53 protein-coding genes, 1 tRNA gene, 1 pseudogene and 3 riboswitches (2 of these 58 only partly in view) are annotated in these 57671 nt (G+C 37.2%); of the genes and pseudogenes, 40 read left to right on the forward strand and 15 right to left on the reverse strand.

Translation table 11 applies throughout. The features are described 5' to 3' along the window. From BMZ04_RS17280 to BMZ04_RS17290, 4 genes are all read left to right on the forward strand, one after another. On the forward strand, positions 1-647 hold the 3' portion of the coding sequence (locus BMZ04_RS17280) for a threonine/serine exporter family protein (protein ID WP_369802690.1). It extends 49 nt beyond the left edge of the window; 647 of the gene's 696 nt are visible here — the last part of the coding sequence; the start codon falls outside the window, past its left edge; it ends in the stop codon at positions 645-647. A gap of 12 nt (positions 648-659) precedes the next feature. Next, positions 660-1106 carry a threonine/serine exporter family protein gene (locus BMZ04_RS17285; protein WP_093274409.1) on the forward strand — a complete coding sequence of 149 codons (447 nt, stop codon included), beginning with the start codon at positions 660-662 and terminating at the stop codon, positions 1104-1106. 394 nt (positions 1107-1500) lie between these two features. Next, positions 1501-1743, forward strand: a complete 243-nt coding sequence (locus BMZ04_RS22485) for a hypothetical protein (protein WP_177184489.1) — start codon at positions 1501-1503, stop codon at positions 1741-1743. Positions 1744-1804: 61 nt separating this feature from the next. Then, positions 1805-2116: a tyrosine-type recombinase/integrase gene (locus BMZ04_RS17290; protein ID WP_093274411.1), complete on the forward strand. Its 312-nt coding sequence runs from the start codon at positions 1805-1807 to the stop codon at positions 2114-2116. A 54-nt stretch (positions 2117-2170) separates the two neighbouring features. On the opposite strand, the gene BMZ04_RS17295 is transcribed toward BMZ04_RS17290, so the two are convergent. Continuing rightward, a tRNA-Val gene (locus tag BMZ04_RS17295) sits at positions 2171-2242 on the reverse strand. Between the two features lie 224 nt (positions 2243-2466). On the opposite strand from BMZ04_RS17295, the gene BMZ04_RS17300 reads away from it, so the two are divergent. Next, positions 2467-3177: an EcsC family protein gene (locus BMZ04_RS17300; RefSeq protein ID WP_093274414.1), complete on the forward strand. Its 711-nt coding sequence runs from the start codon at positions 2467-2469 to the stop codon at positions 3175-3177. A gap of 179 nt (positions 3178-3356) precedes the next feature. Here BMZ04_RS17300 and BMZ04_RS17305 read toward each other — a convergent pair whose 3' ends face one another. The 3 genes from BMZ04_RS17305 to BMZ04_RS17315 form a co-directional block, all read right to left on the reverse strand. Beyond that, positions 3357-4712, reverse strand: coding sequence for an FAD-binding oxidoreductase (locus tag BMZ04_RS17305; protein WP_093274416.1), 1356 nt, complete (start codon positions 4710-4712; stop codon positions 3357-3359). 84 nt (positions 4713-4796) lie between these two features. Then, positions 4797-5978: an aminotransferase A gene (locus BMZ04_RS17310; protein ID WP_093274419.1), complete on the reverse strand. Its 1182-nt coding sequence runs from the start codon at positions 5976-5978 to the stop codon at positions 4797-4799. Between the two features lie 207 nt (positions 5979-6185). After that, the gene (locus tag BMZ04_RS17315) at positions 6186-6923 is read right to left on the reverse strand and encodes an IclR family transcriptional regulator (RefSeq protein WP_093274422.1); all 738 of its coding nucleotides are present in this window, start codon (positions 6921-6923) and stop codon (positions 6186-6188) included. Positions 6924-7405: 482 nt separating this feature from the next. Here BMZ04_RS17315 and BMZ04_RS17320 point away from each other — a divergent pair, with 482 nt between their 5' ends. The 7 genes from BMZ04_RS17320 to BMZ04_RS17350 all read left to right on the forward strand — a co-directional run bounded on the left by BMZ04_RS17320 (position 7406) and on the right by BMZ04_RS17350 (position 15439). Continuing rightward, entirely contained in the window at positions 7406-8506 is a 1101-nt protein-coding gene (locus BMZ04_RS17320) for an ABC transporter ATP-binding protein (protein ID WP_093274425.1), read from the forward strand. Positions 8507-8547: 41 nt separating this feature from the next. Beyond that, a complete protein-coding gene (locus BMZ04_RS17325) occupies positions 8548-9603 on the forward strand; it encodes an ABC transporter substrate-binding protein (RefSeq protein WP_093274429.1) in 1056 nt (351 codons plus the stop codon). Positions 9604-9619: 16 nt separating this feature from the next. After that, on the forward strand, positions 9620-10522 hold the full coding sequence (locus BMZ04_RS17330; RefSeq protein WP_093274437.1) for an ABC transporter permease: 903 nt from the start codon (positions 9620-9622) through the stop codon (positions 10520-10522). 1 nt (position 10523) lies between these two features. Continuing rightward, positions 10524-11303: an ABC transporter permease gene (locus BMZ04_RS17335; RefSeq protein WP_093274441.1), complete on the forward strand. Its 780-nt coding sequence runs from the start codon at positions 10524-10526 to the stop codon at positions 11301-11303. A gap of 53 nt (positions 11304-11356) precedes the next feature. Beyond that, the gene (locus tag BMZ04_RS17340; RefSeq protein WP_093274449.1) at positions 11357-12307 is read left to right on the forward strand and encodes an L-lactate dehydrogenase; all 951 of its coding nucleotides are present in this window, start codon (positions 11357-11359) and stop codon (positions 12305-12307) included. An 830-nt stretch (positions 12308-13137) separates the two neighbouring features. Beyond that, positions 13138-15042, forward strand: coding sequence for an endonuclease MutS2 (locus BMZ04_RS17345; RefSeq protein ID WP_093274452.1), 1905 nt, complete (start codon positions 13138-13140; stop codon positions 15040-15042). Between the two features lie 109 nt (positions 15043-15151). Continuing rightward, a complete protein-coding gene (locus BMZ04_RS17350; RefSeq protein ID WP_369802686.1) occupies positions 15152-15439 on the forward strand; it encodes a DUF1292 domain-containing protein in 288 nt (95 codons plus the stop codon). Between the two features lie 41 nt (positions 15440-15480). On the opposite strand, the gene BMZ04_RS17355 is transcribed toward BMZ04_RS17350, so the two are convergent. Next, positions 15481-15768: a hypothetical protein gene (locus BMZ04_RS17355; RefSeq protein ID WP_093274455.1), complete on the reverse strand. Its 288-nt coding sequence runs from the start codon at positions 15766-15768 to the stop codon at positions 15481-15483. A 147-nt stretch (positions 15769-15915) separates the two neighbouring features. Between BMZ04_RS17355 and BMZ04_RS17360 the strand changes: the two genes are divergently transcribed. The 16 genes and pseudogenes from BMZ04_RS17360 to metH all read left to right on the forward strand — a co-directional run bounded on the left by BMZ04_RS17360 (position 15916) and on the right by metH (position 36216). Next, the gene (locus BMZ04_RS17360) at positions 15916-16095 is read left to right on the forward strand and encodes a small acid-soluble spore protein H (protein ID WP_093274457.1); all 180 of its coding nucleotides are present in this window, start codon (positions 15916-15918) and stop codon (positions 16093-16095) included. Between the two features lie 218 nt (positions 16096-16313). Beyond that, positions 16314-16583, forward strand: a complete 270-nt coding sequence (locus tag BMZ04_RS17365) for a DUF1292 domain-containing protein (protein ID WP_093274460.1) — start codon at positions 16314-16316, stop codon at positions 16581-16583. A 205-nt stretch (positions 16584-16788) separates the two neighbouring features. Further along, a complete protein-coding gene (locus BMZ04_RS17370; RefSeq protein WP_255368000.1) occupies positions 16789-19020 on the forward strand; it encodes an S-layer homology domain-containing protein in 2232 nt (743 codons plus the stop codon). Between the two features lie 91 nt (positions 19021-19111). After that, positions 19112-19441 (forward strand): hypothetical protein, encoded by a 330-nt coding sequence (locus tag BMZ04_RS17375; RefSeq protein ID WP_093274469.1) that lies wholly within the window; start codon positions 19112-19114, stop codon positions 19439-19441. A gap of 391 nt (positions 19442-19832) precedes the next feature. Beyond that, entirely contained in the window at positions 19833-20549 is a 717-nt protein-coding gene (locus BMZ04_RS17380; protein WP_093274472.1) for a 3-ketoacyl-ACP reductase, read from the forward strand. A gap of 157 nt (positions 20550-20706) precedes the next feature. Continuing rightward, on the forward strand, positions 20707-21345 hold the full coding sequence (locus tag BMZ04_RS17385) for a GGDEF domain-containing protein (protein ID WP_093274476.1): 639 nt from the start codon (positions 20707-20709) through the stop codon (positions 21343-21345). 48 nt (positions 21346-21393) lie between these two features. Continuing rightward, positions 21394-21489 (forward strand): annotated as a pseudogene (locus BMZ04_RS22945) (short chain dehydrogenase); the annotation flags it as partial. Between the two features lie 98 nt (positions 21490-21587). Further along, positions 21588-21695: riboswitch (SAM riboswitch) on the forward strand. 80 nt (positions 21696-21775) lie between these two features. Then, positions 21776-21955: riboswitch (cobalamin riboswitch) on the forward strand. 229 nt (positions 21956-22184) lie between these two features. Beyond that, positions 22185-24470, forward strand: a complete 2286-nt coding sequence (gene metE / locus BMZ04_RS17390; RefSeq protein ID WP_093274480.1) for a 5-methyltetrahydropteroyltriglutamate--homocysteine S-methyltransferase — start codon at positions 22185-22187, stop codon at positions 24468-24470. A 137-nt stretch (positions 24471-24607) separates the two neighbouring features. Then, the gene (locus BMZ04_RS22490) at positions 24608-24751 is read left to right on the forward strand and encodes a hypothetical protein (RefSeq protein ID WP_177184490.1); all 144 of its coding nucleotides are present in this window, start codon (positions 24608-24610) and stop codon (positions 24749-24751) included. Between the two features lie 198 nt (positions 24752-24949). Further along, a complete protein-coding gene (gene kynU / locus BMZ04_RS17395; RefSeq protein ID WP_093274646.1) occupies positions 24950-26227 on the forward strand; it encodes a kynureninase in 1278 nt (425 codons plus the stop codon). A 15-nt stretch (positions 26228-26242) separates the two neighbouring features. Further along, complete coding sequence (gene kynA, locus BMZ04_RS17400; protein WP_093274483.1) at positions 26243-27061, forward strand: tryptophan 2,3-dioxygenase; 819 nt, start codon at positions 26243-26245, stop codon at positions 27059-27061. A gap of 12 nt (positions 27062-27073) precedes the next feature. Then, positions 27074-27700 (forward strand): arylformamidase, encoded by a 627-nt coding sequence (kynB, locus tag BMZ04_RS17405; protein ID WP_093274486.1) that lies wholly within the window; start codon positions 27074-27076, stop codon positions 27698-27700. A gap of 279 nt (positions 27701-27979) precedes the next feature. Continuing rightward, the gene (locus BMZ04_RS17410) at positions 27980-29371 is read left to right on the forward strand and encodes a protoporphyrinogen oxidase (RefSeq protein WP_093274488.1); all 1392 of its coding nucleotides are present in this window, start codon (positions 27980-27982) and stop codon (positions 29369-29371) included. A 128-nt stretch (positions 29372-29499) separates the two neighbouring features. After that, positions 29500-30456: a nuclease-related domain-containing protein gene (locus tag BMZ04_RS17415; protein WP_143128318.1), complete on the forward strand. Its 957-nt coding sequence runs from the start codon at positions 29500-29502 to the stop codon at positions 30454-30456. Between the two features lie 244 nt (positions 30457-30700). Next, positions 30701-30806, forward strand: a riboswitch (SAM riboswitch). Between the two features lie 132 nt (positions 30807-30938). Beyond that, complete coding sequence (locus tag BMZ04_RS17420) at positions 30939-32798, forward strand: bifunctional homocysteine S-methyltransferase/methylenetetrahydrofolate reductase (RefSeq protein ID WP_093274495.1); 1860 nt, start codon at positions 30939-30941, stop codon at positions 32796-32798. Then, the gene (metH, locus tag BMZ04_RS17425) at positions 32779-36216 is read left to right on the forward strand and encodes a methionine synthase (RefSeq protein WP_093274499.1); all 3438 of its coding nucleotides are present in this window, start codon (positions 32779-32781) and stop codon (positions 36214-36216) included. The genes BMZ04_RS17420 and metH overlap by 20 nt, the downstream gene beginning before the upstream one ends. A gap of 40 nt (positions 36217-36256) precedes the next feature. Here metH and BMZ04_RS17430 read toward each other — a convergent pair whose 3' ends face one another. Beyond that, entirely contained in the window at positions 36257-37030 is a 774-nt protein-coding gene (locus BMZ04_RS17430) for a DUF817 domain-containing protein (protein WP_093274503.1), read from the reverse strand. 120 nt (positions 37031-37150) lie between these two features. Further along, a complete protein-coding gene (locus BMZ04_RS17435; protein WP_093274507.1) occupies positions 37151-37354 on the reverse strand; it encodes a hypothetical protein in 204 nt (67 codons plus the stop codon). Between BMZ04_RS17435 and BMZ04_RS17440 the strand changes: the two genes are divergently transcribed. Further along, the gene (locus BMZ04_RS17440; RefSeq protein ID WP_177184491.1) at positions 37346-37942 is read left to right on the forward strand and encodes a TetR/AcrR family transcriptional regulator; all 597 of its coding nucleotides are present in this window, start codon (positions 37346-37348) and stop codon (positions 37940-37942) included. The two genes, BMZ04_RS17435 and BMZ04_RS17440, sit on opposite strands and share 9 nt — an antisense overlap. A gap of 41 nt (positions 37943-37983) precedes the next feature. Here the strand turns inward: BMZ04_RS17440 and BMZ04_RS17445 are convergent, their stop codons facing one another. The 3 genes from BMZ04_RS17445 to BMZ04_RS17455 form a co-directional block, all read right to left on the reverse strand. Continuing rightward, complete coding sequence (locus BMZ04_RS17445; RefSeq protein WP_093274514.1) at positions 37984-38187, reverse strand: twin-arginine translocase TatA/TatE family subunit; 204 nt, start codon at positions 38185-38187, stop codon at positions 37984-37986. A 61-nt stretch (positions 38188-38248) separates the two neighbouring features. Then, positions 38249-39973, reverse strand: a complete 1725-nt coding sequence (locus tag BMZ04_RS17450) for a GMC family oxidoreductase (protein ID WP_093274517.1) — start codon at positions 39971-39973, stop codon at positions 38249-38251. Between the two features lie 30 nt (positions 39974-40003). Continuing rightward, positions 40004-40753 (reverse strand): gluconate 2-dehydrogenase subunit 3 family protein, encoded by a 750-nt coding sequence (locus BMZ04_RS17455; protein WP_255367994.1) that lies wholly within the window; start codon positions 40751-40753, stop codon positions 40004-40006. A gap of 307 nt (positions 40754-41060) precedes the next feature. Between BMZ04_RS17455 and BMZ04_RS17460 the strand changes: the two genes are divergently transcribed. Beyond that, positions 41061-41645: a hypothetical protein gene (locus tag BMZ04_RS17460; RefSeq protein WP_093274520.1), complete on the forward strand. Its 585-nt coding sequence runs from the start codon at positions 41061-41063 to the stop codon at positions 41643-41645. A 112-nt stretch (positions 41646-41757) separates the two neighbouring features. After that, positions 41758-42822, forward strand: coding sequence for a M24 family metallopeptidase (locus BMZ04_RS17465; protein WP_093274523.1), 1065 nt, complete (start codon positions 41758-41760; stop codon positions 42820-42822). On the opposite strand, the gene BMZ04_RS17470 is transcribed toward BMZ04_RS17465, so the two are convergent. Further along, positions 42812-43012 (reverse strand): hypothetical protein, encoded by a 201-nt coding sequence (locus tag BMZ04_RS17470; protein ID WP_143128319.1) that lies wholly within the window; start codon positions 43010-43012, stop codon positions 42812-42814. The genes BMZ04_RS17465 and BMZ04_RS17470 overlap by 11 nt on opposite strands. A gap of 683 nt (positions 43013-43695) precedes the next feature. Between BMZ04_RS17470 and BMZ04_RS17475 the strand changes: the two genes are divergently transcribed. Then, positions 43696-45291 (forward strand): catalase, encoded by a 1596-nt coding sequence (locus BMZ04_RS17475; protein WP_093274530.1) that lies wholly within the window; start codon positions 43696-43698, stop codon positions 45289-45291. A gap of 93 nt (positions 45292-45384) precedes the next feature. Further along, entirely contained in the window at positions 45385-46746 is a 1362-nt protein-coding gene (locus BMZ04_RS17480; RefSeq protein WP_093274535.1) for an FAD-containing oxidoreductase, read from the forward strand. A gap of 403 nt (positions 46747-47149) precedes the next feature. Here the strand turns inward: BMZ04_RS17480 and BMZ04_RS17485 are convergent, their stop codons facing one another. Beyond that, the gene (locus BMZ04_RS17485; protein WP_093274541.1) at positions 47150-47647 is read right to left on the reverse strand and encodes a hypothetical protein; all 498 of its coding nucleotides are present in this window, start codon (positions 47645-47647) and stop codon (positions 47150-47152) included. 74 nt (positions 47648-47721) lie between these two features. Next, positions 47722-48135: a poly-beta-hydroxybutyrate-responsive repressor gene (gene phaQ / locus BMZ04_RS17490; protein ID WP_093274547.1), complete on the reverse strand. Its 414-nt coding sequence runs from the start codon at positions 48133-48135 to the stop codon at positions 47722-47724. Between the two features lie 225 nt (positions 48136-48360). Here phaQ and BMZ04_RS17495 point away from each other — a divergent pair, with 225 nt between their 5' ends. Genes BMZ04_RS17495 through phaC form a run of 3 tightly spaced genes read left to right on the forward strand, consistent with a single transcriptional unit; the run spans position 48361 to position 50839 of the window. Further along, complete coding sequence (locus BMZ04_RS17495) at positions 48361-48873, forward strand: polyhydroxyalkanoate biosynthesis repressor PhaR (RefSeq protein WP_177184492.1); 513 nt, start codon at positions 48361-48363, stop codon at positions 48871-48873. Between the two features lie 58 nt (positions 48874-48931). Continuing rightward, on the forward strand, positions 48932-49714 hold the full coding sequence (fabG, locus tag BMZ04_RS17500; protein WP_093274553.1) for a 3-oxoacyl-[acyl-carrier-protein] reductase: 783 nt from the start codon (positions 48932-48934) through the stop codon (positions 49712-49714). Between the two features lie 42 nt (positions 49715-49756). After that, positions 49757-50839, forward strand: a complete 1083-nt coding sequence (phaC, locus tag BMZ04_RS17505) for a class III poly(R)-hydroxyalkanoic acid synthase subunit PhaC (protein ID WP_093274561.1) — start codon at positions 49757-49759, stop codon at positions 50837-50839. Between the two features lie 61 nt (positions 50840-50900). Here phaC and BMZ04_RS17510 read toward each other — a convergent pair whose 3' ends face one another. After that, complete coding sequence (locus BMZ04_RS17510; RefSeq protein ID WP_093274565.1) at positions 50901-51686, reverse strand: SDR family oxidoreductase; 786 nt, start codon at positions 51684-51686, stop codon at positions 50901-50903. A gap of 161 nt (positions 51687-51847) precedes the next feature. Here BMZ04_RS17510 and BMZ04_RS17515 point away from each other — a divergent pair, with 161 nt between their 5' ends. Continuing rightward, the gene (locus BMZ04_RS17515) at positions 51848-52372 is read left to right on the forward strand and encodes a Rossmann-fold NAD(P)-binding domain-containing protein (RefSeq protein WP_093274567.1); all 525 of its coding nucleotides are present in this window, start codon (positions 51848-51850) and stop codon (positions 52370-52372) included. A gap of 347 nt (positions 52373-52719) precedes the next feature. Here BMZ04_RS17515 and BMZ04_RS17520 read toward each other — a convergent pair whose 3' ends face one another. Beyond that, positions 52720-53157: a GNAT family N-acetyltransferase gene (locus BMZ04_RS17520; protein WP_093274570.1), complete on the reverse strand. Its 438-nt coding sequence runs from the start codon at positions 53155-53157 to the stop codon at positions 52720-52722. 153 nt (positions 53158-53310) lie between these two features. Between BMZ04_RS17520 and BMZ04_RS17525 the strand changes: the two genes are divergently transcribed. The 3 genes from BMZ04_RS17525 to BMZ04_RS17535 all read left to right on the forward strand — a co-directional run. Then, on the forward strand, positions 53311-54069 hold the full coding sequence (locus BMZ04_RS17525; RefSeq protein WP_093274573.1) for an exodeoxyribonuclease III: 759 nt from the start codon (positions 53311-53313) through the stop codon (positions 54067-54069). Positions 54070-54168: 99 nt separating this feature from the next. Next, complete coding sequence (locus BMZ04_RS17530; protein WP_093274577.1) at positions 54169-55449, forward strand: aminotransferase class I/II-fold pyridoxal phosphate-dependent enzyme; 1281 nt, start codon at positions 54169-54171, stop codon at positions 55447-55449. A gap of 313 nt (positions 55450-55762) precedes the next feature. Further along, on the forward strand, positions 55763-57671 hold the 5' portion of the coding sequence (locus BMZ04_RS17535; protein ID WP_093274580.1) for an outer membrane protein assembly factor BamB family protein. It continues 305 nt past the right edge of the window; the window shows 1909 of its 2214 coding nt (coding positions 1-1909); its start codon is at positions 55763-55765; its stop codon lies off the right edge, out of view.

Below are 57671 nucleotides of genomic sequence, written 5' to 3' on the forward strand. Positions count from 1 at the left end.
GAATTGCAGGTTCTTTTGGGATTAACTATCCGAACAGTTATGTGACACCGACTGGAATTATCTTTTCATTATGTGGAACAGAACAAACCAAATTAGCACAAATTTCAAAACGGTCTACGGATTTATACAAAGTCATTATAGTAAATAGTATATCCAGGAAAATAAGTACAGGGGAAATCTCAGCAGAGGAGGCCTACTCTACTTTAAGAAAAATTGAGAAAGGAAATCTAAAATATCCTAAATATGTAAAGGTTATTGCGGCTTCCATCGTGAGCGGCTTCTCCCTCGTCATGTTTAATGGGGAATGGAAGGATTTTTTTCCCGCATTCCTCGCTGGTGGCGCGGGTTTTTTATGCGTGAGTTATATTCATCGTTTAGTAGATATTAAATTTTTTACAGAATTTGTAGCGGCTCTACTTGTTGGCCTAATGTCCTATTTTTTCAAATATATTGGTTTTGGAAATGACCTTTCTAATATTATAGTCGCAAGTATTATGCCGCTAGTACCTGGCCTTCTGATTACGAACTCCGTTAGGGATTTAATGGCAGGCCATCTTGTTTCTGGATTATCAAAAGGTGCAGAGGCAGTCTTGACTGCATTTGCCATTGGGGCTGGTGTAGCGATTGTTTTTTCACTCTTTAAATAGATCGTGGAATACATGAATATAATTATACAACTTTTGAGTAATTTCATTGTTTCAGGGGCCTTTGCTGTAATATTTAATGTACCAGGAAAAAATATCCTTCAATGTTGCATTGTCGGTATGGTAGGCAGACTTTTACACAGTTCGTTGATGAACCATGATTATGATACAGTACAAGCCACATTAATTGCCTCATTTTCCATTGGCGTAATTAGCCGAATATTTGCGAAAATCTATAAGGTTCCTGTCATTGTATTTAGCATTTCAGGTATCCTTCCATTAGTACCTGGTGGCTTAGCCTATGATGCAACAAGAAATTTTGTTGAAAATCATTACAACTTAGGAATTCAGATTGCCGTAAAAGCCATTATGACAGCAGGTGCCATTGCTGTTGGACTGGTGTTGTCAGAAGCGATCATGCGAATTTTTAAGAAAATTCATTTAAATGGTTTTCACAAGTAAGTTATTGAAAAAAGGCCTGCTAATTAGGCTTTTTTTTAGAGGACTACCCCGAGCGATTCTTCAATTACCTTTTCTGTAAAATCATTCAAATAAGTTTGAAAGTTTTTTCAATAACTCAACTTCCATTAAAGAGCGCCTTTCTAAAAACACACGGAGGAGCTTTGGGGTACGTACTTGCTTGGTGGTTGAAATTTGAGACAGAAATGATAGTTAATGCATACTTTTCATCGTCAGTAGGGGGGGATTACAGTTCTAAGTCAAAATAGTTTTCAGCAAAATTTTGTAAATAAATTTAATGATACTTCCCATTTTGATTCATTAAGCTAACGGTGTGCTTTAGTTCAAGAAGGAGAGAAAAAAACGCACAGAGAAAATATTCTCTAAGCGTTTTTTCATGTTATTTGCAATTAGAATGTTAATTCGTTATATTCAACCCACTTTTCTTTTTCTCGCTCTACTACTCGATTTTGCCATTCAAACCAAACATATGAACATTCACTTCAATGACTTTCTACACCACTATTATTGTTCAAAACGACAAGTCCCTATTCCGGAATTAGTACTCAATGAATTACGTATTCAAAAAAAACGTATAGAAAAGTGGAGGGAATTGGTAGGAGCGATGTTTGAGGATTAGGACTTGGTAATATGTACCAAATACAGGAACCTCACAAGATCCACGTAACGTACTTCGGGTAATGAAGCACATTGTAAATTACTCCAAGGGACCAAAGATTCGTTTTCATGAAATTCGACACACTCATGCATCCTTTCTTATTTCAGAAGGAGTAGATATTGTTAAAATTTCTAAACGATTAGGTCATGCAAATCCCAAAATTACATTAGAGTTTTATGCTCATTTATTACCGAACGAAGACAATGATATTGCAACATTTTTCATGATGCTATTCAAAATAAAGACAAAGAAAATGGCAAAGGTTTCGATTGATCTTGCGGACAAATTGCGGACAAACCAAAAATTAGAGGTGTATAGTTGTAAATGTTGGTAAAATAAAAAGCCCACAAGCGTTGATACTTCAACACTTGAAGGCTTATCTACAGGATGATCTGAGAGGGATTCGAACCCCCGACCCCGTCCCTGTCAAGGACGTATTCTCCCGCTGAACTATCAGATCGTAATATGTGAAACCTTTGTTAATAATTACAAAAATTAAATACTACCTCTTTGACTATTATATAAGTTTGACCTAAAGAGTACAATACTATAAACAACTATTGCTCTTTAATATATTCCACTACGGCTTTAGATGTATTTGCAGCACTACTAAAGTCCATTTAATTAAATTTCTGATAGTCTATACTAGAAAGTAAAAAGATAGTGTGGGAAAGGAGGGGACATATGGTTGATTATATAAAAGAAGTAGAGCAAGAACTTGACTTTTGGAAGCACAGAATAACAAAGAAATCCGGCCTTATAAGTCGTACATCCAAGACTGTACAAACGAAGATTAACGGTCTTATTCCGGAAAAATTTCATCAAGTGATGACAGAAAGTATTAAGAACATGGTGAAAGCAACGCTTGTAGGTTCAAATATTACAACTAAAAAACGGTTATCGATAGAACTTAGTCTCTATGAGAAAGACAAGCTACTAAAAGAAAAACTCTCTACCTTCAGAAAAACAGCCGTTGTAGAAGGCGCTGGAACCGGGGCAGGGGGTATATTACTTGGACTTGCTGATTTTCCATTACTATTATCGATAAAAATGAAATTTCTTTTTGAAGCTGCCGCTATTTATGGGTTCGATACGGACGATTATGAAGAACGACTTTTCCTTTTGCATATTTTCCTCTTAGCTTTTTCAAGTGAGGAAAAACGAAAAGATGCATTATTTATCGTTGAAAACTGGGAACAACAAAAACATGAAATTGCCGACATGGACTGGCGGGAATTTCAACAGGAATATAGGGATCATATTGATTTAGTAAAAATGTTTCAGTTACTACCTGGTATCGGAGCCGTTGTTGGAGCATTTGCCAATTATAAACTGCTTGACCAGCTCGGAGAAACAGCAATGAATTCGTACAGATTACGCTTATTGAGGAAATGAAAATAAGGTGTGAAGTGCTTAAAAAGCTAAAATTGCTATATTGTCTTTAGTAAGAATTTCTTAAAATCTACAAAAAATATGCAGTTCCGCAAACCTATATCCGTTGTGGAAACTGCATGTTATATATATCCTTTTGGAAGTTGCCTATATAAAGAAAGCGAACTTTACAAACTTAAATTTTAAAAAAATATTTTTCCCGGATTTAATAATCCTTGGGGATCAAGCATTTGTTTCAATTGTTTCATAATGAAAAGAGCTTCACCATGTTCTCTTTCTTGGAATTTCTTCTTACCAAGCCCGACACCATGTTCACCTGTACATGTTCCACCAAATTCTATTGCTCTTATTGCGAGCGCTTCATTCGTATACTCTGCTTTTTCTAATTCACCCTCCACTTTCGGGTCATAAAGGACAATCGTATGGAAGTTCCCATCGCCGACATGACCTAATACCCCACCAGTCAATCCACTTTCATCAATCAATTCACGCGCATATACAATAAGTTCTGGCAGTCTTGATATTGGAACACACACATCTGCTCCTGTATTGGCCATTCCTTTTACATGTTGGTACGCATAGGCCATTTCATGACGTGCTTTCCAAAGCTCCATCCGCTCTTTAGAACTGCTTGCGACATCCCAGTTTTCACAATCAAGCTCGCGCATTAATTGCTCAACAATCCTTGCCTCTTCTTCAACAGAGGTCATCATGCCTGCAAATTCAAAAAACAGGGAGTGTGAAACTGGAAGGTTATAACCTCCATAGGCATTCACTTGTGAAATACTATCTGCATCTACAAGCTCCATACGCATCACTGGAATCCCACTTTGTAATATTATTTTAGCCGCTTCTGCACATTCTTTTGGTGTGTGAAATGTGCATCTTGCAGCAATAGTATGCTCTGGAATACCATGAAGTCGTAATGTAATTTCAGTAATGATGCCTAATGTACCTTCCGATCCAGCAAATAGGCCATTTAAATGGTAGCCAGAAGACGACTTTTTAGCAAGTGAACCTGTATGAATCACTGTCCCATTAGCTAGAACAACTTCTAAATCGAGCAGCTGATCCCTCATAGAACCGTATCGAACTGCTGTCGTACCACTAGCATTGGTAGCCACCATCCCGCCAATTGTTGCATCTGCGCCTGGGTCAATTGGAAACATCAAACCGTGTCGGTTTACAAATTTATTTAATTGTAACCGTGTAATTCCTGGCTGAACGGTAATCATTAAATCGTCTGGTGAAAAGTTAACAACGTTATTCATATTTTCGAAGTTAATAGAAATACCTTTATTGATTGGAATAGCTTGTCCTTCTAATCCAGACCCTGCACCAAACGGTGTTATAGGAACATCACTCTCACGTGCTACTTCCATAATCATTTCAACGTCTTTTCGTCCCGTCGGAAAGCAAACGACATCTGGCTCTACTGGTTTATGAAACGATTCATCATGGCTATGACGGTACAATTCGTTTTCATGTTGGCTAACTTTTTCATTTCCGAGACGCTCTTTGAGTCTGTGTATAAACATACTAAAACACCCTCTAATTATTTTTATTTCTAAATAAAAAGCTCTAAAAATATATTATTCTTTCTAATATTAGAAGCTAAAAGTTTATGTTAATAGATTCAGTGCCTTAACGGAAGTCAAAAAACGTTCGATTCCATCTAGTCCTTTTTCCAATTCCTCCATGGATTGAGCAAATGAAATTCGGATAAACCCTTCCCCAAAGTCTGAAAATGCATTACCAGGTATGACGGCCACCTTTTCTTGATCAAGTAGTTTCATTGCAAAATCTTCTGATGTTAAACCAGTTTCTTTAATAGAAGGAAAAATGTAGAATGCGCCTTTTGGTTCAACGACCTTTAAACCCATTCCTTTCAGTCGATTATAGGCATAATCTTTTCTAATTCTGTATTCTTTTTTCATTGCAGTTACTTCTTCTGTATGAGTACCTTGTTTCAATGCTTCAACTGCAGCATATTGACTGATAGTGCTTGCACAAACAGAGTTAAAGGAATGTACTTTATAAAACTGGTCTATCAAATAAGATGGGGCGAAAGCAAAACCAATCCGCCATCCAGTCATGGAATGAGATTTTGAAAGACCATTAATAATGATTGTTTTATCTTTCAAACTTGGAATTGATCCTATTGAAAAATGTTCTTCATCGAAAACTAACTCACTATAAATTTCATCAGCCAAAATGAATATTTTTTTATCCTCTAGTAATTTACCAATCTCAAGTACTTCTTCTCGAGTTAAAATAGAGCCTAATGGATTATTCGGGTAAGGCAATACAACACAGCGGGTTTTGTCTGTTATATTCTTCTCAATTAAAGAGGCCGATAATTTAAAATCATTATCAGTCGTGTCAACAAACACAGAAACGGCATTACATAGTTTAATGAGTGGATCATATCCGGGATAGACAGGTGCAGGTAAGATTACTTCCGATCCTTCATCAAGGATTGTGCGGAAAGCTATATCTAAAGCCTCGCTCGCTCCAGTTGTAATAATTACTTCATCTTCAGGATCATACGATAAACCGTAAAGATTTTGAACGTAATCACATGCTGCTTGACGCAATTCAAATAAACCAGCAGTCTCTGTGTAAGCAGTTTTATTTTCTTCAATTGCTTTAAGACCCGCTGCTTTAATATATTCAGGTGTTGGAAAATTCGGTTGCCCGAATGTAAGGTTTATAATATCTGGTGAACGATCAATCTTGTTGGAAATTTTCCGTATTCCTGATAATTCGATTTCTTTTACATTTTTATTAAGTAGATTAATCATTTTTGTTTTATCCCTTCTGAAGTGAAATTTATGTTTAAGTAGAATCCCGTATTTTTCTTATTGCTTAGGAAATGATAAAAACTAAGACAGTGGATAACTTCCTACAAGTGAATCCCGTCCAGACTCCAGCGCCTTGCTCCTGCGCAAAGCTCGTCGCAGAAGAACGTTGCCCCTCGGGGGCAAAGACAGGCGCTTGCGCTTTTGTTCTTAGTTTTGATAGCTCATCTTCCACGAAATTTTATTCCCTGTACTTACCACCTCCTCTATTATTCTTTTCAATTTATCATCTGGTAAGGTGGAAATATTCAATTTGATACTAACAGCACCGACGACGCCTCCAGAATTATTAAGTATTGGTGTAGCTATAGTAATAATTCCATCCCCCCGTTCCTCATGATTTACTTCATAGCCATCCATTCTTATTTTGTCTAAAAGCTCATTGAAAGCTGTTCTCTCAGGTTCCTCAATTACTTCTATTACTAATTTTTCTATATAATCTGATGGCATATGTGCAAGCATGGTCAAATTAGCGACACCAATATGTAATGGTGTTCTTTTTCCTAATTTGTCATGTGTACGTATTGTTTGATTTACACAGTCGATTCGTTCGATAATAATAGATTCTTTGCCAATAGGTTTACTCAAATACACCGTTGCATCGACGGTTCGCATTAAATTTTCCAATTCTGGTCGTAACAAACTGACATAATCTAGCGTGTCGTAAACAGTAAGGCCATATTCAAGCCATAAGGTACCGAGTCCATACTGCTTGTGTTGTGGGTCTTGTTGAATCATTTCATGTTTAATCATTGCATTCAGGATACGATGTATGGAACTAGTAGGAAGGTCACATTCTTTAGCTATTTCCGTGATAGAGAAAAATCTGTTCGGATCATGATTGATTAATACTTGAATTATTTTAAGCGCCCGATCTATAGTTTGCATTTAAATACCTGCCTTTCTTTAAATGATATAAAATTTAGAATAATAGATAAGAATTAGTTAAAAATGTAGTCATAATAACCTATTACTCTACTTATGTATATGGTGCTTTTTTCTTGTTGCGCCAGACAAGCAAATATTAACTTTACTTATATTAACTAAAAATTCAAAATAAAATGAATTGACAATAAATTTATTTTTAATTATATTAGAAACAGTTCCCACTAGCAAGAATTAAATTTCACTAGGTGGAAAGGGTGATAGGGAAAATTAGGGGAAAGTAATTTTGGGGTCGATATGTTCGGTAAAATGCAGTAATTCATCATGTAACAAAATTACGGGCTAGATAAATTTTTAGATACACAAGAATGATAGATATTTGATTAGTTAAGTAATGTAGGAGTGTGACATATTAATAGAATTAGAGTTAATAACAATCCAATTAATTTGACTAAATTTTTTTTACTAAGATTGGAGGTACATGTATGACATTAGGCAACAGTTTATCGGTTGTTAATGCGACAAAATACTATAAGAAATTTAAAGCAGTTGATGATGTTAATTTAACTGTTAATCAAGGAGAATTTCTTACTATATTGGGACCAAGCGGATCAGGAAAAACCTCCTTACTAAAGTTAATAGCCGGATTTGAACAATTAAGCAATGGATCTATTATGTTGAACCATCAAGATATTTCTAACAAAAAGCCTTATGAACGACAAATAGGCATGTTATTTCAAAATTACGCTCTTTTTCCACATATGACTGTTTTTGATAATATTGCTTATCCGCTTTCTCTCCGTAAAATGACGAAGGAAGAAGTGAAACAGAAAGTGGAAAGTATTCTTAAACTTATTCATCTCGAAGAATATGCACAGAGATATCCAGAGCAGCTTAGTGGAGGACAGCAACAACGAGTAGCTTTGGCCAGAGCAATTGTTTTCAATCCACCACTGCTATTATTGGACGAACCACTTGGCGCGCTGGATAAGCAATTACGAAAGCAGATGCAGTTAGAGATAAAGCAAATTCAAGAACATGTTGGTATTACTACAGTGAGTGTAACGCATGACCAAGAAGAAGCATTAACGATGTCTGATAAAATTTGCGTTATGAATAAAGGAAGAATTGAACAGGTTGATAGTCCTGAAATGCTATATAAACAACCTAAAAATCGCTTTGTTGCAGAATTTATCGGTGAAATAAACTTGATAAAAGGGCAGGTTGTAAGCGTAACGGATGGAAATGCGATGGTTAAGGTTAATGAGGGCATGAGAGTTAATATAGAAATTAACAAAGACGTTGCGGAAGAAATGAAGAATAAGTCAATGCTTATTGGTCTTCGTCCAGAGAATATTCAGATTGCCAGAGATCAAACCCAGTTCCACAATACGATTCGAGTTAAAGTATTAGAAACCATTTATGTAGGAGAAGCAATAAATATCAAGACAAAAATGGATACGGGAGAAGAAATCATGGCGAAAATTCCTGCACACATGTCTGAATTGATTGTAAAAGGTGAGGAGATTCTCTTAGGTTGGAATAGTAAGGATGCGTGTTTAATTCCTGATGAAACACCTATATGACTATTAACAAAATATAAACTAGAGAAAGAGTGGGAAGTTATATGCCAAAAAAATTGGGATTATTCTTTGTTGCATTGCTAGTGGCACTTATCGTTGCAGGTTGTGGTGGAGAAGCTAGTGGCGATACGGATAAAAAAAATAAAGAACTAGTTGTTGTAGATTGGGGAGGTCCATATACGGAAGTTCATAAGAAAGTTTCGTTTGAACCATTTGAAAAGGAACATGGCGTCAAAGTTACTGTCGTAACCCCACCTGATATTGGTAAATTAAAGGCTATGGTACAAAGTGGAAATGTTGAATGGGATGTTGTCAGCGTTGGTAACGACTTTGCTATTCGTGGTGGAGAGGAAGGCCTTCTTGAAAAGTTAGACTTTAACGTGATTAGTACGGAGGGTCTACCGAAAGAGCTTGTGCACGATTATGGAGTACCAGAAAATATGTTTTCAACAGTAATTGCTTATAATACGGAAGCTTTTCCTGCAGATAAACAACCTAAAAATTGGGCTGACTTTTGGGACACTGAAAAGTTTCCTGGGCCGCGTGGGTTATATAAAGATCCTATGTGGACATTAGAGGCTGCGCTTCTTGCAGACGGAGTAGACCCAGCAAATTTATACCCTTTAGATGTTGATCGTGCCTTCGCAAAACTAGATGAACTAAAAGACGATATAAAAGTTTGGTGGACTGCTGGGGCTCAACCACCAGAACTTCTTGCAACCAACGAAGTTCCATTAACAAGTGCTTGGAGTGGTCGTATCACGGTAGCAGCCGATCAAGGAGCACCGGTAAAAGTAGATTTTAATCAAGGATTTATGATGTCCAATTCCTGGGCTGTACCGAAAGGAGCACCAAATAAAGATTTAGCAATGAAATTTATAGCATTCACTCTTGCACCAGAGCAACAGGCTGGTCTTTCTTCTCAATACGATAATGGACCAGCAAATACTGATGCAATCCCTCTGTTATCTGAGGAATCCGTAAATCGTTTAGGGCTATCTTCTGACCAACAGGAACAACAAGTTTTCGTAAATAGCGGATGGTGGGTTGAAAACTATGATAAAGTGAACGAACGTTTTCAACAGTGGCTTCTAGAGTAGTAATGGGGGTGTAGGTATGATTGAAGTGAAAAAAGAACCAAGGATACTCGCTCAGCGGGTATCTTTTTCCCATCGGTTAGCAAGAATCTCGGGGTTACAATGGCTTCTTTTAATTATTCCATTGGGATATATTATGATTTTGATGGTTTTTTCCATGATGGATTTTTTCAAACTTAGCTTATTTAATGAAGATGGCTTTACATTAGAGTATTTTAGCCATATTTTTTCAACCGATATTTATTTGAAAGTGCTTTGGGTGACGCTAAAAATAGCCCTTCTTGTTACGTTTTTTTCGTTAATTGTCGCTTATCCTCTAGCTTATATGTTAGTAAGAACAACATCTAAGTTGTGGAAAAAGATTATATTAGCCTCTGTTTTAATTCCTTTTTGGATAAGTTTGCTAGTTCGGACATTTGCTTGGTCGATTTTACTGCGTAAAAATGGGGTTATTAATATGATTCTAATGGAAATGGGGATTATCGATCAACCACTTGAACTTATCTACAATACCACTGGAGTAGTCATTGCCATGACTCATATTCTTCTTCCATACATGGTGTTGAGTCTTTACTCTGTTATGGAAGGAATTGATCAAAGATTACTTCTAGCTGCACAAAGCATGGGAGCACGTCCTTGGAAAGCGTTCACACAGGTTTTTCTACCATTGTCTATTCCAGGCGTTCTTTCCGGTTCTCTGCTGGTGTTTGTAATGGGAATAGGATACTTCATTACACCGGCTTTATTGGGTGGATCAAAAACAACAATGATCTCTATGTTGATAGAAAGTAATATTAATACAACTTTAAATTGGCATTTGGCTTCAGCTTTAGCCCTTGTCCTATTTATGGCAACCTTGATTTTGTTATTTATAGCGGTCTTGTTGACAGGAAAAAACCCGGTATTAAAGGAGTTGGAATAAGATGTGGCTTAAGATAACAGTAGGACTTATTATCATTGTCTTAATTTCACCTATCTTGGTGGTTATACCTATGTCCTTTTCTTCCTCTAGTTTTTTTGAATTTCCACCGCCTGGTTACTCATTAAAATGGTATGGCAGTTTCTTTAATAATCAAGAATGGGTAATTGGTTTGTTGCGTAGCCTTTTCATTGCTTTGTTTACTTCAATTCTAGCGACTATCTTAGGAATTATGGCTTCACTTACTGTTACTAGATTAAACTTTTGGGGAAAAAAGCTGTTTATGACTTTAATGGTGGCACCGATGATTATTCCAGTAATTATTACCGGGGTTGCCCTCTATCATTCATTTGCACCGCTGAATTTGACAAATAATTTTATAGGATTGATTTTGGCACATGCAGTTTTGGCTATTCCAGTTGTTTTTGTAACCGTAACAGCTAGTTTAAAGGGAATGGATCGTAATCTAGAATGGGCAGCTTTGGGACTAGGGTCAACCCCTATAGGAGCTTTTTTTAAAGTAACTCTTCCTTTGATTCGCCCGGGAGTTTTATCAGGAGCTTTATTTGCTTTTATCATTTCCTTAGATGAAGTAGTCGTAACCATGTTTTTAGCGGGTTCAAAGACAAAAACATTACCTATCGCTATGTGGGAAAATCTTCGCATTCAAGTTGACCCGACGATGGCGGCAGTTTCAACGATTCTTATTGGATTAACTATTTCATTGTTTGTATCACAAGAACTGGTTTCTGCACGGAAAGCGCGTCTAAAAAACAAATTCTAGTAATCGAAATATACAAAGCGAGATGTTGTTAGAACAATTAATGGGGGATATTTATGGCTAATAAAGTTAATAGAGTCGCAGTAATAGGAACAGGATTTGTTGGTTCAAGTTACGCATATGCTTTAGTTAATCAAGCTATAACGGAAGAACTGGTATTAATTGATATGAATAGTGATAAGGCAGAAGGGGAGGCTATGGATTTAAACCATGGCAAACTTTATTCTCCTTCCCCTACGAAAGTTTGGCAGGGTGATTATAGTGATTGTAAAGATGCAGATATTGTGTGTATTACTGCTGGAGTAAGTCAAAGTGAAGAGGAAACACGATTAACTGTGGTTGAAAAAAATACGAGGATAGTAAAGAACATTGTTGAAAAGATTATGGATTCCGGTTTTGATGGAATTTTTATTATTGCAACAAATCCAGTAGATATCATAACTTATGCAACATGGAAGTTTTCAGGACTACCTAAGGAAAGAGTAATTGGTTCTGGCACATTATTAGATACAGCTAGGTATCTATTTATGCTAGGGGAGTATTTTAACGTAGATTCACGAAGTATTAATGGGTATATAATTGGCGAGCATGGTGACTCACAGTTAGCTGCATTCAGCACAACAACAATCGGCGGTAAATCAGTACTGGACATTGTCGATACTAATAGTAAATACACTCTAGAGGATCTCGAAAAAATTGCCGTAAGTGTTCGTGATGCAGCAAATCATATTGCCGAGCGCAAGGGATCCACTTATTACGGAATTGGAATTGGATTAGCTAAACTTACAAAAGCTATTTTTAAAAATGAAAATGTCATTCTGCCTGTATCGGCATACTTAGATGGTGAATACGGATTTAATGATATTTATATTGGCGTGCCAGCGATTATAAACAGGCAGGGTTTACGAGAAATTGTTGAAATTGACTTAAATACCGATGAAAAAGAAAAATTATCATCATCCATTCATGTTTTGAAGGGTGCAATGGAGCAAGTATTTACCACTTAAACAAGTATATAAAAAGAGTGTATATTACACTAAAACAAATCATTAACAAAAGACGGCAGTCCAAACCTTCTATTTCGCTAAATCACCAGAAGAGACCTTCAACAATTTACTGTTGAAAGGTCTTTTTCGATTACAAGGAATTAATAACGCTATTTGAATATGCATTTATCTAATTCTTTTGAATGGTTTTCTCCAATTGACTCCATTTCAAAAAGATGATATATTATAAATATTCTAAATAAAGGTATGGTGAAGTATGTCTGTTGTAGGTATAAACTAATTTAGTTTAATAAGGCTTTTAATAACTGGTTTTAATACAGTTCATTAAGTGTGCCTAGTTTCACAGTGTTTAAGCAACATTGTGAATACCTACCTAAAGACTGCTTCCTTTTCCATATAATCGTTTAACATTATTCGTATGTTAAGACGAAGAGCGTGGTGGGATTTTTCCTGCCATGCTCTTTTTCTTTTCTACCTATTATTTGTAGACGATAAAAATGCCTTGTGATCACCACAAGGCGGATGCCCGCAGGAGCTTTCTATCCATTTTTCAAGTTTAGTCGAAAAACGGAAAGGTAGGAGAGATTCTTGCGGGCATTTTCTAATTTCATTCAGTAGGGTTAAAAACCCTACTAGCCTAAGCACGTCACATCTATGCGACGACGGCTACCTGACCTGCGTCACGCAGGCCTAAGCTCAATTCAGAATCTGGACGCACTGTTTTCTGCGACGAGCTTTGCGCAGGAGCACTGTCTTTTCTGCGGAGCTGAACAAAGTAAAGCGGAAGCAAATACGCCAAGGTGAATTTGATTATTTAAGGAGGACCACCCGTGAATACGATGACATTTGAAAAGTTACAATACAACGAACTAAAGAGAATGGTGAAATTCCACTGTGTAAGTAGTTTAGGGAAGGAATTACTAGATAAGCTACAACCTAGCACAAATAGTAAAGTTGTTAAAAATAGACTGAACGAGACGACAGAGGCAAGAAATATATTAAATGCAGAAAGTCATCTTCCACTGAAAGGAATTAGAAATATAAATCATCAGATGGGGAAGCTTGAGAAGGGGATGATACTAAGTCCATCCGAATTAGTAGCTATTTCTGATTTTTTAAGAGGTTGTAGAATAATAAAAAAGTTTATGATGGATAAAGAATTTTTTGCGCCTGTTTTACATGGTTATGCTTATTCAATGATGGAGTTTCAAGGCATTGAAGAAAATATTAATTACTCGATTCGAGGAAATCGAGTAGATTCAGAAGCGAGTAAAGAGTTAAAGCGAATACGAAATCAAGTCGCTAAGACAGAAGAAAAAATAGAAGAACGCTTAAATAAATTTTTGAAAAGTAGTGCGAACAAAGAGTTTATTCAAGAATTCTTTATAAGTAAAAAAGATGATCGTTTTACGATTCCGATTAAAGCTTCTTATAAAAATCAAGTGGAGGGCACGATTATCGAAGCTTCTTCAAAAGGGTCTACCGTATTTATTGAGCCATCTGCAATATCTAAATTAAATGCAGAGTTGGCCACTTTAAAAGTAGAGGAGTCGATGGAAGAGTACCAAATTTTAGCCACCCTTTCAGGAAGTATTCTAGAGGAAATCAGACAGATCAATATCAATATCGAACTGATTGCTCAGTATGATATGATTTTCGCAAAAGCGAAGTTTAGTAAAAGTATGGATGGAATCGAGCCAAAGTTAAATAATCATGGTTATATTAAGTTAAAGAATTGCAAGCATCCTCTTTTGCCCGGCAATATTGTACCACTAGATTTTGAAATTGGTAAAGATTATCGTAGTTTAATCATTACAGGGCCTAATGCTGGTGGTAAAACAGTGGTGTTGAAAACGATCGGTATATTAACTTTAGCCGTCATGTCAGGTTTTCATATCGCGGCAGATGAAGGTACGGAAATAGCTGTTTTTGATCAGCTATTTGTGGATATTGGGGACAATCAAAGCATTGAAAATTCACTTAGTACTTTTTCATCTCATATGAAGAACATCTCAGAAATTATGAGTGCTTCAACGAATAACACATTACTTCTTTTTGACGAAATAGGTAGCGGTACAGAGCCGAATGAAGGGGCAGCGCTTGCTATCGCGATACTAGAAGAATTTTATCAAATGGGCTGTATTACAGTTGCGACTACTCACTACGGAGAGATTAAGCGTTACTCAGAAATGCATAGTGACTTCATGAATGCTGCAATGCAATTTAACAGTGAGAAATTAGAGCCAATGTTTAAGCTTTTAATTGGCAAATCAGGAGATAGCAACGCACTTTGGATATCTAAAAAAATGAACTTGCGTGAGAAGGTGCTACAAAAAGCGCAGCATTATATAGAAAACAAAAATTATGACTTAGAGCGTGTAAGAGACAATAGAGTAAAAAAGCCAGTCCTAGACACTAACCAAGAGGAAATAACTTATGCATTTGAAGTAGGGGATCGAGTAAAACTAACAGAGCACGATGATTTTGGCATTGTGTATGAGAAAAAAGACAATCTCAATAATGTGTTAGTACTTTATAAAAATGAAATAGTAAAAGTAAATGCAAAAAGAATAGAACTGGAAGCGAGAGCAACCGATCTTTATCCAGAAGGATATGACTTAAATTCATTATTTGTAAGTTACGAAGAAAGAAAATTCCAACACGACATGGAAAGAGGTTCCAAAAAGGCATTGAAAAAAGTTTCCAAAGAAATGAAGAAAAGGCTCAGTGAATAATACTTCCGGAAGCTTAGGTAAAAATAGTGCCCATTTTGGGTTAATTGATAGTTTAGAGGGTAGAATAATTAAGGAACTTTTATTAAATAAAATGTAAGGGGGAATTGGAATGGAAGAAAAAATGGGTGGTATTGAAGTTGGCGAAATTCTTACCGTGATGGATGAAGATGATCGAGAGCAAGAAATAGAAGTGATTGGTCTATTAACGATTGAAGATAAGGAATATGCAGCGGTTGCATTTGCAGATGATGCCCAAGAAGAAACGGTAGAAGAGGTAGATGTGTTCTTTTTCCAAGTTATAGATGGAGAGGAACTAGCGGAAATCGAGACTGACACGGAATTCGAGGAAGTTTCTGCGGCATTTTTAGAAGCTCAAGAAGCCGTAGAAGGTGAATAAAAAAGATATTGAAAAGAGAGGGAAATACTTCCTCTCTTTTTTTAGAGTAATCCCTCTCGACAGTCTGATTTCCCTTGAAATTTATTGTGTTTTTTAACCTCTGTTATTGTGTCTTCAATTTCTTTTATGTAATGCTCAAATAGAGGATGATTTCCTGATTCGCTAAAATTCTGTCGATCAATAGAATTTAGCAATGCAATTATTCCTTTAAACTTTAAATCATCAGAAGATAGAACTTTAGATTCCCCCTCAATTTCCCCTTTTACTATTAACTCCCCATTGCTATCTTCCATTATAAATGTAAATTTTTCTGTGTGATTTTGGTGCATTTCAGATCACTCCTAACATAATAATCAAGTCCCTTAACATAATATATCCGAGATGAAGTGTTTTACTCACACATCGTATTTACACTAGTATATCTAGGTGATTTTGAACAATATTATAACTAATGGAATTAGAAGGAGGTGGCTTCAATGGATGTACAACGAGCACAAGAAATTGTTTTTTCGCCTGAAATGATAAATGTTACTTACAATGGTGAAAACATTTATATCGAGCATGTGGATCGTCAAAATGGAACAGCTACAATCCATTTCCTTAAAGAACCAAGTGAGAAACAAAGTGTTTCTGCAACAAGCTTAGTGGAGCATTAATTTAGACCATTATTTCGCTTTAAGTAAATCACCATTTTCCAAACTGCACACCAATTGTGAGGTTTATACTATTGATTGGGTGTGCAGTTTTCTACGTACTGAGCGGTACATGATTGGTCTCTGTAAATTTTTGTGTTGCTAAAAAACCTGTAATATTGGATAATCCAAAAGAGAGTTGTAAGGAGAGTTTAAAGATTTTAGGAGAGTAGGAGTTTAGAATGGAACAAAATCAAGAGAAAATTGAAGTTGGACAAATTTTTACAGTGCTAGATGAAAACGATCAAGAGCAAGAAATGGAAGTGCTCGGATTGCTTACTGTTGAAGAAACGGATTACGCTGCTGTAGGCTTTGTAGAAGATATTCAATCTGAATCGGACGAAGACATTGATGTGTTCTTTTTCCGAGTAGATGATGAGGAGTTATCTTTTATAGATACAGATGAGGAATTTGAAAAAGTATCTTCGGCATTTTCGGAAGTTGAGCAATAGGTGATTTTATAAAAAAGGAAGGGCTTATTAAAGCCCTTCCTTTTTTTTTTGGAGGAATGTTCTCCATACAACAAACATAGAATCTAAAGAATTGTGCATGAGCACCAAGAAAGGGAGAGAATAACATAAATATAAAATCTTTTGTTCACAATTTACTGAATATATTGTACAATTTAAAGAATACGAGTTTAGGAGGATTATTTTGGTGAAATTAAAAACAATTGGTATCACATTAGTTTCTTCGGCCTTATCATTGGGAATACTTTCTACTTCGGTCAGTGCTTCAACTTTAGCGAATGGACAACCTGAAAAGGTGCAAATTCAAGTCGCTGCAACAGAAACAGTTTTCACAAAAAACGATTTAATCAAGAGGTTTCATGAGTTATTCCCGAAACAATTTGACTTTTTAACAAGTAGTGATTTTCATATGAATGGTAGTCATTTTTATCCGGAAGATGATACACTACGCTATAATTTATCCTTTACAAAGGTAATTGATGGTAAGCGATTGTATGGTGATGTAGGGTTTGTTGGAGAGAAATTAGAAATTGAGAATTTTTACTATCAGCCTACAAATGAAAAAGAAGCTTTATTTCCCGCTAAGGTCTCAAAAGAAGAGGCTAGAAAAATTGCAGATAATTTCATGAAGAAATTTCTTAAAGAAGAGGAATATCAATTAGAAGCAAATCAATATAACTATTATCCACAGCAAATATTAACAGAACCAATTCGTTATTCATTTTCTTTTGCTCGTACGAAAAACCAAGTAGCAATAACTGATCAAAGAATAGAAGTAACTGTTCTTGGAAATGGTGAAGTCGTTAGTTTTTACAAAAATTCCGCGAAGTTAGACTCGCCAACCTACGATGATGTTAAACCGATCAAAGACAAAAATGATATTTTGAAGAACGTAAAAGAAAATCTTTCTGTAGATTTGCAATATCAAATAAATATGGATTACAGAACGGGAGAAAGTAGTGTGCAACTTGTTTACCTACCAACATCAAAAATGCGTGGAGTAAACGCAATTTCAGGTGAATATTTAACTGCAGATGGGTACTCCGCAGACTTTCCAGAGAAAACAAAATTAGAAAAAGTCTCAGCTAATCCACTTCCGCCAAGAAAGAATGGTATTACGGTAGAAGAAGCAAAGAAAGTTGCAGAACAATTACTTAGTGTTAAATCCGATAAGGTCAAGTTATCCATTGAATCGATTAGCGAAATGGAAAACTATAACGGACAGGATGTAATCAGCATTCAGTATATGTACCAATATGCGAATGGTGGATTTGGATCGAATTTAGAAATTAATAAACAGACAGGAGAAATTATTCAATATCACAATATGACAAGTGATATTCTACAACAAACTGGAGAGAAGCCTAATAAAGAGAATGCTATCTCCAAAGAAGAAGCTCTTGAGCAAGCGGTCAAATATGCAAAGGAATGGATTCCTTCTTACTTACACAACTATGCTATGCCTGTAGATGAACCGTACTCTGATGACAGATTAGGTACGTATCACTTCACTTTCCCAAGAGTTGTAAATGGTATTATGGTGATGGGAGATCAAATTAGTGTGGGGATAGCTGCTGATGGCTCTTTAAATAGTTTGAATGTAAATAGTTATCAAAAGGTAGAAAACTGGCCATCAAATGATAAAGTTATTTCGGAGGAAAACGCAAAAACTATTTTGAAAGATGCACTAAGCCTAAAATTGAATTATATGAAAAAAGATTATAAACAGGAGAATAAACATTATGATCTAGTATACGTACCTGTATTTAACGAAGATCCGTTTACTTTCTTGGATGCTAATACGGGGAAATGGAATAACTTGAATGGTATAGAAAATACAACTGTTATTTCTCACCCTTGGGCAGAAGAGGAACTTAATTATCTGATTAACGCCAAAATTTTAGACGTAAAAGATAGTAAAAAATTTAATGGAGATGCTGCTATTTCGAAAGGGGAAGCAATAAAAGTAATTATGAATTCCCTCACTTATTTTTATGCAGGCGGCTATTATGGTGAAAGAGAAAACTTAAAGCAAACTTTTGATAATATTGATCCTAAACATCCTCTGTATCAACCGATAGAGCGTGCAGTTGAAATGGGCATTATTAAACCAACTAGTAAGACTTTTGATGTGGACTCTCCTATTAAAAGAGAGGAAGTAGCAGCTTGGTATATACGCGTTCTAGGACTCGAGCAAGCAGCTAAACATAGTGATATTTATAAACTTGGCTTTGCAGATGCAAATAAAGTACAAAAAGAATACACTGGCTATGTTGCTCTAGCAAACTCAATGGGAATACTAGAGTCTGATAAAAATAACTTTAACCCGGCTCGAGAAGTAACGTATGCAGAGTTAGCAGTTTCAACGATTCGCTTAGCTCATGAAATGGCCGAAAAAAGAAATGGCTTTTATTATTAACTATATAAGTTAAACTTCTGAAGACTTCCGCCGTGTATTTATTCATACGGTGGAAGTTTTTACTTTTTGACTAAATAAAGGTGGAGATCGTGTGAGAATAACTGTTGGCATTCTCTCTATTTTATTTGGAACAATATTGACAAATATAACTATCAATTCTCGTAGCTTTATAGAAAATATTATTTCACATGCCTATGGTGTAGTTTTTATCATATTAGGTGCAATACTTCTAATTCATAGGAAAAACAAAAAAGGAAAAGTATATGCTAGACCAATGGGGATAGCGATTGCTATGAGCATATATGGGATTGTAATGATACTAAAGCCGGTCCTAACTTCTAGTGCTGGATTAGTAGGATTGGGAGTATTTTTTTTAATTGTCGGTTTGATTTTAGCATTGGTTGATTATTTGGAGGAATAATACATAGTTGATTTAATAAAACATTTCAGAATACTGAAAGAAGACAAAAGCATCGATGCGCTAACAGAACGGCAATACTTTTCTTCATGTACTTTATCTCCCCTAACATTAATATTGTTCTACTTTCTTTATTATAGTCAGCTATTTTTTGAGCTTGCAAGTACATATGGGGATAGTTGGTAAAAATGGTGCTTTAGAAATCCTCGATAGTAATGAGACTAAATGCCGTAATTTCCCAAAAAAAGATGTGTAAAATGGGAAAGAGGTAATGGTTTGATTTGCTATACCCAGTTCCTGGATAAAGCAGAAAAGCAGATTAGTATACATTTTATATAGGTACCGGTACTCTAAATATAGAATGTGCATAACTTTTTAAAAAGGAGATAAAAAAATGCAAACAATTACTGGTAAAACTGCTCTTATTACAGGAGCGGGTCGTGGGATAGGAAAAGCAACAGCAATCGCATTTGCTAAAGAAGGTATTCACGTTGGACTACTCGCTCGTACGATTGAAAACTTAGAACGAGTAGCAGCCGAATTAAAAGATTTCGGAGTTAAGGTTTCCATCGCAACCGCAGACGTTGCAGATATGGAATCCGTCAACCAAGCGGTAGAGAAGATTAAAGCTGAACTTGGTTCCATCGATATTTTAGTAAATAGTGCAGGCATTAGTAAATTCGGTAATTTCCTTGAACTTGATCCAGCCGAATGGGCAAAAATTATTCAAGTAAATGTAATGGGTACTTATTATGTAACACGAGCGGTATTACCTGAAATGATCGAAAGAAAAACAGGAGATATCATTAACATTTCATCCACTGCTGGCCAAAAAGGTGCACCAGTAACGAGTGCATATAGTGCATCAAAAGCCGCTGTTATCGCATTAAGTGAATCATTAATGCTAGAAGTAAGAAAGCATAATATACGTGTCGTTACACTAACGCCAAGCACAGTTGCTACAGATATGGCAGTCGAGCTGAACCTAACCGATGGTAATCCAGAAAAAGTAATGCAACCGGAAGATCTAGCAGACTTCATGGTCGCACAACTTAAAATGAACCCAAGAATCCTGCTAAAAAGTGCGGGATTATGGTCAACAAATCCATAAAAGGAAAAGGGAAAAGCGTCAATATTGCTTTTCCCTTTTTTATAGCTATCTATTACCAGTAGGTGTTTAGTAGATGGAAAATGAGCATGATTGCGAGAATTTAGGGGATAGTGTAAGATAGTTTTTGTGAAAAAAGATACATAAGCGGGTGGATAAAATGCACTACCATGGAAGGCTATCGGCAATTGGAGTGGTTCTATTATTTAATCTACTTCGTTATTTATATTATCATCAATATTTAGCATTGCCTTTTAAATGGAATTTTTTCATTTTGACGTTCATCTTCTTAGTTATCGCTTGGTGGTCTGGAAAGCAATTTGATAACGTAAAATACATGTCTGAAAGAGATCCATTAACCGGTACATATAATCGTCGCACTGTAGAGCAAACTTTCCAAAAACTTGCGAGAGTATGTGATCAAAAGAATCAATCACTAGGAATTATTATGTTGGATCTTAATAACTTTAAAGAAGTGAACGATGAATATGGACACCAAAAGGGTGATGAATTGCTGATACACACTGCATCAACATTAAATCATTATGTTACGAAAGACGATTTAGTTGCGAGATGGGGTGGGGACGAATTTATAATTTTAGCACCCAACATAAAAGAAGACTTTGCGGACGATTATGTACAGAAACTTCAAAGAGTTATTAAGGAGAAAAGTTCTGAGACCTTTACGAATGTTGGGGCTTCCATAGGGTATGCAATTTATCCCGGGCAAGGTGACAATTTTCAAAAGTTAATCCAAGAAGCTGATACAAAAATGTATAAAGAAAAAAAGGAAAAGTGACTATGTGGCTTTTCCTTTTTTATATTGCAATCGAACTAAACTTAACCGATGTATCCAGAAAATCTCGCAGAATTTATGGTTGCTCAGCTTAAATATCCAAGAATCCTGCATAAATCGGCTGAATTGTGGTCGACAAATACATAAATAATAACAACGAAATTCTTTTTTGAAATAGTATTGCAAATTTTTAGATAATACTGTAAGGTTATCAGTAATCAAAAAATAACAAAATTTAATAGTTTTTCTTATCTAGAGAGGTATAGGGACTGGCCCGATGACACCTCAGCAACCGCCTGTTATGGCACGGTGCTAATTCCAGCAAGTCGGTAAAACGACTTGATAGATGAGGAAATGACTTCTTCATATGAAGAGTCTGCTCCTTAATTTACTATCAGGAGCAGACTCTTTTTTTATACAATTACAATATATAGTATGTTATCGATAAATTGGTACCATTTTGGTTTAAAAGGGAATTCGGTGAAATACCGAGGCTGTCCCCGCAACTGTAAGTGTGGACGACTGTTGAAATAGCCACTGCGAGAAATCGTGGGAAGGCCAACAGAAGGATGAAACACGAGCCAGTATACCTGCCTTTTTGTCGTATGAAGCAACACTTTCTTCGGGGGTTGAGAGGTGGGGGCGAAGGACTCTCTTAATCGTATCGGATGATTAGTCCTGTTGTTTCCTACTTTTAACTTTGAGCGATGGCTCAGCCGAAGATGGCTGGGACATCGCTTTTTTCTTGCCTTATGAAAGTAGTTGGAAGGGGGGTGATTTAAAAAGAAAGAATCACAGATTTACATATTGAAAAACATTAACTTAAAAAGGGGAACATATGCATGGTAAACGTACAAAGTTCAAATATTGGATATCCGAGAATTGGTGGAAAGAGAGAATGGAAAAGAGCGTTAGAAAGTTTTTGGAACGGTAGTATTTCAGAAGAGGAACTGATAACAACAACGGATGCAATACGTCTTGCGAGTTTGCGTAAACAGAAGGAATTGGGAATCGATCTAATTCCAGTAGGTGACTTTTCACTATATGACCATGTGCTTGATACATCTGTTATGTTCGGTGTTGTTCCAAAGCGTTTTGAATATACAGGCGGAAAAGTTTCTTTAGAAACCTATTTTGCAATTGCCCGTGGAAATAAAGAGGCAGTTGCATCGGAAATGACGAAATGGTTCAATACGAATTATCATTATATCGTTCCCGAATTAGAAGGTGTAACCCCACAATTAGTAGAGAACCGGCCACTAACTTTTTATAAGGAGGCAAAAGAGAAGGTGGGTATCGATGGGAAACCTGTTATCTTAGGGCCAGTTACTTATATTAAACTGGCAAGGACGGAGAATTTTACTTCTTTATTACAACAGTTCACACCATTGTATATTCAACTATTGAAAGAACTTTCTGAAGCGGGGGCACAGTGGGTTCAAATCGATGAGCCAATTTTGACTAGTAAACTGTCTAGCGAAGAATTTGAGCAAGTGAAACAAGTTTATGCTGCAATTCATGAGGCAGTTCCAGAACTCAACATTATATTGCAAACGTATTTTGAAAAAGTTGCTAATTATGAAGCGGTTGCCGCGTTGCCGGTGAAAGGACTGGGGTTGGACTTTGTTCATGGAGATTCGCTTGAATTACTACAGAAGCATGGATTCCCTCAAGACAAAGCTCTTTTTGCAGGTGTCATTGACGGTCGCAATGTTTGGCGTGCCAATTTGGATGAAAAAGTAGCCCTTCTTAATGAAATTCAATCATATGTTCAAAAAGATCGACTTATTGTTCAACCTTCAGCTTCTCTTCTACACGTACCAGTCAGTACGAAACCGGAAGAACGATTGGATTCAATTATAAAAGGTGGGCTAGCATTCGCTGATGAAAAGCTTACTGAAATTGTTCTACTAAGTAAAGGTGTGCATGAAGGACCTGGAGAGATTGAGACGGAACTAGAAGAAAGTAGAAATGACCTTTCCATTTTAAATAACTCCAAGTATAGACGAAACGCAAAAGTGAAGGGAAGTATTGAGAGACTAACAGAACATGATGTGAATCGCACATTGCCTTTTGCGGAACGTATTAAAAAGCAGCAGCAACGCTTTAATTTGCCTCTGCTACCTACAACGACAATCGGAAGTTTGCCTCAAACACCGGAAGTGAGACAAACTAGATCGAAATGGCGTAAAGGGGAAATAACGGATCAAGCGTATGAGCAATTTGTTAACGAGCAGATTGTAAAATGGATCAAAATTCAAGAAGATATAGGAATTGATGTTTTAGTCCACGGTGAATTTGAAAGAACAGACATGGTGGAATACTTCGGTGAAAAATTTGATGGTTTTGCGGTTTCACAGTTTGGTTGGGTTCAGTCATATGGTTCGCGTTGTGTCAAACCTCCACTCATTATAGGAGATGTTGCGTTCAGTGAACCGATTACGGTGAAGGAAAGTGTTTATGCGCAATCGTTAACGACGAAACCAGTAAAAGGCATGTTGACAGGGCCTGTGACAATTTTAAACTGGTCATTTGTACGTGATGATATCCCTCGTTTTGATGTGTTGAACCAAATTGCATATGCACTTCGTCATGAAATAGAGGAGCTTGAAAAGAATGGTATAGGTATGATTCAAGTAGATGAACCTGCATTAAGAGAAGGATTACCGCTAAACTCTGAAAAAAGGGACGACTACTTAAATGCAGCTGTTTATGCTTTTAAACTTGCAACTGCATCAGTAAAAGATGTAACGCAAATCCATACGCATATGTGTTATTCGGAATTCAGCGGTATTATCGATTCCATTAGTGCACTAGATGCAGACGTAATTTCAATTGAAACGTCAAGAAGTCACGGGGAGATTATTTCAGCATTTGAAAACAACACGTATGATAAAGAAATTGGTTTAGGCGTCTACGACATCCATAGCCCGCGTGTTCCAAGTAAAGAAGAGATGAAACAAAATATTAATCGTGCACTTAAAACAATCAAGCCAACACAATTTTGGATTAATCCAGATTGTGGTTTGAAAACAAGAAAAGAAGAAGAAACAATCGAAGGTCTGAAAGTGATGTTGGAGGCGGCGAAAGAGGTAAGAGAAAGTCAGTTGACTGCAACTCGAAAATAGTAGTTACAGTTTATAAAATGTATAAGGGATTTCAAAATAAACGCAATGTCATTTGAACTTTGAATGGGGTTGCGTTTTTTTTGCATAATACAATTCTTCGAGGAGACACTAAACTAAAAGAAAGGATGAGTAATAAGATGAAAGATAGCAAATTTGCAGAACTTAATGGTGAACAATTACAGGAGCTTAATGAGTTGGAAGATAAACTTGGGGTTACGCTTGTCGCTTATGATGCTAACGCAACTTATAATAGTCCTTCTAGTGAAACGACAAACTCATAAGACAAGAAGCAGGTCTCGTAGTTCTTTGAGACTTGCTTTTTTTATTCATTTCTTCTTGTTTTTATAAACATGATGGCTAAGAAGGTGGAATATATATGAATGTGATTATTAAACTTGCTATTGGTTTCGTTGACACTATTATCATCAACTTAATTAGGGTGAATATTCCAATTATAAAAGGAGTGGAGAAATATGATGATGGAGAAAGATATCACGTTGGAATATGCAAAGAAATTAGATGAGCAAGATGTTTTAAAAAAATTTCGAGAAGAGTTTTATTTGCAGCCAAATGTTATTTATATGGATGGAAATTCTTTAGGGTTGCTGTCAAAAAGAGCGGAGCAGTCATTATTAATATTACTAGATTCATGGAAGAAATACGGGATCGATGGGTGGATACAAGGGGAGCATCCTTGGTTTTATTTCTCCGATACGTTAAGTGGAATGTGTGCATCACTTGTAGGGGCTGAGAGAGAAGAAGTAATGATTACAGGCTCAACGACTTCGAATTTACATCAGTTAATCGCGACTTTTTATCATCCAGGAGGGTCATGCACTAAAATTTTAGCAGATGAGTTGAACTTTCCTTCTGATTTATATGCAATCAGTAGTCAGCTATCTTTGCATGGATACAATCCCGAGGAGCATATGGTATTAGTGAAAAGTCATGATGGGGATATGTTAAATGAAGCGGATATTATAGAAGCAATGACAGACGGTGTTGCGCTTATCGTATTGCCAAGTGTGTTATATAGAAGTGGACAAATTTTAAATATAAAAGAGTTGACGAAAGCTGCGCATGAACGAAATATTTTAATTGGCTTCGACTTATGTCATTCGATCGGATCCGTGCCGCATGAGCTAAGTGACTGGGATGTGGACTTTGCATTTTGGTGTAATTACAAACATTTGAACGGTGGACCCGGAGCTGTTGGTGGCTTATACGTGAATCGCAAACATTTCGGACATAAACCTGGGCTTGCTGGCTGGTTTGGTTCTGATAAAGAAAAGCAGTTTGATTTATCTACTGAAATGATACCAGCTTCGAATGCAAGTGCTTACCAAATCGGGACGCCGAATATATTAAGTGCAGCTCCATTGTATGGTTCACTGGAAATGTTCGCAGAGGCAGGGATAGAGGCCATTCGTGATAAATCATTGAAATTAACGGATTATATGACATTACTAATAGAAGAAGAGTTGAGTGACTTTCAATTTATGATTGCAAGTCCAAAGGAACACGACCGCCGCGGTGGTCATATTTATTTAGTGCATAAAGAAGCAGCTCGCATTTGTAAAGCATTAAAGGAATATAAAGTCATTCCAGATTTCCGTTCTCCAAATGGCATTCGTTTAGCACCTGTTGCATTATATAACTCTTTTGAAGATGTATGGAAAACCGTGCAAATTATTAAAAAGATAATGAAAGAAGAATCCTATAAAAAATTTGAAAATAAACGAGAAGTTATTGCGTAATAAAGGAGGGGCTCCATGAGTGAAAAAGGAATTCATACTGATTTTCAAGATGATATGACATACAGTGACTATTTGCAGCTAGATAGCATATTATCTAGCCAAAAGCGGTTATCGGGTCATCATGATGAAATGCTGTTTATCATTATTCACCAAGTGAGCGAGCTTTGGATGAAGTTAATATTGCATGAATTAACTAGTGCTATTCAAGCTATTCAAGAGGATAAAATGCAAGCTGCTTTCAAGATGCTCGCTCGTGTCACGAAAATCCAATCACAAATCATTCAATCTTGGGATGTACTTTCGACATTAACACCTGCTGAGTATTTAGAGTTTCGCGATAAATTAGGAAAAGCATCCGGATTTCAATCTTTCCAGTATAGGCAAATAGAGTTTGCTCTAGGTTATAAAACAAAGCATATTCTAAAAATCTACGAACAAGATTCTGTGTTGTACGAGCAGCTAGAAAAAGCGTACAGTGCGCCAAGTATTTATGATGTGTCGATCCTGGCATTAGCTAAAGCAGGATTTACACTAAACCCACTTGTTGTGAAGCGTGATTATTCCGTGACGTATAGTGGAGATGAGTCAGTTGCTGATGCATGGAAAGTAGTATATCGAAATGTAGATAAGTACTGGAATTTATATCAATTAGCAGAAAAACTTGTGGATGTCGAAGATTGGCTACAGCAGTGGCGGTTCCGCCATATGAAAACAGTGGAGCGCATTATTGGATTTAAAACTGGAACAGGTGGTTCATCCGGTGTGAATTATTTACGTAAAGTGCTAGATTACCGATTTTTCCCAGAACTGTGGGATTTGAGAACGAGCTTATAATGGGGGGGACCAATGAATAAACAGTGGATTGATATCTCACAACCTTTTTCGAATAAAATCGGGACTTGGCCAGGTGATACACCGTTCCAATTTGACCTAGCCTTTACAAAAGAACGGACTGGCTCCGTTAATATCGGTCGATTCACAACAAGTGTGCATACCGGAACGCATGCTGATGCCCCCTTTCACTTTGATAATGACGCGCCTACAATTGAACAGCTCGACGTTAATATTTACATTGGGCGTGCAAGAGTAGTAGATGTCACAGGAATAGAGTCAATTGGAAGAAAAGGGCTGAAAGCATTTGAACTAGATGGAGTGGAACGATTACTTTTGAAAACTGCTAAAACGGTTGATTCGGAACAATTTCCAACAGTAATTCCTGTTTTAAATGAAGATATTGGTCCATTCTTACATGAGAAAGGAATTTTTTTAATAGGAGTCGACCATCCTTCTGTGGATGCTTTAGATAGTAAAGACTTGCCAGCACATCATGCGCTTTATCGGCATGGTATCTTCATTTTAGAGAATTTATTGTTGCAAGATGTGTCGCCAGGTGATTATGAATTGATCGCATTGCCATTGAAGATTCAAGGAGCAGATGGCAGTCCAGTGCGAGCGGTTATACGTGCATTATGAGAAAAGTCTTCTATCAGTGATACGAGCTGATAGAAGATTTTTTTGTGCTTTAGGAAATAATAAAATCTATGGCATATGGATAACTTTCTACAAGTGATTCTCCGTCTAGACTCCAGCGCCTTGCGCTTTTGTTCATACAAATTTGACGAAATGGAAAACTACTGTGGATTTTTAATTGAATAAGGAGAGAATAGTGAGGTAAATCATACCGGATATTTTAGATAACGTTTATACTTGAGGTAGTGAGTGACACCGGATTTAAGACAAGGAGTGAGCATTATGAAAAAAGTAGTTGTGATAGGCGGAGGAATTACAGGACTTTCGACGATGCATTATTTGCAAAAACTTAAAATAGAACAAGCATTAGATATAGAGTTAGTTTTAGTGGAATCGAACGATTATTTAGGTGGGAAAATTCATTCTGTTCATAATGGCGAGTTTATAATGGAAACTGGAGCAGATTCGATTGTTGCACGTAATGCAGGAGTTTTGCCACTAGTAGAAGAGTTAAATTTACAAGACGAGCTTGTCTATAATGCAACGGGTATTTCCTATATTTATACGAATAACGAGTTGCACGCCATTCCTGCGGATACAGTATTTGGTATACCGACGAGTGAAGAGTCATTAGAAAGTAGCACGCTAGTTTCCGACGAAGGTAAAGAAGAAGCGTTGAAGGATTTTGATTTACCTAATGAAATCTTTACAAAAGAAAGCTCTATTGGATCGTTCTTAGAGCATTTCCTAGGGAAAGAGTTAGTCGAAAAACAAATCGCCCCCGTGTTATCTGGGGTATATTCAGGAGATTTGGATAAACTTACACTGGCATCCACATTACCATATTTAGTAGATTATAAAGACGAATACGGCAGCATTATAAAAGGGTTAGGTGCAAACAGAGAGCAATTCCTAGCAGCGGCAAATAAAAAGTTTATCTCCTTTAAAAGTGGACTTTCTGCTTTGATAGATCGAATGGAAGAGGAGCTACAGGAAGCTACTATTTATAAGGGAGTACACACGACAACAGTTGCGAAAAATGATGACAAATATGAAATATCATTTTCCAACCACGAGCCGATCGAAGCGGATTACGTTATATTAACTACCCCACATAATGTTGCACAAAGTATATTGCAAAACGAAGAATTGGACGCTGATTTTAATAAACTGAAAAATTCATCCCTCATTAGTATTTATCTTGGTTTTGACATTCCAGATAATCAGCTCCCTGCTGAAGGTACTGGCTTTATCGTCTCCGAAAAGAGCGATGTGAAATGCAATGCGTGTACATGGACAAGTCGTAAATGGGAGCATACTTCGGAAAACAGCAAGTTGCTAGTTCGCATGTTTTATAAAAGCACGAACCCTGCATTCGAAGAAATGAAAGATATGAGTGAAGAAGAATTAGTTCAAGTTGCGTTGCAAGATATTGAAAATAGCTTGAAACTAAATGGTGAGCCTCACGTTGTGGAAGTAACGAAATGGAATGATTTAATGCCAAATTATCACTTAGAGCATGGCCAAGCGGTTCAATCATTAACGAAGAAAATGTCGGTTGAGATGCCTAATGTGGTACTGGCTGGTTGTTCTTATTTTGGCGTTGGTATCGGGGCTTGTATTAAAAATGGAAAAGATACAGCGGCGTTGATTGCTGCAAAAATTAAATTATAGATGCAAATGTAGGACCAAAATTCAATTTTGGTCCTTTTTTTATTGGCGAAATGAAATTGTTGGTCTTTTGGTGGAATTTACAATTTTAGGGGATGTGATACGATGCGGATGGAGGTGGTTTGTTGATAGTGAAAACTCGTTCACAGGAGTATGGTTTGATTGGATTGCAATTGCTAGACAGACGTCTACCTACGACACATGAGATGAAAGAATTAATCCACTCGAAAATGCATATGGCAAGGGCAGGTATTCGTGGGGAAGTGAAAGTAGACGAGATATTTCAAAAGTACTCTTTTCCTTTTGAGTATGTTGTGCTGCATGATGTTTGCTTAGAATCATATGGAAAGTTTCAGATAGATACGCTTTTTTTGACGGAGCATTTTATAGTAATATTAGAAAGTAAGAATATTGGAGGAAAGCTACGCTTTAAGCAAAATCCTGCACAGCTAGAACGAGAGAATGATGAGGGAAAGATAGATGTATTTGAGAATCCAGAGGTACAGGTCGAACGTAATACATATTTACTCGATGAGTGGCTGCGTCTAAAAGGAGTGAAGATTCCTATTTATGGTGTAATTGTACTGACGAATTCAAAAGTAATGGTAGTTGAGTCACCTGAAAATTATCCTACTATTCTTCATAGCACGATTCCAGTATTTATTAGGAATATCTCTCGAGAAAAAATGTATCTACAATTGGATGAAATACACAGATTAGCAAAGGAAATCGTGGCGAGCCATCAAACGTATTTTCCTTATCCAATGTGTGGACGGTGGGGGATTAATCCTCAAGATTTATTGACTGGAGTGCTATGTGAAAAGTGTGACACGCTTGGAATGGTTAAGCGGAAAAATGGCTGGAACTGTTCAGGGTGTGGTTATGTAGATCGCCTTGCACATGAGAAGACGATTCGAGAGTGGTTTGTTTTGATTGGAGAGAGTATTAACAATCGGCAGTGTCGTTATTTCTTGCAGTTGGATTCTTTTCAGACTGCTTCACGAATTTTAAATTCTATGGGACTCTTTAGAGAAGGAACATCTAAAAGTAACACAATTTATAAATGGAATTGGGATGAGAAAAGTTGAATCGGATAATCAATCAACAGAATCGGATAATAGATCCTGATAATCGGATAATAAATCAGCGGAATCGGATAATAAACCCTGATAATCGGATAATCCACACTAATAATCGGAAAACGCTACGAAATCGATCAATCTTCGCACATAATCAATCAACTTCATAATATAAAGAAAATTCGAAACTTCACTTGACGCTTTAGTTTAATAAAGGTACGATTACTCTAATGATTAAAAACTGAATATTAAATTCTTATCAAGAGAAGCTGAGGGACTGGCCCTGCGAAGCTTCAGCAACCCGCCGAATAGGTCAGGTGCTAAATCCAGCAGACGTGTAATAGTCTGAAAGATGAGAAGGTACGAATTTTGTAAACTCGTAAAGCCTTCTTTTTTAAAGAAGGCTTTTTAAAATTTTATTTCGGTGGGCATAACGAAGAGAAGCGGAAGACGCCAAGGCAAATTTGATTACATAGGGAGGATGGGTGCAAATGGGATTATTAGATAAGTTGCAGACGAATATGTTAACGGCAGATGGGGCGATGGGGACGCTACTTTATTCGTTTGGGATTGACTATTGCAATGAAGAATTAAACATCGAAAGACCAGAAATTATAGAAAAGATCCATCAGGACTATATAGCAGCTGGTGCAGATATTATTCAAACTAATACATATGGAGCGAACTCAATTAAATTGGCGAGATATGGACTTGAGGATCGTGTGAAAGAAATAAATGAAGCTGCAATTCAAATAGCAAAACGAGCCGCTGCACCGGGCGGACAGTTTGTACTCGGGACAATCGGAGGAATTCGAGGGATTCGAAAGAGTGATGCAACGTTAGAGGAAATTATTCAAATGGTCGACAGCCAAGCGAATCATTTGCTTACTGGAAATCCGGATGGACTATTACTTGAAACGTATTATGATTTCGATGAATTATCCGCAACGGTTACCCACTTACGAAAACTGACAAATACGCCAATCATAGCGCAAGTATCGATGCATGAACCGGGTATTTTACAAAATGGGCTATCATTAAATGATGCATTGCATCAGCTGGATGCATTAGGAGCAGACGTCGTTGGAGTCAATTGCCGTCTAGGTCCGTTCCATACAATACAGGCATTAGAAGAGGTTACACTTCCGAAAAATGCGTTTCTTTCTGCTTTCCCGAATGCTAGTTTACTAGATATAGAAGAGGGCCGCATAGTGTACGAATCAGAGGCAGATTATTTCGGTCAGGCAGCGCTACTTCTTCGTGAAGAAGGTGTTCGATTAATCGGTGGATGTTGTGGAACGACTCCAAAGCATATCGAAGCTGCCAAAAAAAGAATTGGTCAATTAGCCCCATTAACAACGAAAGTCGTAGCTCCTAAAAAGCCGATTATCATCCGCGATGCAGAGCCGAATATCAATGAACCACTCCATGAAAAGGCGCAAAGGGAACGGACGATTATTGTGGAACTAGACACTCCACGTCATCTAGACACGACGACATTTATGGAAGGTGCCACAAAGCTTTACGATGCGGGCGTAGATGCCGTGACAATGGCGGATAATTCTCTTGCTTCCCCGCGTATTAGCAATATGGCGATGGGATCAATGTTAAAGTTACAAAACAATATTCGACCACTTGCACATATTACTTGCCGTGATCGCAATCTTATTGGGCTTCAATCGCATTTAATGGGGCTTGACGCGCTCGGTATTCATGACATATTAGCGGTAACAGGCGACCCAACAAAAATTGGAGATTTCCCAGGTGCAACAAGCGTTTATGACGTTTCAAGTTTGGAATTAATTCAACTAATTAAGCAATTAAATGAAGGAATTTCATTCTCAGGGAAATCGCTTCGAAAGAAAGCAAACTTCTCTGTAGCGGCGGCTTTTAATCCGAATGTTCGCGTATTAGACCGCGCAGTAAAACGATTAGAGAAAAAAATCGAGTGTGGAGCGGATTATTTCATCACGCAGCCCGTTTATACAAAAGAAAAAATTCAAGAAATTTATGAAGCGACGAAACATTTAACAACTCCGATTTTCATCGGTATTATGCCGCTAACAAATATTCGAAACTCAGAGTTCTTACACAATGAAGTACCAGGTATCAAATTATCTGACGATGTGCTCGCAAGAATGCGTGCATGTGGGGAAGATCGAGAACGTGCAACTGCAGAAGGTATTCAAATTTCCAAAGAATTAATAGACACAGCAGCAGAATTGTTCCAAGGCATTTATATTATTACCCCGTTTTTCAGATATGATATGTCATTGGAATTGATTGCACATATTAAAGAAATTGATAGTAAGAAAGCGAGAGAGAACAGCTATGTCCAAACATCTAATTGAGCAACAACTTCAAAATAGAATCCTCATCATCGATGGTGCGATGGGTACGATGATACAAAATGCGAATCTTTCCGCGGAAGATTTCGGAGGAGAACAATATGACGGATGTAACGAGTATTTAAATACAGTCAATCCAGGTGTTATTGAACAAATTCATCGGGAATACTTAGAGGCTGGCGCAGATATTATTTGCACGAATACATTTGGTGGAACACCGGTTGTATTAAACGAGTATGATCTCGGTGACCAAGCATATGATATTAACTTTCGTGCTGCTCAATTTGCAAAGAAATGTACGGAAGAATTCTCGACTCCAGAATGGCCACGTTTTGTAGCAGGGGCGATTGGACCGACGACAAAAACGTTATCAGTTACTGGAGGAATAACTTTTGATGAATTGACTCACGATTTTTATGTGCAAGCAAAAGCATTAGTGGAAGGCGGCTCTGACTTGATTTTACTTGAAACAAGTCAAGATATGCTAAACGTTAAAGCAGCAACAATAGGAATTAAACAAGCATTTACTGAAACGGGAAAAGAACTTCCTATTATGATTTCTGGCACGATTGAACCGATGGGAACTACCCTTGCTGGGCAAAGCATTGAAGCATTCTATATTTCAATTGAACATGTAAAACCACTTTCTGTTGGCCTGAATTGTGCGACTGGGCCAGAATTTATGACGGATCATATCCGCTCACTTTCTGAGTTGTCGGATGGATATGTAAGCTGTTATCCAAATGCTGGGTTACCGGATGAGGAAGGGCATTATCATGAATCGCCGGACTCCTTGTCTAAAAAGTTAAAAGGTTTTGCAGAAAAAGGGTGGTTAAATTTAGTCGGTGGGTGTTGCGGAACGACTCCTGCACATATTCGAGCAGTCCGAGAAGCGGTTGAAGGTATTGCACCAAGAAAACCAGCTGAAGATAGTCATGGCCATGTAGTTTCAGGAATCGAGCCACTCCTTTATGATGATTCGATGCGCCCGCTGTTAATAGGGGAGCGAACGAATGTAATCGGATCACGAAAGTTTAAACGACTCATAATAGATGAGAAATTTGAAGAAGCTTCAGAAATTGCACGTGCCCAAGTTAAAAGTGGCGCGCATGTAATTGATATTTGTCTAGCAAATCCAGATCGTGATGAGCTAGCTGATATGACTAACTTTATGAAAGAAGTTGTGAAAAAAGTAAAGGTGCCGCTTGTTATCGATTCGACGGATGAAAAGGTTATTGAAGAGGCATTAAAATATTCCCAAGGGAAAACGATCATTAACTCGATCAACTTAGAAGATGGGGAAGAACGTTTCGATGCTGTCATGCCGATTGTCAAAAAATACGGTGCATCTGTCGTAGTTGGAACAATCGACGAAATTGGGATGGCTGTTACACGTGAACGTAAATTAGAAATTGCAGAGCGTTCGTATGATTTACTTGTGAACAAATGGGGACTTGCACCGGAAGATATCATTTTTGATCCCCTCGTCTTTCCAGTAGGAACAGGAGATCAACAATATATTGGTTCCGCTGTCGAAACAATTGAAGGAATTCGGTTAATAAAAGAAAAAATGCCAAGGTCACTAACCACACTAGGAGTAAGTAATGTATCATTTGGTCTTCCACCGGTTGGTCGAGAAGTACTTAATGCCGTGTATTTATACCATTGCACGCAAGCGGGTCTGGATTATGCAATCGTAAACACAGAGAAGCTAGAGCGCTATGCTTCTATTCCAGAGCAGGAAATTACGATGGCAAATGAATTATTATTTACGACAACGGACAAAACACTTGCGGATTTCACAGATTTTTACCGGGATAAAAAGAAGGAAAAAACGGAAGCGGATATTCCAAAAACAGTACCCGAACGTCTAGCCTATTACATTATCGAAGGAACGAAAGAAGGACTTATTCCCGATTTGGAACAGGCACTTAACATGTACGATTCACCACTCGAAATAATAAATGGTCCCCTTATGAAAGGAATGTCAGAGGTAGGACGTCTCTTCAATGACAATCAATTAATCGTTGCGGAAGTTCTTCAAAGTGCCGGTGTGATGAAAGCATCGGTCTCTTATTTGGAACAATTTATGGAGAAAAATGAGGACGATTCTGGTAAAGGGAAAATCGTTCTTGCAACTGTAAAAGGGGACGTACATGACATCGGAAAAAACCTTGTCGATATTATCCTAAGCAATAATGGCTACAAAGTGTTGGATATAGGAATTAAAGTGACTCCAGCAGAATTAATAGAAGTGATTCGAAAAGAGAAACCGGATATTGTAGGACTTTCTGGATTACTGGTTAAATCAGCTCAGCAAATGGTCATCACGGCACAGGATTTTAAAGATGCGGGCATTGATATTCCAATGCTTGTAGGTGGAGCAGCTCTTTCTAGACGATTCACAGAAACAAAAATTTCTGCAGAATATGAAGGACCAGTACTTTATGCAAAAGATGCGATGCAAGGGTTGGAGCTTGCAAATCGTTTACAAAATAAAGAGGATAGGGCAACTTTATTAGATGAACTAACGGATCAACAAGAAAAACGAAAAATAGCCGAAGCAAACAGAGCTTCGAAACAAGCAGTTGCAGTTTTAACGAAGCCTGTGAAAACAGTGAGGGAAGATGTACAAGTATACAAACCGAAAGACTTACGTCGACATGTATTAAAAGAATACTCCGTGGCGCATCTATATCCGTACGTCAATATGCGAACGCTTATTGGTCATCATTTAGGCTTAAAAGGATATAGCGATAAACTACTTGAACAGAAGGATAAGCGCGCAGTGGAATTACATGAATTAGTAACAGAGTTTTTAGGAGCAGGTATACTAAAACCGTCTGGAATGTATCAGTTTTTCCCAGCGCAATCAGATGGAGATGATGTCATCATCTATGATCCAAATGATGTTAAAACAGAAATAGAGCGTTATACATTTCCACGTCAATCCGTGGAGCCTTACCTTTGTCTTGCTGACTATTTAAAATCGGTCGAAAGTGGCGAAATGGATTATGTCGCATTTATGCTCGTTACTGCAGGTCATGGCGTACGTGCTGCAGCAAACAAATTAAAAGAGCAAGGAAAGTTTCTAGAAAGTCATGCGTTACAAGCAACTGCACTTGAACTAGCGGAAGGATTTGCAGAACGAATTCACCAAGAAATTCGAGATCAGTGGGGCTTCCCAGACGCAACCGACTTTACAATGCGCGAGCGATTTGCTGCTAAGTACCAAGGGCAACGTTTCTCATTTGGCTATCCAGCCTGTCCTAACCTGGAAGACCAATCTAAATTATTTGGTCTATTAAAACCAGAAGATATTGGTGTAGAGTTAACCGAAGAATTCATGATGGAACCAGAAGCATCTGTATCTGCGATTGTATTTGCACATCCTGATGCGAGATACTTTGTAGTGGATTAAAACAACACAGTCAGCAGAAATCTGTTGACTGTGTTGTTTTTTAATCTACTAGCTTAGTACCACTCTTTACTCTCTTCAATTGAGCCACGATAATTACACTAATAATAACAAGTAAAAACCACGAACTAATTTTTCCGATATGCACAATCGACCATGTAGCCTCCTGATTAGGATATTGCCAAGCACCTAAGAATGTGGTGATATTTTCAGCAATCCAAATAAAGAAACCAATCAATAGAAAAGCTAGAATCATATGCATTTTATAAATCTTTTCGTTGACCTGAAAAGTTACAAACGTACGGAAGAAAATAATGAACAATAAAGCTTTTAACACCCACCGTATATCGTAACTAAAATGATGAGTAAAGAAGTTCAAATAGATAAGAAAACTTATACTAACGGCGAAAAATGGCTTTGGCCAGTTATACATATGCAAATCCATCCGTCTCCAACTCTGGCAAATGTAGCTTGCCACACTCGCATACATAAATCCACTGTATAAAGGTACCCCGAAAAACTTACTATAGGCTTCTTCCGGATAAGCCCAGGAACCCATATGTACCTTGAATAATTCAAGTACCAAACCAATTACGTGAAATAAACAAATTACCTTTAACTCATCAATTGTTTCTAGTTTGGATACAAGCATAAAAACTTGTGCAGCTATACAAACGATTAAAATAAAATCATAGCGGGGCAAAAAGGGAATGGTTATAAATTTGGATAATGCAAGCGCTGCAAATATGATGACAGGAAAGATACAACACAGTGCTTGTAAATATCCAAATCGTAGAAAGTTCCTCATAGTAAGCATAACCTCGATTTTTTTCTAAATAAAAATACACTTAGAATTTAGACGAAACCATTTCTTACAAGTTGCTAGTAATCGAAATCAAAAAGCCGGCTATTTACGAAAAATAGCTGGCTCAGTTTATTATTTTTTCTTTTTAGCTTCTGCGTCACTGTCTTCTAAATTGAATTCATCCGTTACATCATCCATTTTATGGTTACTGAATCGCTGACTCGGATATAGTCCTAAAGTATCGATGTAATTAAAGGGGTATAATGTCCAAATAACTAGTGATAGAATATTCAATGCTGTATAATTTACAACAGAAAGGGCGATATGATGAATCAAGAAAAACCTCATGATGAGAATAGAAGTATACGAAGAACAAAGCGGATTTTTAAGTTGCACTTTATTAGTTTAATACGCGAAAAAGGGTATAAAAATGTGACGGTAACTGATATAGTGGATCGTGCTGATTATAATAGAAGTACTTTTTATCTATATTTCAAAGATAAAGAAGATTTGACGGAAGAATTAGTGAACGATGTTTTGGATGAATTACACTATTCATTTCATATACCTTTTGAAGATGTGGAAGTGGTTAAGTATAACCGTATTTTGCCCTCATCGAATACATTTTTCCAACATCTATATGAACGAAAACAATTTTATAGTCTCTTAACCATTCAAGATACAATACCGGGGCTCGAGCAAAAGTTTCTGGGGAAAATGAAAGAAATATTTGATGCAATAACTTACATTGATACAGAAAAAGAAGAAGTTCAAATTGAGCATTTTAATACATATAAAATGTACGGATCATATGGAGTAATTTTGGAATGGATTAAGGGTGGGTATGAAAAATCACCAGATGAAATTGCTGATAATCTTTTAGAAATATTCAAAACGAATACTAGTTCATTTAGGTTTAACTAAAAAAGCCAGCTATCATGAAAATAGCTGGCTCTTACTATTAATTATTTCTTTTCAAGCTCGATTTCTTTTGCTTCTGATTTAACTTCCTCTTTTTCTTCATCATTTATAATATCTCGTGTAGAGGTTTTAAATTCTTTCAATGTTTGTCCAACTGCTCTACCTAATTGAGGAAGCTTAGAAGGGCCAAAGATAACTAAAGCAATGATTAATACGAGGATTAAACCCGGTATCCCTATATTTGGCATGTAATTTCCTCCTTTTTTATTTAGAATCACTATAAATATAACATACTTCATAAAAAAAGGGTTATTTAGCTTTGACTAATGGACCTCCACCGTTTTTCAAAAACTCGATCATCCCTTCAGCTGCACGGTAAGTTAATGCGGCAACTGTTGGTGTTGGGTTTGTAGGTCCGAAGTGAGGGAATGCGGAAGCTCCACATACGAATAGGTTGTCCACATCCCACATTTGCAGGTAGTTATTAACCGCAGAAGTTTCTGGATTTGCTCCCATAATTACGCCACCAGCATCATGTTGGAATGCGAATCTACCTCCAAAATGCTCAGCCATTGGGATGATATCGATAATATCTGCGCCCATTTCTTTTGCTACTTCCGCACATTTTTCTACTAAAAATTCATTACGCTTATGATCCATTTCTGTATAATCGAAAGTTACACGAATTAATGGATCACCATAATCATCCTTGTAGGTTGGATCTAAATCTAGATAATGATCTTTATGAGGCAAGATAGCTCTTTGTGAAACAACTACCACATTACGGTGATAATAGTGTATAGACTTTTCTTTAAATTCTTTCCCCCACATAGGGGTACCGAAAGGAACCGCATTATTGGCAATTGGCTCGTTCCCCATAAGGTGCATTTCGATTTGACCACCATGAATAAAATCAATATTGCTATGGTCAAAATTATCCGCGTTGAAGTCATTGTACGCGGAACCAAGTGCACCAGTACCAATATAACTATTAAATTTCATGTCTTCAAAGTAAGCTATTGCCCCAGTAATCGTATGGTGATCGGTATAGTTTTTCCCAATCATTCCTGTACCTGTTTTTGGATTATATTGTTCACCAATTCCAGATAATAATAGTAAACGAACATTATTAAACGTGTAACTAGTTAATGCAACAACATCTGCTGGTTGCTCAAATTCTTCCCCTGTACGAGTGTCTTTATAGAGTACACCCGTTGCTTTATTTCCATCATATAAAACACGCGTTACAATGGAATTAGTGCGAAGTTCAAAGTTACCTGTTTTTTTAGCAGTTGGGATAACAGTTACGATAGGATCCGCTTTTGCTCCATATTCACAACCATAGTTTCCGCAAAATGCACAATATTGACAGGCATTTAATGTTTCTCCATCTGGATTTGTATAGGCCTCTGATACCGTTCCTGTTGGCACTACAAATGGATGGTAGCCTAGTTTTTCTGCAGCCTCGTGAAACATTTTCATTTGCGTTAATTTTTTTAGTGGAGGTGTAGGATAATCGACTGAACGAGGTCCCGCAAGTGGGTCAACCTCCCCTGAAACCCCGGCCATTTGCTCAAATTTAGAGTAATATGGTTCTATTTCATCATACGTAATACCCCAGTCTTGGATAGTTACTCCATCTGGAATCTTACTTTCGCCATACTTTTCGATAGTTTTACTACGAATTTCAAAATCATAAGGGAAGTAGCGATATGTTTGCGCACCCCAGTGAGCACCGCCACCGCCAGTCCCAGTCCCTAGAACAAGAGCACCTTCATCACGAACTGGTTTTGCTTCTTCCGCTAACGTATTTCGGAACGTAATTGTATCTTTATTTAATTTTTGCATTAATTCTTTATGAACATTGTATTTTAATTCATCGTGACCATGTAAGTAATCTTCAATCGTTCTTTCTACTCCACGCTCTAAACCCACTACATGATAACCAGCTTTTGTTAGTTCGGCAGCAACAATACCGCCCGTCCAACCCATACCTGTTGTAACAACATCCACTTTAGGTAATTTTGTAACCATAATATATGAACCTCCTAATTTAATTGACTATTAATGTTTATGTCCGCCTAAACTAACTGGCTCTATTGCAACAAATTCTTCTTTATCTAAATAGGCAGTATAAGACATTTGTGCCCCAGGGAATTCTTTCATTTTCCATCCTGCCATGTTTTTATTGCCTCCGTATAATGGGTCGGCAAAGCATCCTTGTAGGGTAAGCGTTCTTAGTAAACTAAAGAATGCAGCGGAACTTACTAATTCCATTTCTACTTCGCCAACTTGGAAAGAAGTAAGTATGGCAATTTGCTGTTCTTCTGTTAAATCTTTAAAAAGGGTGCCGTCATGTTCTTTTTCAGCAACTTCATTTAGTTTTCGAACGCCTTGTAAAACTATTTCACTTTTATTAAGTGGCGTTTCGCCTGCTTTAAAAGGACCTTTTCTATAGTCATCCGCATTACTTCCCCATGGACTAGCTAATTGCTTGTCGATAAAATAAGGAACGCCAAGTGCAATTGCACCAGGACCATTTTTATCTTCTGGATAAATTACTTCGGTAGCTGCGACAATTGCATCGAAATCTTTTTGACGTACGAAAAACTGGCGTGTTTCACTATAATCGATGACAGTTTGGTTTGTGTCATGGGCAACTGTTGAAGTAGTAGCCTCTGATTTCCCATTTAATAAACTACCAATTGCTCCACCTATTACAAGCCCACCAACTGTTAATCCAGAATTCTTGATGAACGAACGTCTAGAAGTACGTTTATCTAAAATCGGAATGTTCTTTTCTTGTTCTGACACACTTAAAACCTCCTAATATATATGATGTGAAATAATCTATATGTACCATGTTGACTTTGAAATTTTAACAGACTTATAGCATAGGTACAATCATTAAAATAAAACTAAGTGACTATTCATTCGACACTTTAGCTCGATCTGTAGTGTAAAAGATTACTTCTGTTTAATATTGTAAATTTATTCATCTTCTACGCCTTAAGTCTTACTAAGTTTCCTCCTAGAGTCCGTTTGTAAAAAGATGCTTTTGAGAGATGATTAGAAAAGCAGATATGGGGGCAAAATGCTTCTGATGACCGAGGTGAAGAGAATGAAAAAAACTATTTATATCGTGTTAAGTAATACTGGAACTCTATTTTCGAAAGCGATAGGTATGTATACGAGAAAAGACATGAATCATGCATCCATCGCTTTCGATGAAGAACTATATGAAATGTATAGTTTTGGCAGGAAAAATAAACATAATCCATTTAACGGGGGATTCATAAAGGAAGAACCGACAGAAGCCCTTTTCAAGAGTGCAACATGTGCAATTTATAAATGTGAAGTAACCTGTAAAGAATACAATCGAATGCGAAGTAAGATTCGTCATATGGAACAGTGTAAAGAATTATATAAATATAATTTAATCGGATTATTTGCAGTAGTTATGAATATTAAAATTGAAAGAGAGTATGCTTTTTTCTGTTCGCAATTTGTTGCAACGTTGATGAATGAATGCAAATCCACTCAGTTACCAATTGCACCCTACTTAGTACAGCCACATCATTTCGAGCAACATTCTTCGTTACAACTTTTATATCAGGGAAGCTTACAAACATATGTATTTAATAAACGCGGAGTAGAAGAGAGAGTCCAAAAGAGTACTTGGAAGCGATTCGCATTTCCAATATAGTAAGTACCTTATAGTTACTACAAGGTACTATTAATAATTCCTTGCTTATGTCATATTTATAATTGAAGTATTATATTGAATTATATAAAAAGTGATATCAGGGGGTTAAACAATGGAAAAGCTAGTGAAACTAAGAAAATCGTTTGATGAATTAGGTATTGATGGTGTTTTAGTGACGGATGGTATTAATAGAAGATACTTAACAGACTTTACTGGTAGTGCTGGAACGGTGCTTATTTCAAAAACAGAAGCGTACCTTTTAGTAGATTTTCGTTATACTAGTCAAGCAAACGCGCAGACAAAGGACTTTACTGTGAAAGAAATAGATAGAGCAGTAATCTATGAGGAAATTTCTAATCTTGCGGAAAGTTTAGGGATTAATAAGCTAGGTTTCGAGCAACAACATGTAACTTATCAATATTATTCCGAGTTCAGTAAATATGCAAAATCGGATTTAGTACCGCTTTCTGGAGCAGTTGAAAAATTACGTATGTTTAAAAATGAAGCCGAAATAACAATTCTTAAGCGAGCTGCTGAAATTTCAGATGCTGCATTTACACATATTTTAACTGTTATTCGTCCTGGAATTACCGAAATAGAAATAGCAAATGAACTAGAATTTCACATGAGAAAATTAGGGGCTACTTCATCTTCCTTCGATATGATTGTTGCTTCAGGTATCCGTTCTGCATTACCGCACGGAGTGGCAAGTGAGAAGATAGTAGAACAAGGAGATATGATTACGCTTGATTTTGGAGCGTATTATAATGGCTATTGCTCCGATATGACAAGAACGATTGCCGTTGGTGAACCGGACCCTAAGTTGAAAGAAATATATGCGATTGTATCTGGAGCCCTCGAACATGCACTAGGTGGGATAAAGGCAGGAATGACAGGGAAAGAAGCAGATGCATTAACTCGCGATTTTATTAGTGAAAAAGGATATGGCGAGTATTATGGACATGGCATGGGCCATGGTATTGGCTTGTATATCCATGAAGATATTTTTATGAATCCAAAATGTGAGCAGCTTATTGAAGAGGGAATGGTGTTAACTGTAGAGCCGGGTATTTACATTCCTAATTTTGGTGGGGTTCGAATTGAGGATGATATTATCTTGAAGAAAGACGGTATAGAGATTATTACGAAATCCAATAAAGAATTAATTATATTGTAAAGATGTAAGCTTCTCGCTGTTCCAGTATTGTTGTAAAAACATACTGGAAGTAACGGGAAGCTTTTATTATCGAAATTATAAAATCGACGACGGTAGATGGATAACTTCCTACAAGTGGTGAATCTCCGTCTAGACTCCAGTCTTTTTGTTCTTTTGCGCGCAACATTTCAACTAAAACATTATGGTCCACTTGCACAATATAGAGATACTACGTCTTAGCAAGTTTATTAAAGTGTCCGCAATGATTTTCGCTACAGGGCGGACGCTTTCCGTGGGGTGAGCGATGAACCTTCACCGACGCTACGCGTGCGCTGTGAAGTTTCATCTGTCTCACTTCATCCCACTGGAGTCGCCGCCCTTCCGCGAAAATCAGTGGGGACCACCTGATAATTTAGCGCCTGCATTTATCAGAGATTTATATTATTCATTGCCGTCTCACTTCTAGTAAACTTGTTAGATGATGAAATTGGTTGCTTTCATTTGTTGCCCTACGCATTTTTGGGATGTTTTAGCGAGTTGATATTGATATTTAAGCAATTTCGGTGGATTGTAGCGGAAGGGCGGCGACTCCTGCCGGATGATTGAGACAGATAAGACATCGCAGGCGAACGCGTTAGCGTCGGCGATTGCTTATCGCTCACCCGGCGGAAAGCGTCCGCCCTGGAGCGGAAATCCTATGTGGAAACTTCTTACGACGCTTTATTCATATTTTATGAAGTAGTGTTTCAATAAGCTCCTTAAAAATAATAGAGTGGACTAAAAGTTGCATTTAAAGAGCATCTGAACTTCATTTATTTTTTTGTTTATTTAATATAGTAACTGGACAGAATGTAGTGGGTATTAAAATCTATAGGACGTTTAGGAGGACAAATAATGGCTAAAGAACAACCTGATTATGAAACAAATATAGAAGATGAAGACACGTTAACCAATAGACAAGGACATCCTATAACGAACAATCAAAACATAAGAACAGTAGGAAACCGAGGTCCTGCCACGCTCGAAAACTATGATTTTATAGAAAAAATAAGTCATTTTGACAGGGAGCGAGTTCCTGAACGAGTTGTGCATGCTCGTGGTGCTGGAGCACATGGGTATTTCGAAGCGTATGGAGCAGCTGGTGATGAAGAGATTTCGAAATATACCCGTGCTAAATTGTTTCAAGAAAAAGGGAAGCGCACTCCTGTTTTTGTTCGATTTTCTTCTGTTATTCACGGCGGTCATTCTCCAGAAACATTGCGCGATCCAAGGGGATTTGCAGTAAAGTTTTATACGGAAGATGGGAACTGGGATTTGGTTGGGAACAATTTAAAGATTTTCTTTATTCGAGACGCGATAAAGTTCCCGGATATGATACATGCTTTTAAACCAGATCCTGTTACAAATATTCAAGATTCAGAGCGATTTTTTGACTTTTGTGCGAGTTCACCAGAAACATTTCATATGGTTACATTCGTCTATTCACCATGGGGTATTCCAGCAAACTACCGAATGATGCAAGGTTCCGGAGTAAACACGTACAAGTGGGTGAATAAAGAAGGCGAAGCGGTACTAGTGAAATATCATTGGGAACCGATACAAGGTATTCGAAATTTAACGCAATCGGAAGCAGAGGAAATACAAGCAAAAAATTTTAACCATGCAACGCAAGATTTATATGATGCGATTGAAAAAGGAGACTTTCCTGAATGGGAACTACTCGTTCAAATAATGAGTGATGATGAACATCCCGAACTAGACTTCGATCCGTTAGATGACACGAAGCTATGGCCGGAAGATAAGTTCCCATGGATGGCCGTTGGAAAAATGGTGTTAGATCGAAATCCAGATGATTATTTTATGGAAGTAGAGCAAGCCGCATTTGGGACAGGGGTACTTGTGGACGGACTAGACTTCTCGGATGATAAAATGTTGCAAGGGCGCACTTTTTCTTATTCAGATACCCAGCGACACCGAGTAGGGGCGAATTATTTACAACTCCCAATTAATGCACCGAAAAAACGGGTTGCGACCAATCAAAGTGGCGGTCAAATGCAATATAAGCTGGACCGAGCACCTTTCCAAAATCCACATATTAACTATGAGCCTTCTATATTAGACGGACTACAGGAAGCAAAGCAACTAGGGAAAGAATACACACCGATGATAAAAGGAAATTTAGTACGACAATCAATCGATAGACAAAGTAATACAAAACAAGCCGGAGAAACGTATCGTAATTTTGAACAATGGGAAAAAACCGAACTGATTGCCAATCTTGTCAATGACCTTTCTAGCTGTGATAGTAGAATTCAAGAAAAAATGATTGCACTAGCAGAAGAGGCGGATGAAGAATACGGACGTCATTTAAGAGAAGGCATAGCACATGCCAAATCAGGTGGATCTAGCCAAAAGCCACTAGGAAATCGTGACGGCGATCAGGCACCAAAAGATGCAATTGAAAAAAGTAATGAAGCAGAACCATATTAATAACTTAGCCTCACTTTCTAAGCTTTTGGGAAGTGGGGTTTTATGTTTACTTTCCTACTATAAGAGGGGATAGAGTATAAGGGAGGTTTTAAGATGAAAAAATATGATGCAGTAATTATTGGATTTGGAAAAGGTGGAAAAACACTTGCATCCGAGTTCGCAAATAAAGGAAAAACGGTTGCAGTAATTGAAAAGTCTCCTAATATGTATGGAGGAACATGTATTAATATTGCATGTATTCCAACAAAATCACTTGTTCATTCAGCCGAAAAAAGAAAGTATTTGAACACTTCAAAAGAGGAATTTTATACAAAAGCTATTCATCAAAAAGATGAGTTAACTGATTTTTTACGTAATAAAAACTTTCATATGCTAGATGATCAAGAAAACATCACAGTGATTACTGGAGAGGCAAGTTTTCTAACAGATAGTAAAATACAAGTGAAAACAGCGAAAGATCAGTTTGAAGTAACAGCGGATCATTTTTTTATTAATACAGGAGCCACTCCAATTATTCCTTCTATTGAAGGTCTAGAAGACGCTAAATTCGTGTATGATTCAACGACATTGCAAGAACGAAAAGAGCTTCCAGAAAAAATTATTATTATCGGTGGAGGTTATATTGGACTTGAATTTGCTTCGATGTATGCAAATTTTGGTTCAGAAGTTACTGTAATTGATGGAACCGAACAATTTCTGCCGAACGAAGACCGCGATATTGCAGACGAAGTAAAAAAAGTACTGGAGTCGAAGAAGATAACAATCGAATTGAATAGCAGGGTAGAATCAGTAAAAAATCAAGACCACGGGGTAGTAGTCAATTATCAAAAAAATAATAGTATCGAAGAAGTACGGGGAAATGCTATCTTGCTTGCAACAGGGCGAAAGCCAAATACAAAAGGCTTAGCTCTGGAAAATACCTCTGTAGAAGTAAATGATAGGGGAGCGGTAGTAGTGGATGACTTTTTAAAAACTACTGCCAACAATATTTGGGCTTTAGGTGATGTAAACGGAGGTCCTCAGTTTACATATATTTCGTTGGATGATTTCCGAATTGTAAAAGACCAACTTTTTGGGGATGGCTCGTATTCCAAAAAAGAGCGTACGAACGTTCCATATTCAGTGTTCATTGCCCCTGTATTATCCCACGTTGGATTAAATGAGAAAATGGCAAAGGAAAAAGGGTTGGAATATAAAGTAGTTTCGATGCCAGCAGCTGGAATTCCAAGAGCACGCATAGTGGAACAAACAGATGGGGTATTAAAAGCACTTATTGACCCAAAAACAAAAGAAATATTAGGGTGCACGCTATTTTGTGTGGATTCCAGTGAGATGATTAATGTTGTACGAGTGGCAATGGAAGCAAAATTGCCATATACATTTTTGCGGGATACTATATTCACTCACCCGACAATGAGTGAATCACTTAATGATTTATTTTCTAAGGTGGATTAACTACTTTGTATTGACTCCCTAACACACTCCTTTCCAATAAATCATACAAGAAGGAGTGTATTCACCAACATCCTGTTGGCCTAAGCCTCCGGCAGATGTCACAGATTTTGAAGGGAGTAGAGGAAGGCAGTCTAAGTACGCGACATCCTTGTCGCAACGACTGCAAGACCTACATCCTGTAGGCCTCAGGCGCAATTCAAAATCTGGATGCCGCCGAGGCGTAATTGATAATGGGTTTACTCGCTTTTGGAGCTATTTCAATTGCACTATTATTTTGTGTGTTTGTATTGGCAATTGCCATTTTTGTATTGTTAAGGCTAACTAAGAAATAAAGAAAGAGAGAGGTATCATTAATAATGATAACCTCTCTCTTTTTCGTTTATAGTAATCTAAAGGCAAAGGATTATACTCCTACAGATACCAATAAATCTTTATGCGCACCTTTTAGTAATTCAGTCAATTCTTCGATTTTGTTCAATGTTTCTTCACGTTCTAGTTTTTGTTGTTCAATAGCAGCTTTGACAGTTGTCTCTAAGTGGTTTTGTGATTGAACGAAGAGATCCAGAACCGCATAGCTTGGTTTCCATGATAAAGCTTGTGCTTTGTCGTTAATCTCTTGAACATTGTTTAGCCATGTTGAAACTTGTTCTAATTGTGCGTTTCCGCTGATTCCCTTTACGCTCGTTTGAACTTTATTTTGCCAATCTTGCGCTACTTTTTTTGTCTCTTCTTCCATAGCAGTCAACGTAGCTACTGTGGAATCTAGAAGCTCTTTTTGGTACGTAAATGCTTGAAACGTTTTTTTCTGAACATCATCTTGCAAGCTTTGTAATGTTTTAAAACCATTTAACCATCCGTCCCATAATAAATCTACACCGTTTCCTAATTGTTCTTTAGCCATCCGTAATTCCTCCTTTGATATAGCAAAACATGTTTATTATTTATAATGAATGCTAATATTCGCATTACATCCAGTTAATAATCCTCGTCTTCCTTCTTATCGGACGAAGATTGGAGTGGGGTGAAAAAAGGGTTGTATATATTGAAAAATTGATTCAACATTTTTTGATACTGACTCAATGAACCAGCCCATAAATCTAAATATTGTTTACCTGCTTCCGTAATCGAATAAATACGTTTAGCTGGACCACCTGATGTCGTATCCCATTCGGATGTTACTAATGCATCTTTTTCAAGTTGTCGAAGGAGACGGTAAAAGTTCCCTTGGTCAACGGATTCCATACCAAATTGTGAAATTTTCTCCATTAATTCATAACCATGCGTATTCCAATCACGTAAATGCAGCAACATGATCGGGATAAGGAAATTTTTAGGAGCACCAATATTGGTGGTCTTATTTTTTTTTATTTCTTCCTCTTTAGATTCCATTATCAATCACCTACTTATTAAGTTGTTGCATATAAGTGTAATTTACACCTATATGTTTAATAAGTCAAGGGATTAATTGTTGAAAAATTTTGACAAGATTTGTCGAAAAAAGAAGAATACATTAGAAATATATCGAATAGTCATAATCTTTACAATTTTGTTATACAACACCTTAGAAAATTGTGATAAAGTTATGTTGAATTTAAGAAAAGGAGATGATTTCCATTGACCCAGACAACTTCATTCGATGCTTTTACGATGTGGAAAAATGTGTATGAGAAAACGGAAAGTACATGGCGAGATGCTATCCAAGATACGCTTGGAAAAGAATCTTTTGCAGAAAGTTTAGGGCAGATTCAGAGCCAATATTTACAATATCAAGGATTTTTGAATAAGATTACCGAATCTTATTTAAAACAAGCTAATATGCCTTCTAGGGATGAAATTGCAAATATTGCATCCCTTGTTATAAACGTAGAGTCGAAAATGGATGATCTAGAAGATCAAATGGATGTGAACAAGTTTGATACTTCGAAAGAAATAGAACAATTAAAAAAAGGACTAAATAATCTAGATAAGAAATTGGATAAAGTGATCGAGCTACTAGCAAATTCACTAGTATCGCAAAATACCCCTAAAGTAACAGCTGGACCAATAATTACAGCAGCTACGAATTCTACAAATGCTGCTACAAATGCTGCTACAAGTGCTACAAGTGCTGCAAATGCTAAGAAATAAAGCGCTCTACTATCTAAATGATTTCTTAAATAAAACATATATTAGGAGTGTATATTAAATGACAGAATTGCAAACAACCGTATTGGAACAAACGAATCCACTAAAACCTCTTGCAGGGAAAGTAGCTGTTGTAACAGGAGCTTCAAGGGGAATTGGTGCTGAAATAGCTAAAGCGTTGGCAAAGAATGGTGCGCAAGTTGTAGGTAATTATCGTAGTAGCACTTTAGATATGGAAAATGTTATGCAGGAAATCGAGCAAGAAGGTGGCAGTGTGCTTGCTATTCAAGCTGATGTATCTGTAGAAGAGGATTCACAACAGCTTGTAGAGGAAGTGTTGAAACGTTTTGGAAAAATCGACATTCTAGTTAATAATGCTGGTGTGACGAAAGATCGTACTTTCCGAAAAATGACAAAACAAGAGTGGGATCAAGTGATCAATATTAACTTAAATAGTGTTTTCAATACAACATCTGCTGTTATCAACCATATGTTAGAACAAAAGTCTGGTCGAATTATTAATATTAGTTCAATAATCGGTCAAGCTGGTGGTTTTGGACAAACGAATTATGCTGCATCAAAAGCTGGACTATTAGGCTTTACAAAGTCGTTGGCTCTTGAGACTGCTAGAAACGGTATTACAGTAAATGCGATTTGCCCAGGATTCATTGAAACAGAGATGGTTGCAGCAATGCCGGAAAATGTAAAAGACGCAATAGTTGCGAAAGTGCCTGTACAAAGATTAGGACGCACAAGTGAAATTGCAGAAGCTGTCTTATTTTTAGCACAAGCAAGTTATATTACGGGGCAAGAAATCAATGTAAATGGCGGTCTATACATGTAATAAAAGTTTCCAAATTGAAAAAATATTGGTAGGAGGGATTTTATGGTTACGTTAGATACGAAGCAATTTGACAATTGGATTGACCGTTTATCAGAGGATAAGAATATTCAACAGATTAAACGATTAACAGAAGTTATTTCTTCGGATGCTGAACCAGAAGTTGGCCAGACCCCAAAAGAGGTTATTTGGACGAAAAATAAAACAAAATTATATCGCTATCAACCGGCGATCAAGAAAACTAATAAAGTGCCTATTCTGATGATTTATGCATTAATCAATAAACCGTATATATTAGATCTATATCCAGGTAATAGCTTAATAGAGCACTTAACTAATAAAGGTCATGATGTCTACTTGTTAGATTGGGGTACTCCTGGCCATGAAGATCGCCATATGAAACTGGATGATTATATTATGGATTATATTCCACGGGCAGTAAACAAAGTGTTGAAGACTTCGAAAGCGAAAGATATTACACTTTTAGGTTACTGCATGGGGGGGACAATGACGGCAATTTTCACTTCACTTTATCCACAATTGCCAATTCGCAACCTTATTTTGATGACGAGTCCAATTGACTTTAAAGATGCAGGTCTATACTCAAACTGGTTGGATAAACGCTATTTTCAACTAGATAAAATGGTCGATACACTAGGTAATATTCCTTTCGAAGTAATCGATTTCGGAAATAAAATGCTTAGTCCAATTTCGAATGTTGTCGGTCCATATGTCAGTCTAGCTGACCGTGTGGAAAATGAGAACTTTGTTTTAAATTGGAAGCTAATGCAAAAATGGTTGAATGATGGGATACCTTTCCCTGGCGAATCTTATAGACAGTGGATTAGAGATTTCTATCAGGACAACAAGCTGATTAATGATCAATTAGTAATACGTGGACGCAAAGTAGAACTGGCTAATATTAAGGCTAATCTATTAAATATTTCTGCAACACGTGACAATATTGCTCTACCACACCAAATTGCACCGCTGAATGATAAAGTGTCTAGCAAAAACAAGACACTACATACGGTAGATACTGGTCATGTCTCAGTTGTCACAGGTCGCAAAGCAATCAATGAAATACATCCTTATATTGAGAAATGGATTACAGAAAACTCGAAGTAATATAAAAGGAAACAAGTCCATAAATAGACTTGTTTCCTTCTCTTTTCTAAAGCACAGAAGATTAGTATTTATCTGATTGGCCACCATCAATAGGAATAACTGTAGCATTAATGAAATTAGCTTGATCTGATAATAGGAAGGCTACTAAATAACCTACTTCTTCTGGTTTACCAAATCGTTTCATTGGATTAGGTTGAACGAATTCTTTTCCAACTTCTTCCCAATTGTCTCCACCCATTTGTTTTAAAGAACCTTCAACCATGGGTGTCATGATCGCTCCTGGTGCAATTGCTTTAATGCTTACGCCATATTGACCATATTCAATACCAGAGTTTCTTGTTAACCCTACAACACCATGTTTACTCGCTGCGTAACCTGATTGATTACCTACACCACGGATACCCCCGACAGAAGCAGTATTCACAACAGATCCTGATCCTTGCTTTTTCATAACTGCTAGTACATGTTTCAATCCGTAAAATACACCATTTAGGTTAACACTTACTACTTTACTGAACTCGTCAGAACCGAAATCTTCCGTAAGATTTTGTTTTCCTTCGATCCCTGCATTGTTGAAAAATCCATCTATACGACCATATTTGTTAACTGTTTCATCCACATAATTTTTTACGGCTGCTTCCTCTGCAACGTTCGCTGTTAATAAAAGTATCTCTGCTTCTGGTGCTACTTCTAAAATTAGTTTTTTTGTTTCTTCTAAACTATTACTATTTAAATCCACTAAAGAAAGTTTTGCGCCCTCTTTGGCCACTTGTAACGCAGATACTTGTCCTAATCCAGATCCTGCTCCAGTTATTAATACGACTTGATCATCAAAACGGTTACTCATTATACTTCTTCCTTCCTACATGTGTATTTATTTGTAATTAAAATATCTCAATTACAAGATAATTGTATTCCTTCTATTTTGGTAAATCAATTTCTTTGCTCAGAGTTAATAGAGTATTTCGAAGGGATATGGCAGTATTTACTTAAGGAGGAGAATTTTATATGGAACATATTTTTATAATTGGTGGTACAGGAATGTTAGCGGAAGTGACAAGATGGTATGCAGAACAAAATCATATTGTTACGGTTATTGCACGTAATAAAGAAAAAATGAATAGAATGAAAGATTCTTGCTCTGAACCAGAGAATATAAAAGCAATCTATCTCGATTATCGAGATTCTGCCGAATTGTACAAATCGCTATGGAAGAACATACAAGTATATGGACCGTTAACGGAGGCGGTTGTTTGGTTGCATTCCGATGGTTTACATACACTCCCCACTGTATTTGAAATAATGGAGGAGAAAAGTAATGTTTGGCAAATAATAGGTAGCAAAGCAAACGCTGAAGACTTGAGAAAACAATGCCAACCTCAAAAAGACTTAGAATATAATTTCATACAACTAGGATTTCTAAAAGAATATGATAGACAAAGATGGTTAACAAATTTTGAAATCTCAGATGGTGTTATTCATGCAATTAATTCTGGCCAACCTTATAGTTTAATAGGCGAAATTTCTAGCTGAGCGTGTATGACATGAAAAGCGAAGTTCTTCGTATATTTAAATAAGAACTAGATGTAATTTTACATGATGATTACTAGCAATTACCGTTGATTGGAGCGGAAGGCGGAAACTCCTGCGGGAATAGCGTGTCCAGGTAAGACCCCAAAGGAGCGAACATATTGACAAAGGCTAAGAGCACCACCTCCAATGGAAGGCAATCTAAGTTCGCCGCTTCCTGCGGCAACGATTGCATGACCCACGTCCTGTGGGACTCAGGCGCCTTTGTGACCAACATCCTGTTGGCCTGAGGAGGCTCACGGACCGCCCGCGAAAAAGCGTCCGCCTGAAGCGGAAATTAACACTTCTTTTTATTCAGAAAATGTTTTAATCATTAAAATATGAGGAATCCCATCTTCGATAAATACATCTGATGAAGTTTGATAGCCAAGTTTTTCATAAAAACCTTCTGCATGTGTTTGACCATGTAATTTAACTTTGGTTAATCCAATATCTTTTGCAATCTCTTCTAACTTTTTTATTATTATTTTTCCAAGACCAAATTTACGATATGACTCTAAAATACAAATTCGCTCCAATTTACCTAAACCATCGACAACTCTTAATCTACCAGTTCCTACAGGTTGTTCCTTATAATAGACTAAAATATGTTCGCATTTTCCACCTAGCGTATCGAATACATCAAATTCAGCATCTAATGGTACACCTTGCTCTTTCACAAATACTTCTTTTCTAATATGAAACGCTTTTTGTAAGTCGCTATCTTCCGTGATTTTTTTAGAATCCATTAATTTTCAGTCCTTTTCTTAAATAAATTAGACAAGCAGATAGACTCAAGTCATAATCTATTTATATGTACATATTAGTTTAAGTGAATTTATTTTTGTTGTAAATAAAACAACGAAATAGGAATGATCAGTTTTTTGCTTGGGGGAATAGAGTTGAAATTAGTATCTTGGAATGTAAATGGATTGCGTGCATGTGTACAAAAAGGCTTTTTAGATTATTTTAATGAAGTGAATGCAGATATATTTTGTTTGCAAGAAACGAAATTGCAGGCAGGCCAAATAGATTTGCAGCTAGATGGATATGAGCAATATTGGAATTATGCATTGAAAAAGGGGTACTCAGGAACTGCAGTGTTTACAAAAGTAAAGCCACTGTCAGTGAGGTATGGAGTCGGAGATTTAGATACTGAAGATGAAGGCAGAATCATTACTTTGGAGTTCGAAGACTTTTACTTAGTCAATGTCTACACTCCGAATGCAAAACGTGATTTAACGAGACTTCCATATCGACTTGAGTGGGAAGACGAAATGCGTACATATTTAAAAACATTAGATGAAGTGAAGCCGGTCATTATGTGTGGAGATTTAAATGTTGCTCACGCAGAAATCGATTTGAAAAATGCTAAGTCAAATAGAGGGAACTCTGGTTTTACGCTTGAAGAACGAGGGAAAATGACAGATTTACTAGCGGCTGGTTTTGTAGATACGTTCCGATACTTTTATCCGGAACGTGAAGATGCATATTCTTGGTGGTCGTACTTGAACAAAGTGCGCGAACGAAATATAGGCTGGAGAATTGACTATTTCATAGCCTCTCAAAAACTTACACCTATTTTAAAGGATGCTTCCATTGACGCGCATGTGCTTGGAAGTGATCATTGCCCTGTCATTTTAGTATTAGAAAATCCTTAAGAATAGAGTTAAATATTCATTATATTATGATAAAAACTACAATACTTTAACAAAATAGAGTACAATATTTCTATATCAACTTTCTGGAGGTACCTATAGATGAATGCTTTAGCTGTGCAATTAAATGAAAAAATGCAAAAAGAAAATCCTGTCATTTTTGACATGTTATCCGACTTAGGAAAGAATTTGTATTATCCTAAAGGGATATTAAGCCAAAGTGCAGAAGCAGGGAAAAAAGCGCATCGCTTTAACGCAACAATCGGTATCGCCACAGAAAACGGAGAGCCGATGCATTTCCGCCATATACAAGAAAAATTAGGGTACGCTCCAAAAGACATTTACCCATATGCAGCTCCACAAGGAAAAGAATTATTACGTTCTATTTGGAAAGAAAAGTTATTAAAGGATAATCCTTCTATGCAAAATAAATCAATTGGTTCGCCGATTGTAACTAGCGCATTGACACATGGTTTAAGTATAGTAGCAGATTTGTTTATGAATCCTGGTGATGTCCTTGTTACGCCTGAGCAATATTGGGGTAACTATAATACGGTATTCCAGATTAGAAGATGCGGTCGTGTAGAAACGTTCCCATTATTCAATGAAAACGATGGTTTCAATGTAGAAGCATTTCGTGAAACACTAGCGAAGCAAAAAGAAAAAGCGATTGTGTTATTAAACTTCCCGAACAATCCAACTGGTTATACACCATCAGTTAGTGAAGCACAAGCAATTGTTCAAGTATTAATAGATGCTGCAGCTTCTGGAACTAAATTAGTTGTCTTATTGGATGATGCTTATTTTGGATTATTCTATGAAGATTCGATTAAGGAATCGCTGTTCGGGTTATTAGCAGAAAGTCACCCAAATATTTTGCCAGTGAAAATCGACGGTGCCACTAAAGAAAACTATGTATGGGGATTACGCGTTGGATTCATTACTTACGCTGCAACGCCTGATGTACTAGATGCACTAGAACAAAAAACAAAAGGAATTATCCGTGGAACGATTTCGAGCGGTTCTCATATTTCACAAACTATTCTTTTGGAGTCTTTACAATCAGAAGAGTTCTTAAAAGAAAAAGAAGAGAAATTCCAAATTATGAAGTCGCGTGCCATTCAAACGAAGCAAGTGCTTGCAAACGAAAAGTTTGCTCCTCACTGGACATACTATCCATTTAACTCAGGCTACTTCATGTGCTTGAAGTTAAATAATTTAGATGCGGAAACACTTCGCCTTCATTTATTAGATCAATACGGTGTAGGGGTAATTGCAAGTAATAAAACGGATATTCGTGTGGCATTTTCATGTGTGGAAGAATCGGATATTGAAGAGCTATTTGATTTAATTTATCAAGGATGCCAAGACTTAACTAAATAATCATCTTGAAAACTGTTCATGAGTTAACGCTCATGGACAGTTTTTTTTAACTTGTATCAGCTAGGAGTGCAAACACCTAGCTGATTATAGGAACTCAGGTTAAGATCCCCGCGTCCTGCGGGAACGCCTGAGGGACCAACATCCTGTTGGCCCAAGCCTCCGGCGGAAGTCACTATGGCAATTCAAGATCCGGACGCAATTACGCCAAGGAGAAAATGATTTATGTAATCAAATGTAAGCGTTAACATTTATTTAGAATCCGAAACATAAACTATTGAAAATGGCATTTTAATAGTAAAGGGGGAGGATTAAGATGAGAGATGAACGTATACCCGTGTGGGCAAAAATTTTTATCGGAAGTATTATTGCTCTAGTAACAATTCTTATGCTTTTTTTAGTAGCTGATAAAGAACGAGAGGAAGTATCCGAATTTGCTACAATAACTGTAAATGAAGAAACAGAAGTTGAGTCTAAAGCGGAAGTTGAGGTAGAAGTTGAGGTAGAAGTTAAGGGTGCGCCTAGTCCAGCTAATCCGGATATTAAAGTCGAATATGCTTCAAAAGATTGGGCAGTCCATGGGGGCGATTATTACAACAGACGTTATTCCACTTTAAATCAAATTACATCTGAAAACGTAGGGGATTTAAAACCAACTTGGGTAAGTAGTCTAGGCTCTGGAGCAGAAGATAAATATTCGGGTGAGGCTACACCGATCGTAGTAGATGGCATTATGTATATTGCAACTGGTGCTAATGACGTATTTGCAATTGATGCCAAAACGGGTGAGCAGATTTGGGCATATACCCCGGAAATACCACAAGAAATGGACACGGTATGTTGTGGGTGGACAACACGTGGAGTTGCAGTTGGTGATGGAAAAGTATATGTAGGTTTACTAGATGCACGCCTTGTGGCACTTGACCAAAAAACAGGAGAAGAATTATGGGAAACGAAAGTTGCAGAATGGGAAGAAGGATATACTATTACTAGTGCACCACTTTATTACAATGGTAAAGTCTACACGGGGGTAGCCGGTGGAGAATACGGTATTCGTGGTCGAGTGATGGCGTACGAATCAGATTTAGGGTATGAAGTATGGCGCTTCTATACAATTCCTGGACCAGGAGATATCTATGGCAATACTTGGCCTTCAGATAATGATGCTTGGTTAACTGGAGGGGGCCCTGTTTGGAATACACCAGCAGTTGATCCGGAACTTGGGTATATTTATTTTGCAACTGGAAATACGGCGCCCGACTTAGATGGTAGTAATCGTGAAGGAGACAATTTATACGCGAACTCTGTAGTCGCTGTGAATGCGGAAAATGGGGATTATGTATGGCATTTCCAAGAAGTGCATCATGATATTTGGGATATGGATCCAGCAAACCCTGTTGTTCTATTTAATGTGGAAAAAGATGGGGAGATGCGAAAAGGTCTTGGGCAAGCGGGTAAAACTGGTTGGATTTATTTCTTAGATCGTACGGATGGAACGCCGCTTGTAGGAATTGAAGAAAAGCCGGTACCTCAATTAGCTGAACAAAAAACTGCCGCAACTCAGCCGTTCCCAATAGGAGATGCATTTGTTCCTCAAGGGGTAACACAAGCCGATGTAGAGCGGGATTTAGATGGTACGTTTGACGGAACGATTGGCGATATCTTTACGCCATTCTGGGAGGAGATGATTACGCTTAAACCTGGTCCGAGTGGCGGTGCAAATTGGCCGCCATCAGCCTATAATCCAGATACAGAGCTATTCTATGTATTAGGAAATGATACGTACTCTGCTTTTGCTAGACAAGAAGAGGAGGAGTTTGAAGAAGGGGCTTTATATATTGGTAGTATTTTGCAACGTATAGCCAATACACCGAGACGTGGAACGGTTACCGCAATTGATGTAAAAACAAATAAGATCGCATGGCAACAAAACTGGGATAATACAGCATATAGTGGTGTCTTAACAACGGCCGGAAATCTTGTATTTATTGGTCACAACGACGGCCGCTTAATCGCTTTTGACGCTAAAACAGGAGATCAGTTGTGGGAATATATGATGGATGCAGGTGCGAATGCTCCATCTGTCACATATGAAATTGATGGAGAACAATACATTTCTATCTATGCTGCAGGAAATGCTCTAGCAGGTTCTAAACATGGTGATAAAGTTTATACATTTAAATTAGGTGGAACTTTACCAGAAGGTCAAGTGATCGATGCTTCGG

It is taken from the genome of Psychrobacillus sp. OK032 (genome assembly GCF_900111345.1).
Classification (GTDB): domain Bacteria; phylum Bacillota; class Bacilli; order Bacillales_A; family Planococcaceae; genus Psychrobacillus.

Bases quoted from the DNA above. Each gene is read 5' to 3' on its own strand.
- BMZ04_RS17485 (WP_093274541.1), bottom strand. From the start codon at position 47,647: ATGGCTAAAGAACAATTAGGAAACGGTGTAGATTTATTATGGGACGGA.
- BMZ04_RS17410 (WP_093274488.1), top strand. From the start codon at position 27,980: ATGAAAAAAGTAGTTGTGATAGGCGGAGGAATTACAGGACTTTCGACG.
- BMZ04_RS17335 (WP_093274441.1), top strand. From the start codon at position 10,524: ATGTGGCTTAAGATAACAGTAGGACTTATTATCATTGTCTTAATTTCA.
- metE (WP_093274480.1), top strand. From the start codon at position 22,185: ATGGTAAACGTACAAAGTTCAAATATTGGATATCCGAGAATTGGTGGA.
- BMZ04_RS17300 (WP_093274414.1), top strand. From the start codon at position 2,467: ATGGTTGATTATATAAAAGAAGTAGAGCAAGAACTTGACTTTTGGAAG.
- BMZ04_RS22490 (WP_177184490.1), top strand. From the start codon at position 24,608: ATGAAAGATAGCAAATTTGCAGAACTTAATGGTGAACAATTACAGGAG.
- BMZ04_RS17360 (WP_093274457.1), top strand. From the start codon at position 15,916: ATGGATGTACAACGAGCACAAGAAATTGTTTTTTCGCCTGAAATGATA.
- metH (WP_093274499.1), top strand. From the start codon at position 32,779: ATGTCCAAACATCTAATTGAGCAACAACTTCAAAATAGAATCCTCATC.
- BMZ04_RS17315 (WP_093274422.1), bottom strand. From the start codon at position 6,923: ATGCAAACTATAGATCGGGCGCTTAAAATAATTCAAGTATTAATCAAT.
- BMZ04_RS17445 (WP_093274514.1), bottom strand. From the start codon at position 38,187: ATGCCAAATATAGGGATACCGGGTTTAATCCTCGTATTAATCATTGCT.
- BMZ04_RS17340 (WP_093274449.1), top strand. From the start codon at position 11,357: ATGGCTAATAAAGTTAATAGAGTCGCAGTAATAGGAACAGGATTTGTT.
- BMZ04_RS17350 (WP_369802686.1), top strand. From the start codon at position 15,152: ATGGAAGAAAAAATGGGTGGTATTGAAGTTGGCGAAATTCTTACCGTG.
- BMZ04_RS17380 (WP_093274472.1), top strand. From the start codon at position 19,833: ATGCAAACAATTACTGGTAAAACTGCTCTTATTACAGGAGCGGGTCGT.
- BMZ04_RS17355 (WP_093274455.1), bottom strand. From the start codon at position 15,768: ATGCACCAAAATCACACAGAAAAATTTACATTTATAATGGAAGATAGC.
- BMZ04_RS17480 (WP_093274535.1), top strand. From the start codon at position 45,385: ATGAAAAAATATGATGCAGTAATTATTGGATTTGGAAAAGGTGGAAAA.
- BMZ04_RS17515 (WP_093274567.1), top strand. From the start codon at position 51,848: ATGGAACATATTTTTATAATTGGTGGTACAGGAATGTTAGCGGAAGTG.
- BMZ04_RS17290 (WP_093274411.1), top strand. From the start codon at position 1,805: ATGAAGCACATTGTAAATTACTCCAAGGGACCAAAGATTCGTTTTCAT.
- BMZ04_RS17420 (WP_093274495.1), top strand. From the start codon at position 30,939: ATGGGATTATTAGATAAGTTGCAGACGAATATGTTAACGGCAGATGGG.
- BMZ04_RS17430 (WP_093274503.1), bottom strand. From the start codon at position 37,030: ATGCTTACTATGAGGAACTTTCTACGATTTGGATATTTACAAGCACTG.
- BMZ04_RS17460 (WP_093274520.1), top strand. From the start codon at position 41,061: ATGAAAAAAACTATTTATATCGTGTTAAGTAATACTGGAACTCTATTT.
- BMZ04_RS17475 (WP_093274530.1), top strand. From the start codon at position 43,696: ATGGCTAAAGAACAACCTGATTATGAAACAAATATAGAAGATGAAGAC.
- BMZ04_RS17520 (WP_093274570.1), bottom strand. From the start codon at position 53,157: ATGGATTCTAAAAAAATCACGGAAGATAGCGACTTACAAAAAGCGTTT.
- BMZ04_RS17385 (WP_093274476.1), top strand. From the start codon at position 20,707: ATGCACTACCATGGAAGGCTATCGGCAATTGGAGTGGTTCTATTATTT.
- fabG (WP_093274553.1), top strand. From the start codon at position 48,932: ATGACAGAATTGCAAACAACCGTATTGGAACAAACGAATCCACTAAAA.
- BMZ04_RS17465 (WP_093274523.1), top strand. From the start codon at position 41,758: ATGGAAAAGCTAGTGAAACTAAGAAAATCGTTTGATGAATTAGGTATT.
- kynA (WP_093274483.1), top strand. From the start codon at position 26,243: ATGAGTGAAAAAGGAATTCATACTGATTTTCAAGATGATATGACATAC.
- BMZ04_RS17365 (WP_093274460.1), top strand. From the start codon at position 16,314: ATGGAACAAAATCAAGAGAAAATTGAAGTTGGACAAATTTTTACAGTG.
- BMZ04_RS17450 (WP_093274517.1), bottom strand. From the start codon at position 39,973: ATGGTTACAAAATTACCTAAAGTGGATGTTGTTACAACAGGTATGGGT.
- BMZ04_RS17285 (WP_093274409.1), top strand. From the start codon at position 660: ATGAATATAATTATACAACTTTTGAGTAATTTCATTGTTTCAGGGGCC.
- BMZ04_RS17330 (WP_093274437.1), top strand. From the start codon at position 9,620: ATGATTGAAGTGAAAAAAGAACCAAGGATACTCGCTCAGCGGGTATCT.
- BMZ04_RS17305 (WP_093274416.1), bottom strand. From the start codon at position 4,712: ATGTTTATACACAGACTCAAAGAGCGTCTCGGAAATGAAAAAGTTAGC.
- kynU (WP_093274646.1), top strand. From the start codon at position 24,950: ATGGAGAAAGATATCACGTTGGAATATGCAAAGAAATTAGATGAGCAA.
- BMZ04_RS17440 (WP_177184491.1), top strand. From the start codon at position 37,346: ATGAATCAAGAAAAACCTCATGATGAGAATAGAAGTATACGAAGAACA.
- BMZ04_RS17310 (WP_093274419.1), bottom strand. From the start codon at position 5,978: ATGATTAATCTACTTAATAAAAATGTAAAAGAAATCGAATTATCAGGA.
- BMZ04_RS17530 (WP_093274577.1), top strand. From the start codon at position 54,169: ATGAATGCTTTAGCTGTGCAATTAAATGAAAAAATGCAAAAAGAAAAT.
- BMZ04_RS17320 (WP_093274425.1), top strand. From the start codon at position 7,406: ATGACATTAGGCAACAGTTTATCGGTTGTTAATGCGACAAAATACTAT.
- phaQ (WP_093274547.1), bottom strand. From the start codon at position 48,135: ATGGAATCTAAAGAGGAAGAAATAAAAAAAAATAAGACCACCAATATT.
- BMZ04_RS17325 (WP_093274429.1), top strand. From the start codon at position 8,548: ATGCCAAAAAAATTGGGATTATTCTTTGTTGCATTGCTAGTGGCACTT.
- kynB (WP_093274486.1), top strand. From the start codon at position 27,074: ATGAATAAACAGTGGATTGATATCTCACAACCTTTTTCGAATAAAATC.
- BMZ04_RS22485 (WP_177184489.1), top strand. From the start codon at position 1,501: ATGTTATTTGCAATTAGAATGTTAATTCGTTATATTCAACCCACTTTT.
- BMZ04_RS17510 (WP_093274565.1), bottom strand. From the start codon at position 51,686: ATGAGTAACCGTTTTGATGATCAAGTCGTATTAATAACTGGAGCAGGA.
- phaC (WP_093274561.1), top strand. From the start codon at position 49,757: ATGGTTACGTTAGATACGAAGCAATTTGACAATTGGATTGACCGTTTA.